At 42.9% G+C, this 57,671-nt stretch carries 51 protein-coding genes, 1 tRNA gene and 1 pseudogene (2 of these 53 cut by a window edge); 27 read left to right on the forward strand and 26 right to left on the reverse strand.

All coding sequences use genetic code 11. The annotated features are described in order from the left end of the window. From mutS to HMPREF9145_RS07910, 6 genes are all read right to left on the reverse strand, one after another. Positions 1 to 2,474, reverse strand: partial view of a DNA mismatch repair protein MutS gene (gene mutS, locus HMPREF9145_RS07885; RefSeq protein WP_007134955.1) — the 5' portion only. The gene continues 187 nt to the left of window position 1, outside the view; 2,474 of the gene's 2,661 nt are visible here — the first part of the coding sequence; its start codon is at positions 2,472 to 2,474; the stop codon falls past the left edge of the window. Between the two features lie 253 nt (positions 2,475 to 2,727). Then, positions 2,728 to 3,039 carry a helix-turn-helix domain-containing protein gene (locus HMPREF9145_RS07890; protein ID WP_021826015.1) on the reverse strand — a complete coding sequence of 104 codons (312 nt, stop codon included), beginning with the start codon at positions 3,037 to 3,039 and terminating at the stop codon, positions 2,728 to 2,730. Between the two features lie 3 nt (positions 3,040 to 3,042). After that, a complete protein-coding gene (locus HMPREF9145_RS07895; protein ID WP_007134957.1) occupies positions 3,043 to 3,393 on the reverse strand; it encodes a type II toxin-antitoxin system RelE/ParE family toxin in 351 nt (116 codons plus the stop codon). A gap of 590 nt (positions 3,394 to 3,983) precedes the next feature. After that, positions 3,984 to 5,078: a ribonuclease III gene (rnc, locus tag HMPREF9145_RS07900; RefSeq protein WP_021825890.1), complete on the reverse strand. Its 1,095-nt coding sequence runs from the start codon at positions 5,076 to 5,078 to the stop codon at positions 3,984 to 3,986. Then, on the reverse strand, positions 5,068 to 6,330 hold the full coding sequence (fabF, locus tag HMPREF9145_RS07905) for a beta-ketoacyl-ACP synthase II (RefSeq protein ID WP_021825910.1): 1,263 nt from the start codon (positions 6,328 to 6,330) through the stop codon (positions 5,068 to 5,070). Before fabF ends, rnc begins: the two co-directional genes overlap by 11 nt. 118 nt (positions 6,331 to 6,448) lie before the next feature. Continuing rightward, positions 6,449 to 6,685, reverse strand: a complete 237-nt coding sequence (locus HMPREF9145_RS07910; protein WP_004373076.1) for an acyl carrier protein — start codon at positions 6,683 to 6,685, stop codon at positions 6,449 to 6,451. Positions 6,686 to 6,986: 301 nt separating this feature from the next. On the opposite strand from HMPREF9145_RS07910, the gene HMPREF9145_RS07915 reads away from it, so the two are divergent. Then, positions 6,987 to 7,583 (forward strand): hypothetical protein, encoded by a 597-nt coding sequence (locus HMPREF9145_RS07915; protein WP_021825791.1) that lies wholly within the window; start codon positions 6,987 to 6,989, stop codon positions 7,581 to 7,583. 6 nt (positions 7,584 to 7,589) lie between these two features. Here the strand turns inward: HMPREF9145_RS07915 and HMPREF9145_RS07920 are convergent, their stop codons facing one another. Both HMPREF9145_RS07920 and HMPREF9145_RS07925 read right to left on the reverse strand, forming a co-directional pair. Then, positions 7,590 to 8,630 carry a glycosyltransferase family 9 protein gene (locus tag HMPREF9145_RS07920; protein WP_021825840.1) on the reverse strand — a complete coding sequence of 347 codons (1,041 nt, stop codon included), beginning with the start codon at positions 8,628 to 8,630 and terminating at the stop codon, positions 7,590 to 7,592. 80 nt (positions 8,631 to 8,710) lie between these two features. Further along, positions 8,711 to 9,313 carry a DUF4254 domain-containing protein gene (locus HMPREF9145_RS07925; protein ID WP_007134961.1) on the reverse strand — a complete coding sequence of 201 codons (603 nt, stop codon included), beginning with the start codon at positions 9,311 to 9,313 and terminating at the stop codon, positions 8,711 to 8,713. Positions 9,314 to 10,504: 1,191 nt separating this feature from the next. Here HMPREF9145_RS07925 and HMPREF9145_RS07930 point away from each other — a divergent pair. From HMPREF9145_RS07930 to HMPREF9145_RS13730, 13 genes are all read left to right on the forward strand, one after another. Next, the gene (locus HMPREF9145_RS07930; protein ID WP_196809754.1) at positions 10,505 to 12,700 is read left to right on the forward strand and encodes a TonB-dependent receptor family protein; all 2,196 of its coding nucleotides are present in this window, start codon (positions 10,505 to 10,507) and stop codon (positions 12,698 to 12,700) included. Between the two features lie 67 nt (positions 12,701 to 12,767). Beyond that, the gene (locus tag HMPREF9145_RS07935) at positions 12,768 to 13,544 is read left to right on the forward strand and encodes a class I SAM-dependent methyltransferase (RefSeq protein ID WP_036907144.1); all 777 of its coding nucleotides are present in this window, start codon (positions 12,768 to 12,770) and stop codon (positions 13,542 to 13,544) included. 18 nt (positions 13,545 to 13,562) lie between these two features. After that, on the forward strand, positions 13,563 to 14,177 hold the full coding sequence (locus HMPREF9145_RS07940; protein ID WP_021825881.1) for a hypothetical protein: 615 nt from the start codon (positions 13,563 to 13,565) through the stop codon (positions 14,175 to 14,177). 50 nt (positions 14,178 to 14,227) lie between these two features. Then, the gene (locus HMPREF9145_RS07945) at positions 14,228 to 14,806 is read left to right on the forward strand and encodes a hypothetical protein (protein WP_036907081.1); all 579 of its coding nucleotides are present in this window, start codon (positions 14,228 to 14,230) and stop codon (positions 14,804 to 14,806) included. 81 nt (positions 14,807 to 14,887) lie between these two features. Next, complete coding sequence (locus HMPREF9145_RS07950) at positions 14,888 to 15,937, forward strand: hypothetical protein (RefSeq protein WP_021826006.1); 1,050 nt, start codon at positions 14,888 to 14,890, stop codon at positions 15,935 to 15,937. After that, on the forward strand, positions 15,934 to 16,527 hold the full coding sequence (locus HMPREF9145_RS07955; RefSeq protein ID WP_007134969.1) for a hypothetical protein: 594 nt from the start codon (positions 15,934 to 15,936) through the stop codon (positions 16,525 to 16,527). The genes HMPREF9145_RS07950 and HMPREF9145_RS07955 overlap by 4 nt, the downstream gene beginning before the upstream one ends. Before the next feature lie 5 nt (positions 16,528 to 16,532). Then, a complete protein-coding gene (locus HMPREF9145_RS07960) occupies positions 16,533 to 18,974 on the forward strand; it encodes a TonB-dependent hemoglobin/transferrin/lactoferrin family receptor (protein WP_231369775.1) in 2,442 nt (813 codons plus the stop codon). A gap of 16 nt (positions 18,975 to 18,990) precedes the next feature. Then, positions 18,991 to 20,187, forward strand: coding sequence for a hypothetical protein (locus HMPREF9145_RS07965; protein WP_021825990.1), 1,197 nt, complete (start codon positions 18,991 to 18,993; stop codon positions 20,185 to 20,187). Positions 20,188 to 20,209: 22 nt separating this feature from the next. Then, positions 20,210 to 21,904: a hypothetical protein gene (locus HMPREF9145_RS07970; RefSeq protein ID WP_036907148.1), complete on the forward strand. Its 1,695-nt coding sequence runs from the start codon at positions 20,210 to 20,212 to the stop codon at positions 21,902 to 21,904. Between the two features lie 39 nt (positions 21,905 to 21,943). After that, complete coding sequence (locus HMPREF9145_RS07975; protein WP_021825898.1) at positions 21,944 to 22,684, forward strand: hypothetical protein; 741 nt, start codon at positions 21,944 to 21,946, stop codon at positions 22,682 to 22,684. A gap of 142 nt (positions 22,685 to 22,826) precedes the next feature. Beyond that, on the forward strand, positions 22,827 to 23,513 hold the full coding sequence (locus HMPREF9145_RS07980) for a Crp/Fnr family transcriptional regulator (RefSeq protein ID WP_021825807.1): 687 nt from the start codon (positions 22,827 to 22,829) through the stop codon (positions 23,511 to 23,513). Positions 23,514 to 23,607: 94 nt separating this feature from the next. Next, positions 23,608 to 23,934 (forward strand): hypothetical protein, encoded by a 327-nt coding sequence (locus tag HMPREF9145_RS07985; RefSeq protein ID WP_021825839.1) that lies wholly within the window; start codon positions 23,608 to 23,610, stop codon positions 23,932 to 23,934. A gap of 77 nt (positions 23,935 to 24,011) precedes the next feature. Then, complete coding sequence (locus HMPREF9145_RS13730) at positions 24,012 to 24,152, forward strand: hypothetical protein (RefSeq protein ID WP_196809755.1); 141 nt, start codon at positions 24,012 to 24,014, stop codon at positions 24,150 to 24,152. A gap of 192 nt (positions 24,153 to 24,344) precedes the next feature. Here the strand turns inward: HMPREF9145_RS13730 and HMPREF9145_RS07990 are convergent, their stop codons facing one another. Next, positions 24,345 to 24,563: a hypothetical protein gene (locus tag HMPREF9145_RS07990; RefSeq protein WP_196809756.1), complete on the reverse strand. Its 219-nt coding sequence runs from the start codon at positions 24,561 to 24,563 to the stop codon at positions 24,345 to 24,347. A 201-nt stretch (positions 24,564 to 24,764) separates the two neighbouring features. Here HMPREF9145_RS07990 and HMPREF9145_RS07995 point away from each other — a divergent pair, with 201 nt between their 5' ends. Together HMPREF9145_RS07995 and HMPREF9145_RS08000 are read left to right on the forward strand one after the other, a co-directional pair. Continuing rightward, the gene (locus HMPREF9145_RS07995; protein ID WP_036907151.1) at positions 24,765 to 26,255 is read left to right on the forward strand and encodes an acetyl-CoA hydrolase/transferase C-terminal domain-containing protein; all 1,491 of its coding nucleotides are present in this window, start codon (positions 24,765 to 24,767) and stop codon (positions 26,253 to 26,255) included. A 60-nt stretch (positions 26,256 to 26,315) separates the two neighbouring features. Further along, positions 26,316 to 26,627 (forward strand): annotated as a pseudogene (locus tag HMPREF9145_RS08000) (BRO family protein); the annotation flags it as partial. 175 nt (positions 26,628 to 26,802) lie between these two features. Here the strand turns inward: HMPREF9145_RS08000 and HMPREF9145_RS08005 are convergent. Both HMPREF9145_RS08005 and HMPREF9145_RS08010 read right to left on the reverse strand, forming a co-directional pair. Further along, positions 26,803 to 28,119, reverse strand: a complete 1,317-nt coding sequence (locus HMPREF9145_RS08005; RefSeq protein WP_021825952.1) for an adenylyltransferase/cytidyltransferase family protein — start codon at positions 28,117 to 28,119, stop codon at positions 26,803 to 26,805. Between the two features lie 8 nt (positions 28,120 to 28,127). Next, on the reverse strand, positions 28,128 to 29,222 hold the full coding sequence (locus tag HMPREF9145_RS08010) for a pyridoxal-phosphate-dependent aminotransferase family protein (RefSeq protein WP_036907088.1): 1,095 nt from the start codon (positions 29,220 to 29,222) through the stop codon (positions 28,128 to 28,130). Positions 29,223 to 29,332: 110 nt separating this feature from the next. Between HMPREF9145_RS08010 and HMPREF9145_RS08015 the strand changes: the two genes are divergently transcribed. Beyond that, the gene (locus HMPREF9145_RS08015; protein ID WP_021825856.1) at positions 29,333 to 30,388 is read left to right on the forward strand and encodes a CDP-glycerol glycerophosphotransferase family protein; all 1,056 of its coding nucleotides are present in this window, start codon (positions 29,333 to 29,335) and stop codon (positions 30,386 to 30,388) included. Positions 30,389 to 30,553: 165 nt separating this feature from the next. Here HMPREF9145_RS08015 and HMPREF9145_RS08020 read toward each other — a convergent pair whose 3' ends face one another. From HMPREF9145_RS08020 to HMPREF9145_RS08055, 8 genes are all read right to left on the reverse strand, one after another. Further along, positions 30,554 to 31,402 carry a LicD family protein gene (locus HMPREF9145_RS08020; RefSeq protein WP_021825995.1) on the reverse strand — a complete coding sequence of 283 codons (849 nt, stop codon included), beginning with the start codon at positions 31,400 to 31,402 and terminating at the stop codon, positions 30,554 to 30,556. 67 nt (positions 31,403 to 31,469) lie between these two features. Beyond that, positions 31,470 to 32,483, reverse strand: coding sequence for a glycosyl transferase family 90 (locus tag HMPREF9145_RS08025; RefSeq protein ID WP_021825802.1), 1,014 nt, complete (start codon positions 32,481 to 32,483; stop codon positions 31,470 to 31,472). A 67-nt stretch (positions 32,484 to 32,550) separates the two neighbouring features. After that, entirely contained in the window at positions 32,551 to 33,513 is a 963-nt protein-coding gene (locus HMPREF9145_RS08030; RefSeq protein WP_021825800.1) for a lysophospholipid acyltransferase family protein, read from the reverse strand. Further along, complete coding sequence (locus tag HMPREF9145_RS08035) at positions 33,510 to 35,486, reverse strand: LTA synthase family protein (protein ID WP_021825829.1); 1,977 nt, start codon at positions 35,484 to 35,486, stop codon at positions 33,510 to 33,512. Before HMPREF9145_RS08035 ends, HMPREF9145_RS08030 begins: the two co-directional genes overlap by 4 nt. Positions 35,487 to 35,508: 22 nt before the next feature. Next, positions 35,509 to 37,350: an ABC transporter ATP-binding protein gene (locus tag HMPREF9145_RS08040; protein ID WP_021825913.1), complete on the reverse strand. Its 1,842-nt coding sequence runs from the start codon at positions 37,348 to 37,350 to the stop codon at positions 35,509 to 35,511. Positions 37,351 to 37,367: 17 nt separating this feature from the next. Continuing rightward, entirely contained in the window at positions 37,368 to 38,702 is a 1,335-nt protein-coding gene (miaB, locus tag HMPREF9145_RS08045; RefSeq protein ID WP_021825973.1) for a tRNA (N6-isopentenyl adenosine(37)-C2)-methylthiotransferase MiaB, read from the reverse strand. Positions 38,703 to 38,950: 248 nt separating this feature from the next. Further along, positions 38,951 to 39,964 (reverse strand): phosphatase PAP2 family protein, encoded by a 1,014-nt coding sequence (locus HMPREF9145_RS08050; protein WP_021825857.1) that lies wholly within the window; start codon positions 39,962 to 39,964, stop codon positions 38,951 to 38,953. After that, positions 39,965 to 40,960 carry an NAD-dependent epimerase/dehydratase family protein gene (locus HMPREF9145_RS08055; RefSeq protein WP_007134992.1) on the reverse strand — a complete coding sequence of 332 codons (996 nt, stop codon included), beginning with the start codon at positions 40,958 to 40,960 and terminating at the stop codon, positions 39,965 to 39,967. Between the two features lie 564 nt (positions 40,961 to 41,524). Between HMPREF9145_RS08055 and HMPREF9145_RS08060 the strand changes: the two genes are divergently transcribed. The 3 genes from HMPREF9145_RS08060 to HMPREF9145_RS08070 all read left to right on the forward strand — a co-directional run bounded on the left by HMPREF9145_RS08060 (position 41,525) and on the right by HMPREF9145_RS08070 (position 43,455). Next, a tRNA-Pro gene (locus HMPREF9145_RS08060) sits at positions 41,525 to 41,597 on the forward strand. Positions 41,598 to 41,740: 143 nt separating this feature from the next. Continuing rightward, entirely contained in the window at positions 41,741 to 42,697 is a 957-nt protein-coding gene (gene ribD, locus HMPREF9145_RS08065; protein WP_021825960.1) for a bifunctional diaminohydroxyphosphoribosylaminopyrimidine deaminase/5-amino-6-(5-phosphoribosylamino)uracil reductase RibD, read from the forward strand. Continuing rightward, positions 42,688 to 43,455 carry a YaaA family protein gene (locus HMPREF9145_RS08070; protein WP_021825781.1) on the forward strand — a complete coding sequence of 256 codons (768 nt, stop codon included), beginning with the start codon at positions 42,688 to 42,690 and terminating at the stop codon, positions 43,453 to 43,455. The genes ribD and HMPREF9145_RS08070 overlap by 10 nt, the downstream gene beginning before the upstream one ends. Before the next feature lie 195 nt (positions 43,456 to 43,650). Here the strand turns inward: HMPREF9145_RS08070 and HMPREF9145_RS08075 are convergent, their stop codons facing one another. Continuing rightward, positions 43,651 to 43,863, reverse strand: coding sequence for a hypothetical protein (locus tag HMPREF9145_RS08075; protein WP_021825824.1), 213 nt, complete (start codon positions 43,861 to 43,863; stop codon positions 43,651 to 43,653). A 219-nt stretch (positions 43,864 to 44,082) separates the two neighbouring features. Here HMPREF9145_RS08075 and HMPREF9145_RS08080 point away from each other — a divergent pair, with 219 nt between their 5' ends. The 7 genes from HMPREF9145_RS08080 to HMPREF9145_RS08110 all read left to right on the forward strand — a co-directional run bounded on the left by HMPREF9145_RS08080 (position 44,083) and on the right by HMPREF9145_RS08110 (position 52,288). Beyond that, positions 44,083 to 44,532 (forward strand): peroxiredoxin, encoded by a 450-nt coding sequence (locus tag HMPREF9145_RS08080; protein ID WP_007134998.1) that lies wholly within the window; start codon positions 44,083 to 44,085, stop codon positions 44,530 to 44,532. Positions 44,533 to 45,173: 641 nt separating this feature from the next. Further along, complete coding sequence (locus HMPREF9145_RS08085) at positions 45,174 to 46,484, forward strand: histidine-type phosphatase (RefSeq protein WP_021825994.1); 1,311 nt, start codon at positions 45,174 to 45,176, stop codon at positions 46,482 to 46,484. Between the two features lie 78 nt (positions 46,485 to 46,562). Next, the gene (locus tag HMPREF9145_RS08090; protein ID WP_021825851.1) at positions 46,563 to 48,032 is read left to right on the forward strand and encodes an alkaline phosphatase family protein; all 1,470 of its coding nucleotides are present in this window, start codon (positions 46,563 to 46,565) and stop codon (positions 48,030 to 48,032) included. 73 nt (positions 48,033 to 48,105) lie between these two features. Next, positions 48,106 to 49,584: an amino acid adenylation domain-containing protein gene (locus tag HMPREF9145_RS08095; RefSeq protein WP_021825878.1), complete on the forward strand. Its 1,479-nt coding sequence runs from the start codon at positions 48,106 to 48,108 to the stop codon at positions 49,582 to 49,584. 56 nt (positions 49,585 to 49,640) lie between these two features. Then, positions 49,641 to 49,886: an acyl carrier protein gene (locus HMPREF9145_RS08100; RefSeq protein WP_021825834.1), complete on the forward strand. Its 246-nt coding sequence runs from the start codon at positions 49,641 to 49,643 to the stop codon at positions 49,884 to 49,886. Between the two features lie 20 nt (positions 49,887 to 49,906). Continuing rightward, positions 49,907 to 51,277 carry an MBOAT family O-acyltransferase gene (locus HMPREF9145_RS08105; RefSeq protein ID WP_021825779.1) on the forward strand — a complete coding sequence of 457 codons (1,371 nt, stop codon included), beginning with the start codon at positions 49,907 to 49,909 and terminating at the stop codon, positions 51,275 to 51,277. Positions 51,278 to 51,280: 3 nt separating this feature from the next. Beyond that, complete coding sequence (locus tag HMPREF9145_RS08110) at positions 51,281 to 52,288, forward strand: hypothetical protein (RefSeq protein WP_021825966.1); 1,008 nt, start codon at positions 51,281 to 51,283, stop codon at positions 52,286 to 52,288. 253 nt (positions 52,289 to 52,541) lie between these two features. Here HMPREF9145_RS08110 and HMPREF9145_RS08115 read toward each other — a convergent pair whose 3' ends face one another. From HMPREF9145_RS08115 to HMPREF9145_RS08140, 6 genes are all read right to left on the reverse strand, one after another. Next, on the reverse strand, positions 52,542 to 53,855 hold the full coding sequence (locus HMPREF9145_RS08115) for a hypothetical protein (protein ID WP_021825796.1): 1,314 nt from the start codon (positions 53,853 to 53,855) through the stop codon (positions 52,542 to 52,544). A gap of 32 nt (positions 53,856 to 53,887) precedes the next feature. Beyond that, positions 53,888 to 54,568, reverse strand: a complete 681-nt coding sequence (locus HMPREF9145_RS08120) for a hypothetical protein (protein ID WP_021825887.1) — start codon at positions 54,566 to 54,568, stop codon at positions 53,888 to 53,890. 28 nt (positions 54,569 to 54,596) lie between these two features. Next, on the reverse strand, positions 54,597 to 55,385 hold the full coding sequence (locus HMPREF9145_RS08125) for an Omp28 family outer membrane lipoprotein (RefSeq protein WP_021825909.1): 789 nt from the start codon (positions 55,383 to 55,385) through the stop codon (positions 54,597 to 54,599). 5 nt (positions 55,386 to 55,390) lie between these two features. After that, the gene (locus HMPREF9145_RS08130) at positions 55,391 to 57,022 is read right to left on the reverse strand and encodes a DUF6029 family protein (protein WP_036907091.1); all 1,632 of its coding nucleotides are present in this window, start codon (positions 57,020 to 57,022) and stop codon (positions 55,391 to 55,393) included. Positions 57,023 to 57,026: 4 nt separating this feature from the next. Next, positions 57,027 to 57,518, reverse strand: a complete 492-nt coding sequence (locus HMPREF9145_RS08135) for a TlpA family protein disulfide reductase (RefSeq protein ID WP_021825989.1) — start codon at positions 57,516 to 57,518, stop codon at positions 57,027 to 57,029. A 97-nt stretch (positions 57,519 to 57,615) separates the two neighbouring features. Further along, positions 57,616 to 57,671 carry the final stretch of a C10 family peptidase gene (locus HMPREF9145_RS08140; protein ID WP_036907093.1) on the reverse strand. Its footprint extends 2,371 nt past the window's final position, so only the last 56 of its 2,427 coding nucleotides appear in the window; its start codon lies off the right edge, out of view; its stop codon occupies positions 57,616 to 57,618.

Raw genomic sequence — 57,671 nt, forward strand, 5'->3', positions numbered from 1 at the left:
GCACGCCCTACACCCGAATTATCGGCCTCTAACTCCTTCAGAATAGTGTTGGCTCGCTTGACAATCGAACGTGGCATACCGGCTATTTCAGCCACATGTATACCGAAACTATGCTCACTTCCGCCCCGCATTAGCTTGCGAAGGAAGATCACTTTGCCGTCAACTTCCTTCACACTTACATTGTAATTCTTAATGCGAACGAAGTTCTTCTCCATCTCATTTAGCTCGTGATAGTGGGTTGCAAAGAGTGTTCTTGCACGGGCTTTTGCCTGTTCATGCAAGTATTCTACTATGGCCCAAGCGATACTTATGCCGTCATAAGTGCTCGTACCTCGACCGAGTTCATCAAACAATACGAGGCTACGTGGTGACACATTATTTAGGATATTGGCGGCTTCTGTCATCTCAACCATGAACGTAGACTCGCCTAATGAGAGGTTATCGCTGGCCCCAACGCGCGTAAATATCTTATCAACGAGCCCAATACTTGCCCGCTCTGCCGGTACGAAACACCCCACTTGAGCCAATAAAACAATAAGGGCCGTCTGCCGAAGCAACGCCGATTTACCAGCCATATTCGGTCCCGTTATCATCATTACCTGCTGCTTTTGCGTATCAAGATATACGTCGTTAGGCACATAATGCTCGCCAATCGGCAGCTGAGTTTCAATCACTGGGTGACGTCCTTGGCGTATATCGAGCACATCACTATCGTCAATTTGGGGCCTGATATAAGTGTTTTCTTCCGATATTTTAGCGAAGCTTAACAAGCAGTCCACACGTGCCAAGAGGGTGGCATTGATTTGAATTTGTGGGATAAAGTCCTGCATAGCCAACACCAATTCATTGAAAAGTCGGGCCTCTAATGCCATGATTTTCTCGTCAGCGCCAAGGATTTTCTCCTCATATTCTTTTAGTTCTGGGGTGATATATCGCTCTGCTTGAGCCAGTGTTTGCTTGCGAATCCATGTCTCAGGAACCTTATTTTTGAAGGTGTTTCTCACCTCAAGATAATATCCAAAGACGTTATTAAAGCCCACCTTCAAACTTAAAATGCCTGTTGCTTCGGCCTCGTCCTCTTGGATTTTCAACAGATAATCCTTTCCGTTTCTACGCATTGTGCGCAGCTCATCGAGTTCTTTGTTGTAGCCATCTGCTATGACATCACCTTTCGCAACAAGCTGAGGTGGGTCGGGTTGTATCTCTTTTTCGATGCGTGTTTTTATGCTTTCACAAAGGTTTAGCTGTTCACCGACACGCTTCAATGCTTCATTTTCTGAATAAAGACAAGCCTCTTTAATCGGTCTTACCGCGTCAAGTGCATTCTTGAGTTGCACGATTTCACGAGGCGAAACACGCCCAACAGCCACCTTAGAAACAATGCGTTCAAGGTCGCCCACACGATGAAGTTGCTCATCAACAAGCTGTCGGAACGATGGCTTTTGAAAGAAATAATCTACAATATCAAGGCGTTCCTTGATGGGAGCAACGTCTTTTAATGGGAACACAAGCCATCGTCTGAGCATGCGACCCCCCATTGCTGTGACCGTGCGATCAATGACATTCAGTAGCGAACTGCCGTCTTCCTGCATCGGAGCAATGAGTTCCAACGACCTGATTGTAAACCTATCTAAGCGCACATACTTATCTTCTTCGATGCGAGAAAGCGAAGTTATATGATTGATTTGCGTGTGCTGAGTCAGTTCCAAATATTGAAGAATGGCACCACCCGCAATGATTCCATTCTTCATGTGCTCTACACCAAAGCCTTTAAGCGACTTTGTGCCAAAGTGTTTCAATAGTTTTTGACGTGCATTCTGCTCGGAAAACACCCATTCATCCATTTCAAACACACAATGTTTTGAACCAAAATAGCGTTCAAAATCTTGCTTATGGTCGCGGTTATACAGCACTTCTTTCGGCGAAAAGTTGCCCAACAGCTTCTCAACATAGTCGTATGTGCCTTCGCCTGTAAGGAATTCACCGGTCGAAATATCCAAAAAGCTGATGCCACAAGAGGCCTTTCCAAAGTGCACGGCAGCCAAGAAATTGTTTTCTTTGTAGTTCAACACCGTGTCGGTCATGGCTACTCCCGGCGTAACGAGTTCGGTTATGCCTCGTTTCACCATCTTATCCATCTCGGTAAGCCCCTTCTTTCCCTTAATCTGCTCACGCTTTTTCTTCGGATCTTCTAATTGATCGCAGATGGCAACACGCTTTCCTGCACGAATGAGTTTCGGCAGATAGGTGTCTAAAGCATGATGAGGAAAGCCGGCCATCTCAACAGAATTTTCGGCCGAATTATTGCGTTTGGTCAGTGTGATGCCTAAGATTCCGGCAGCAATAACGGCATCTTCACCATAGGTTTCATAGAAATCGCCACAACGAAACAGCATCAACGCCTCGGGATGCTTTGCTTTCATCGAGAAAAACTGCTTCATCATAGGGGTCAAACCCTTGTCTTGTACTGCCATCTTTATTCTTTCTTTTCTATCAAAACCTTTAATTATACAAAGTTACTGAAATCTCATGAGACAAAGAAACCAATTAGGAAGCATTAACGTTAAGTTTGAAGAAAGGGGAGTAAAGAGAATACTTATTCGCTTCTTTCTGACATTCTAAGCAATAAAAACAAGCCTTCTTGAATCTTATTTTCTATTGTTTGATTTACAAATCAATGCTTCCTAATTTCAAGATTCATTGTCCGAATCTAATAAATAAAAAGAATCAACCCACTACCATGGCAAATTTCAGGCCCAAAGCATTAGCAATTTGCAAGAAGGTTGATAGTTGCATATCACTGTTACCACGCTCTATCTGCGAGATATATTCACGCTTTTTACCTATCATTTCTGCCAATTGTTGTTGGGTGAGTTTTTGCATCTTGCGCTGCGTTTTCAATAGTTCTGCATAGTAAAATGCATTGGCACGTGCCTCAAAAGCCTTGCGTTCAGGACTGTCAATTGGGCCATATTTCTCATTAAAATGCTCACTCGAAGTATGCAATTGAGCCAATTTTTCTGCATCAAGTTTCTTCATATATCAATCCTCCAAATATTTTTCAATCAGTTTTTCAGCCTTCCTAACTTCTTTCTTATATTGCTTTTTATCCTTCTTAAGAAAGGAATTCAGAAACAAAACTTGTGAACAGTCAACAAAATTACTTGCATTTATTGCAAAGACTATCGTTCTATATTCATCACTACCCACTGAAATTCTTGCCTCATAAAACTCACTTCCTTCTATCTTTTTAATGAATTTACTATTCACAATACGCTGTGTTTTGATGATATGTTCTACATAATCATACTTTTCTTGCTGTCTAACATTCAGCATACTATAAAAGGATTCATAGTCTTCTGAATAGAAAATTTCTCTTATTTGTTCATCCATGGCAAAAGTAATTTATTTATTCTATATTTCCAAATAAATGGAATATATTTATTACATATTATATTTTTCAAGCTATATTATTATTAATCATGACATCAAATGCTTAAGATTACAAATATACAACTTTCAACTTAAAAAACAATTTTATTGTGAAATAAAAATGACGAATTAGCCTTCATATTCCTTACACACAATAACGTTATTTCAAACCCATTTATTCAACAAAATTATTTGATTCAGATGGGGCGATGATTCTACTCAAATTGGCCCACGATTTGACGGCTATTGGAGAACAAAAAGAAATATATTTCTAACTAATTGGAATTCAAATAGTTATAAATAAAAAAGAAAGAATAAAAAAGCTGCTTTGAAAGCATGTGATAAAAATAGTTATCAAGGGTAGGAATAAATAGCACAAACATTCAAAATTGAATAATTTTTATGGTGCAAACCATTTTGGATAGCAACCTCAAAAATATCTGATGTTCAATCCTCACTCATCAAAAAATGCAATGAAACGAGTCTTGTTTCATTGCATTTCTTTTTCGTCTAACAGATGTTTCCTTAGACTAAGCAGCAAGGAAGCATCGTTATTGTTTTGTGGTTTCATCAAAGGCAGCGGCTTCGGCAGCAGCAATGATTTCTTCATCACTTTGCTTGCGTGCGCTGATGTTGCTCAAATCAAATTCTGACGGCTTATTTTTTTGCTCACGTTCTGCCACTTCATTGTCGCTTCTATACATGGGTGAGCGGCGCCGATTCTTTGCCGGACGGTCCTCATACACCTTTTCATGGAACGCATTCTTATGTTTCTCTGCATCGGGGATAGTGTCATTTCCATTCTGCGAAATAATGAAACTATCGGCTGCATCGGTACTCGGCACATTCTCCACCGGCTCTTCTTCCATCTTTGTGCGATTGGCTTTTGCTGTGAAAACAGCATCGATGAACTGAGGTTCTTTGCGCAATCGTTCCAAGGTTAGTTTGCTGGCAAGCTGCTGACTCTCCTTTTTGCTGTAACCAACTCCGTTACATCCGTCAATGCCTTCAATGACAACCTTGTAGTTAAACACAGGACTTCCGTTATTATCCTTGCTTTGTTCGAGAATATCAAACGTCAGACGAACGCGGTTTTTCTGGCTCCATTCGATGAGTTTACTTTTGAAATTCACCTCCTTATAAGCCACTTTGTCGATGTTTATCATCTGTGCTAAGATGCGATTTTTCATGAAATTCATACATGCATCATAGCCTCTGTCTAAATAAACAGCGCCTACAAGGGCTTCAAAGGCATTGCCTCCCATGTAACTATTGTGCGAAGAGCTGCGCCCGTTACTAAGGATGAGTTGGTTGATTCCCAATTCATTGGCTAATTTATTGAGCGTTTCGCGCTGCACAAGTTTAGAGCGTGTGTTTGTCAGAAAGCCCTCGCGTTTTCCTGGAAAGTGTTGATAGACAATGTGACCAACAATGGCATCAAGGATGGCATCGCCCAAAAATTCGAGTCGTTCGTTGTTAACGGGCTTACCTTTTGCATTGCGTTTCATGATGCTTTTATGCATCAACGCAAGCTTATAATAGCTGATGTCGCGCGGATAAAAGCCTAAAATAGTGTATAAAGACGAATAAAGCTCCTTCTCCTTACGGAAAGGAAGCTTTATTCTATCAATGATTTTATTCAGCATACTTCTTGAAAACAACGCAGCAGTTGTGTCCACCGAAGCCGAAAGTGTTGCTTAATGCGGCACGCACTTCGCGCTTCTGAGCTTTGTTAAACGTGAAGTTCATCTTGTAATCCAATGCTTCATCGTTGTCACCTTCAGTGTGGTTGATGGTTGGAGGAACGATATCGTTCTTCACACTCAGCACACAAGCCAAGGCTTCTACAGCTCCGGCAGCACCAAGAAGGTGGCCCGTCATACTCTTTGTTGAGCTGATATTGAGCTTATAAGCATGTTCACCAAAGACGTCCTTGATAGCTTTTGCCTCTGAAATATCGCCCACTGGAGTAGATGTTCCGTGTACGTTGATGTAGTCGATATCCTCAGGTTTGAGGCCAGCATCCTCCAAAGCGCGTTGCATTACGAGTTTAGCGCCAAGACCTTCTGGGTGAGAAGCGGTGATATGATGTGCGTCGGCACTTGCTCCTTCGCCTACCATCTCTGCATAGATCTTAGCCCCACGAGCCTTTGCATGCTCTAATTCTTCGAGCACAAGACAGCCAGCTCCCTCGCCCATTACAAAGCCATCACGACTCGCACTGAATGGACGGCTTGCGTGTTCTGGGTCATCATTGCGGGTAGAAAGGGCGTGCATGGCGTTGAAACCACCGACACCAGTCTCACAAATGGCTGCTTCGGCACCACCACTAACAATGATATTAGCCTTACCAAGACGGATAAGATTGAATGCATCAGCCAAAGCGTTGCTTGAAGATGCACATGCACTCGTCGTGGTATAGTTTGGTCCGTGGAATCCATACTGTATACTAATCTGACCAGATGCAATATCTGCTATCATCTTTGGAATGAAGAAAGGATTGAATTTAGGTCCTTGATCTTCATGTTGTCCATAATATACCACTTCATCCTGGAACGTTTTGATTCCTCCAATGCCTACACCATAAACCACACCAATGCGGTTTAGGTCTTCTTTCTCAAGGTCAAGACCAGCATCTTTGATGCCTTGTGCAGCACTAACCATAGCCAACTGGCAATAACGGTCCATCTTTCGTGCCTCTTTACGATCGATATAATCGTTCAAATTCAAATCTTTTACCTCGCAGGCAAACTTTGTTTTGAACAACGTTGTATCGAAATGAGTAATTGGTGCAGCACCACTCTTGCCCTCAAGCAAGTTTTTCCAGGTTTCTTCGGGAGTGTTTCCAACAGGTGTAACAGCACCGAGGCCTGTTACTACTACTCTCTTTAATTCCATAATATAAATAAAAAAGATTAGGGATTAGGGATTAGTGACTGGGCACAATAGGTTGTAACCCAATCCTTAATCACTAATCCCTAATCGTATTATTTGCAAAATAACTTAAGTAAAGCTATTACTTTGCGTTCTCTTCGATGTACTTAATGGCGTCACCTACAGTCTGAATGGTCTCTGCTTTGTCGTCTGGAATAGAGATACCAAACTCTTTTTCAAATTCCATAATCAGCTCTACAGTGTCCAAAGAGTCAGCACCAAGATCGTTAGTGAAGCTTGCTTCTGGCTTAACTTCAGCCTCGTCAACACCAAGTTTGTCTACGATAATAGCCTTTACCTTGCTTTCAATTTCTGACATAATAGTTACTTTTTAAAATGTTTATAATTAATTTCTAAATGAAAAACTGGATGCAAAGGAACTAATTTATTTTCAATTTCCCAAACTTTTCATACAAAAAAGCGTCAAACGCTGCACAAACACCCCCTAAGTGTGTAATAAATTGACGTGCGTTAACAATTAAATTCGCTCTTTACTCCACTTTTTTTAATTTGCGTTTTCTTTTATTTCGCCATTTCATCTTATCTTTGCAACCGATAATTTTGATGCTAAAAAGAGGTTTCTTATACCTCTTTTATAATAAATATCAACACTAAACGAAATGAAAAAAATAACATTTATTGCTATCGCACTGATGCTTTCAGTCTTGAACATGAATGCACAGACGCCTTCAGACTCATTGAACAAGCCCGTAAAAAACCTCTCTGTTGAACTCATGGGACCTTCAAACATGCTGGGTATTCACTTTGATTCGCGTTTCAAGGCCAACAAAGGATTTGGCTATTCGGTAGGATTGGCATGGGCATATCTGTCATCTGATAACTTCATCAACGACATTAATCACTTTAATATCGTTTCTTTTGTGCCACGATTAAACTATCTTATTGGTCGTAAAAACAAGAAATTAGAGCTTGGTGTAGGTGCAAATCTCAGCTTGGTTTTCGGCAGATACGAGTATGATTCGTATAATTTAGTACAACAACCCGATAATTCTTATAAGTTAGTTTTTGACAAACATATCAAAGAAAACCGCAGTTTTGGCTTCTATTATCTCTTTACTAACATTGGTTATCGCCGTCAAGCACCCCATGGTTTCATGTTTCGTGCAGGCATCTCTCCTATCTTTGGATTCAGCGAAAGCCACTCGGTTAAAAAGGTATTTGTGTTTCCTTATTTAGGATTTGGAAAGTCTTTCTAAGCTGTTTTAATTGAAAAACTGTTTGATTTTCGCTACAATCATCTCTGGACGAATGTCGTTCATGCAAGCATAATCACCGCGCAAACAGGGTTTATTGCCATAAACTGAGCATGGACGACACGCCATATCCAACTCAACGGCATTCTCCTCACTTTGATTCCAGCCCATAAACCCTGCGTAAGGATGCGTGGCTCCCCAGATGCTTATAACCTTTGTGCCCACCAACGAGGCCAAATGCATGTTGCCACTATCCATACTTATCATCACATCTAAATGGCTCATGAGTATCAATTCGTTACGCATTCCACCGAGAACTGCCGAAGCATTCGTGCAATTAGCATAGCGTTTGGCCCATGAGTTGAGTGTTTCGCGCTCCTTTCCACCGCCTCCAAAGAAGAAAATGCGGCATGAGGGATAGACCTTTATCAGTTGTTCAATGGTTTGTTCCATCTTCTCTAACGGATAAATCTTCCCCTTGTGAGCTGCAAAGGGGGCTATTCCTATCCAACGCTGAAACTTCTTTTTCTCACCGATGAGGGGCATAAGCTGACGCAGATTCCCTCCTTTCTCACCAAAAATAGAGTGAAATTCAAGGCTCACGGGATAGCCTAACTTCGCTAAAACGGCTGCATAATTCTCAAAAGAAGTGGGTTGTTGCACCTTCACCTTATTCTTTTCACTACACAATAACTGCTTTCCTTTGCGATGTTTATCAATATGTGCGACATGAAATCCACACAAATGGAATCGTAAACGCAGGTATTTTGTTCTAAGCACATCATGCATATCGGCCACCGCAGTAAAGTTTTTGGCAGCCAATCTGCGATAGAGTGCGTTCAAACCTGATAGTCCTTGATAATCCTTTTTAAGGTCGGCACTCATAAAACTCACGTTAGAAGAGAGTCCTTCAAACAGCGAACGAGCAAAGGGTTTGCTTAACACCGTCACATGAATATCAGGATATTGTTTCATCAACGAGGCCACAACAGGCACCAACATGGCTACATCACCAAGGGCAGAAAAGCGGATAAGGAGAAGATGTTTCATGAAAACACTGGGCCGAAGGCTTCATTTCTTCTTTCCAACGGCCTTTTCTAATGAGCAGTTTATATTTAGTTTATCGTCTCTTATTTCTTATATAACACAGGGTTTGTATCTGCATCATTATACATTTTCATTTGACGATACACCTTCATATACTTCTTTCCGTCGGCTATATCCTCAAGCAACTGGTCGACAGCTGTATCTAAATCGCGTTGCTGTTCAAGCAAAACGTCTAACTTAGCGCGGCACTTTGCAAGATGTTCTGGTGTGGCATCATTGCGCTCTGCCTGCTCTTTCATGTGATAAATCTTTAGTGCCAAGATGCTCAAACGGTCCACAGCCCAAGCCGGACTCTCGGTGTTGATGCGTGCATCTGGCTTTACTTTCACCTCTTTATAATAGTCGCGGAAGTATGAATCAATCTGTTCTACAAGGTCAGTGCGGTCTTGATTGCTCTTGTCTATACGGCGTTTGAGCGTCAAAGCCTCTACTGGATCAATCGCAGGATCACGGATAATATCTTCAAAATGCCATTGAACGGTATCTATCCAACACTTCTTATAGAGTTTGTTTTCGATTGTTCCTTCTTCAAAAGGATTACAAATGGGTGTGTCAATGTTGTCGTTTACATGGTAATCATGAATCGCTTTACCGAAGATTTCATTGCAATGTTGTGTGAAAGACATATCTTATAATTTATAGGTTATGCATATATTGAATTGGTTCTCGATGGATTAGGTCTGCCGGTCTGCATGCAAACGATGATGAATGGCAAAGCCGAACCATGAACGTCTATATTGCAAAAGTAAATATTTAATTTCAAAATCGCAAACATTTATCCACAATATGTGTTGATAAGTGGGTGGAAAAGGTGTTCAAAACCCCTTTCTTTCTTTTCCACTTATCCACAGCCCACGACCCACTCCACGCAGCTGTGGATATCAACAGGCTTATACCGCCACAATATTCCACTTATCCACGCTTTTTCTTTCAGTTAAGTTATAAACTTATGAAATATCATGTCATCTCATTATTTGTGGATAACCTTCTATCTCTTTGAATCTCAACAGAAAGTAATCCCACGTGATGTTTATAAACAAACGCTATTTGTGGATATCGCTATCTTGCTGATTTCATGACTTAAACTATCAACTTTTCAACAACCATTATTATTACTCTTCATTTTTTTCTTTAAAATTTAAAGTATAGAATAAAAAGAAACAAAAGGGAAAAAATGCGCATCTGTGATTTTAACCTCAATGAAACATAACGCGTAAAAGGCTTCATGAAATTTATTTCATGAAGTAAGTTTCTCATCACTCGTCTTTACCCAAAGGCTGTTGGCTACTCATCGTGTTTATGGTTTGCAGCAAATTACTGCGCCATTCACATGATTTCACGGCCTCATTTGATTCTGATTGCGACCCGATTTGACGCAGATGTTGAAACAATGGTGGATAAACGGAGTAAGCGTTTCATTCTCAGCAGGTTATAAGCAAATGGGCAGTGAGCAATAAAACGCATGCGTAGGCGAGGCAATGGCAATTCAGGTGTGTGCGAAAGAAATCGTGAAGGTTAAGTCATTAAACCTATACTTTCATGTGTAGTCAGGGCAGGCATAGGCTTCCTTTAATGATGTTGTTTAACATAAACATAGGTTGAGCGAAACAGCGTAACTCGCTTTGCAGTAAGTTCTTGGGGTAGCTATTTGCTTAATCATTACTAATGAGTATTTATATTCATCGGTCGCATTTGTTACTTCCATTCATTTAACATTGCTTTAACTTTGTAACTCAATCGAATGTTAACATTGATGAGGTCGTTGAATCTCTGATAATTATCTTTAACTCTTGGACTTTCGCAAAACATTTTTTGCCTTGTTATGCCTCGCAAGCGCTTTCTCCACTGTTCAAGCACAGAGAAAAGCTAACTTGAAAGATACCGTTATTCAATTGAAAGTGGTATCGGTCATGCCCAATTACAGCCTTACCTCGCCCACCATGCTACAGGCGTTGTCGAGTCAACGCCGCATTGCGGGCAGCACTTCACTTGTAGAAATCAAAGCCGATAACCAGCATCTCGCAACAATGAAAGACGCTTTGCGCCTTCAACCCGGTGTAATCATCCAGGATATGTTTGGTGGTAACGACCAGCCGAGGCTCAACATACGAGGCTCTGGCATTCAAAGCAATCCACAACGGCGTGGCGTTTACCTGCTTCAAGACGGCATACCTGTTAACTTTTCTGACGGTTCTTACGTCGTAGGTATTATGGATGCGATGACTGCCCAATATATAGAGGTGTTCAAAGGAGCCAATGCTTTGCGCTTTGGTGCAGGCACCTTGGGTGGCGCTTTGAACTTTGTGAGTCGCACAGCCCTTAGTGATACCACAACAAGCATAAAGCTTGAAGGAGGTTCTTATGGCAGTTTTGGCCTCACTTTTACTACAGGTCGCCACATGGGAGCCTGGGATGTGTTTGCTGCTTCAACCTATAATCGGCAGGATGGCTACCGCATTTACAATCAGAACAGACGCTTAACGGCTTCACTCAACATAGGATGGAGGAATAAAAATAAAACTCTTGAGAATAGAACCTTTATGCATTTCACTCATCTTTTCTTTGAAATGCCGGGTCCACTGACGCTCGATCAGCTGATGAAAGACCCCAAACAGGTGAGTGCCGGCGTAGACCTTCCCTTCTCGATGGGGCCAAACATTCTTCGCGATAAACCCTATCGCAGCGTAGATATGGTGCGCATTGCCAATCAAACAGGTATTCATCTCAGCAACACGAGCAATCTTTCAGCTGCTGTTTACTATCAATATGCCAACGATTGGTTTGCATTTCCCATCACCATTTCAATCCCTCATTCTTATAATAATGATGTAGGCATGACCTTGTTTTATAATTATGCGCATGCGAGGATACAGCTTTCATCAGGACTTTTGGGTTCATGGGGCTGGATAGATCGGCGCACTCATATCAACAAAGACGGCAAAGCATCGTTTATGTTCGCCCATGACAGACTGCAAGCTGCCAATCTTACGACCTTCGTTGAAGTCGACTATGCCCTTAAAGACCGTCTACACGTGGTCTTAGATGTGCATGGTGTGCTCAACAAACGCAACAGTCGAGACGTCTTTTCCGACCCTTCTTTGCGCCCATGGTATAGTCATATGTCGGGCAAATACCGCTATTTCTATTCCAACAACAGTTCACAGCACCGCCAATATGCAGCTTTCAATCCGCGCATGGGTATGGTTTTCAACGCTGTAAAGCATAAAGACATCCAACTCTTTGCCAATATCAGTCGCAGCTATGAGCCTCCAACCTTCGATGAACTCGTGGGAACGGAGGTGACTTCAAATATCAATACGAGTCCGAAAAAACTCTTTTCTATCGGTTTGGAGAAACAAACGGCCACGACTTTTGAGGTAGGAAGTAAGGGACGTTTATGCCAATTGTCGTGGAATGTGGCTTATTATCACTCGTGGGTAAACCATGAAATCCTTGAAGTTAAAGACTATGTGCGGGGTCTAAAGCGTACGGAGAACTATCCACACACCTTGCATCAGGGCTTGGAAATAGGCATTCAGGCAGCAAGTAAGCCTCATTTCTTTGGTCGAAACATTGGTACTTTCACGCTCGGTGCAGTCTATGATTACAGTCGATTCATCTTCAAAGGTGGAAAATATGATGGAAAATATCTTGCAGGTATACCCAAACATTACGTCAATGCCTCGTTAGACTATCGCCATTCTTCAGGACTTAATGGTTCGGTTGCATTGGAACTTAAACCCGGAAAGACGCCGATTGACCACACAAACACCATGTTTCAGCCTGCCTATCATGTGTGGAATGCCCGCCTGGGCTATCAGTTGGGCAAGCATATCAATGTATATGCCGAGATGAAGAACATCGCTAATCGACGTTATGCATCAAGTTATATCGTCAGTGATGAGATACATCAGCCGGCCATTCCATTCCCCAACTTCACTGCCCACCAGCTAACCTTCTTCATTCCCGGCCCTGTTCGCAGTGTCTATGCAGGCCTTACATGGCGTTGGTAGAAAGAAATCAATTTACAATAAACATAAAATCATCATGAATAATAACAATAATAAAAACGAAAAGACTATGGTAGAAAAACGCATGAACATGGAACAAGGGCACTGGGTATTGGCAAAACTCGGAAAGAAAGTATTGCGCCCAGGAGGTAAAGCCTTAACACAGGCAATGCTTAATGCCATGAATATCACGCCCGATGACGACGTTGTAGAGTTTGCTCCGGGTCTCGGCTACACGGCAAAGCTGGCACTTTCCCGCCATCCTCATAGCTATACAGCGGTTGAACTCAATGCCGAAGCGGCGCAACGCGTTAGAGATAACGTGCAGGATGACACGATAAATATTGTCATTGGCAATGCTTCAGAGACAGGTTTGCCTGATAAGAGCGCATCAAAGGTATATGGTGAGGCCATGCTTACCATGCAAAGTAAACAACAAAAGCAAGCCATCATCGGCGAAGCAGCACGCTTGTTGCGCCCGGGAGGCTTATATGGCATCCACGAAATAGGCATCTTTCCTGATGATACGCCACAAGAGGTGCGCCGAGAGATAGAGAGTGATCTTGCAAAAGGCATCAAAACCAATGTCCGTCCGCTTACCGTTGCCGACTGGAAGCAGTTGTTAGAGGACAATGGATTTGACATTTCATTCATTGAAAGCAAGCCCATGCATCTGTTAGAACGTAGGCGTGTGATTGCCGATGAAGGCCTTTGGAATTTCATTTGCATTGTGTTTAGAATGTTGAAAAACCCTGTTGCCCGCAAGAGAGTATTGGAAATGCGCAGCATCTTCCGTAAACATGCCCACCACATCAATGCGATTTGCATTGTGGCACGCAAGCGATAGGGATATAAAAGCAAATCAATGAAGAAAAGAAAACATTGTTTTAAGGTGGCATCGAGGCTGCAATTATGGCTGAAAATGCTTTGTTTTTGCTTGGCATTGGGCTTGATGTCATGTGAGAAAGAATCGTTTTTATCAGATGATTTGCGTCAGGGCGACAAACTCTTACCCAATAAGAAAGACTATGTGGATAAGGATTTAGGCACTCGTTTGTTAGCCGAAGCCATACAAGGTGACTTTAATTCGCGACTGTCGATGATATATTATGATGCCGCACGCAAGGAACCATTGCTCTATTTCACTACCGGCAAGCACCAAGTGCAGTGTAGTGTCAATGCAAATGGGTCGTTACATGTCAGCATTCACAAGTTCCACACGAACTTTATGCCGTTATATATCAGCGTCGAAATGGATGTATTGCTCACCGAAACCCAAGGCGACACGATTCGTTTGCAGGGACGTGACGGCATTGTTCGCACTTCGGATGAGGGTAAACAGATTGGTTTAGAACTGCCAGAAAGCGATGATGCCGAGCTCGAGGGCTACTATCTGCGTTCTAAAAAGGAGGTTTCGGCGTTGATAGACCTTATGTTACCCATCGCCATGAAGATGCAATGGCAGGGCACAAAGCCATAAAAAAGGAGATAAGTTAACATTAGTAATTGATAAATTAAATTTAGAATAAGATGAAAATAAAGCAATTTCAACAGATGATGAGCATGGTTGCAATGCTCATTTTGGTGGCATTCATGACAACATCATGCAATAAGAGTGATGAAGATACAGACGGTTCAGTGCCTATAAGCAAAGTAGTTGACTCCTATAGTGTGACAATCACGCCGACAATTCAAAACCAAAAGATGGCACAAGGCACTCATACGGTGAAGTTAGAAACCACAAACAACAAGAAACAAGTACGCTTTCACTTCGAAAACTTCAATGGAAGAATGTTTGAACCTAACGGAAAACTCAGTGAGAATCAATTCATGCCATTTGAAGTTTCGGTTGACATGATTCTGAATGTTACTTCAAACAAGGATGGAAGTGTAAGCTTTAAATCAGAGAAAGGCACGTTTAAGGCAAAGCCAAAAGATGGAAAACCCATCGACATGAGTAAGCTTCCAGAGGGTATTCTGCCTCCAAACCTGAATGGTTTCGAAACAGATAAGGCGCAGGCGGAAGGCACTTTAAAAAATGGAAGACTATATCTTGTTCTTTCACCAATGATACTTCCTGTGAAGATTATTATTGACAGTAACAATTAATCGTTATAAATCCTGTCACGAGACATAAGCCTTTGTCTCGTGACATCCTAATAATAAATCAATAATTATTATCAAAAAAGAATGAACTTAAACAAATATAATGGAGTGAAAAGCATCACTGCTGTATGTGGAGGCATGCTTTTGGCACTGTGTTTTCTTGTGAGTGGTTGTACAAAGACAGAGTTAAACGAGACTGAAAGAGGATTGGTGGCTAAACAAGAATTGGCTGATCGCTTCGACAAACTCTTCTATGAAGGTTTTGAAAACCCTGATGAGACGGAGAAAAAGCTAAGAGAATTTGAACTCAATGATTTGGTTTCAAACGATAAAAACCTGCTGACCGACCAGGATATTCGTGTCGATAAGTCGATGATTGAAATGACTATTCGGTTGAGAAGAATACAAAACACGTTGGAAACTGAGCTTAACAAGGGCACAATCTTCGACGGATTTATTCAGAAAAACAGGGTGTTGCTCAACTGCAAGAGCGTGCTTCAAGAACTGCCTTATCGTGCAAGAAAGGGCAAAAAGTATGAATATTTGGAGACGAAAGTGGCCGATATAGAACGTCTAATCAATGAAACATTGACGAAGAAAGAAAGAAGTTTAGGCCCAATTCCTAACGAGTTGTTGGGAAAACAATGGAAATGGAAGATAGATTTCGACCCCTATCAGTTCAATTCTGCCGACCTTTTTTCGGATATTTTCAAGAAATTGAAAGACTTTAGCTTTGATTTTCATTTCAATAACGACAATACCATCACGGCAAAACGTTTCTTCTTGGCCCCTGTTATCATAGAAGGTTCAGAGAGTTTTGATGCAGCCGGCGACTGGACTCCAGCGTTAATGGGAGATAAAAAGATAGAATGCTATACATACAATCATAAGCTATTCTTTTATGTTCCGATGATAGACAACGCCGATTTCAATACAGGTCGGGGCAATGTTGCACATGCTTGGTACTATGAATACGATTATAAGGTTGAGGGAAATGAATTGATACTCACGATGAATCGTGTGGGGCTGTACACCATGGTCAATCAGTTTATCACCACAAAGAATGACAATGAAATGGAATATAGTTATGATGCGGCTTTCAAGTCATTCACTTTATCGAGTAATTCGCTATGAATCACGCAGTAAAATCAATGCTATCGTTGTGTGTTTTCATGCTAACGGTTTTTGCAAGTTGCATCAATCGTGAGTTTGATAGTAACGATGAGTTTAAGCATAGCAAATCCATTGCGCTCAATGCAGACAATGATCGGCTGCTCTCTCGCATCTTTATTATCAATGAAAACAAGTCTTATTTGTGGTTTGACCTCAATAATGAGGTGGCAAACTTCTCTAAACCTCAGTTCACTTTGCCTATCATTGAAGGCGGAAAAAACAGTTTTCGCAATCTTCCCTTGCGTGGATTGATTTATGAATACAAGGCTTCGGAGAATGAACTCACATTTAAGAATGTGCCCGAACAATTCGTTCAGATGGGCAACGACCAACTTTCGTTGACGTTTAAGCTGTCAATGACCGATGGAAAAGAGGTGGTTCTACCCAATAAGAAAGTGGTAGAGACCTCGAAAAAGCAATATCTTCTGACCTTGGTTCGCCTTCAGTTTGCCTCTGATAATGCCACTTTCAATGTGGGAGAGAAGATAAAACGAGGGGGGAGAACCTATGAATTTCTTCCGTTTAAGACCGAACTCACGCTGATAAATTAATGAAAATGAACCATAAACTATATAGGTTGATACCATTATTGTTGTTGGTTGGCGTGATTAAAGGTCATGCACAACAAACACGATTGGACACAACGAAGACGCAACAGATAAAGGAAGTCGTTGTGACGGCCGACAAACACAATAAGAATGTGGGCGAAATCAAACGCACAGCCGAGCAACTTCGGGTGGAGATGCCTGTCGATATGAACGACTTAGTGCGTTATATTCCGTCGGTAGGAGTGTCGGTTTCGGGTTCAAGAGGAGGCATGCGAGGCTTTGCTATCCGTGGAGTTGAGGCCAATAGAGTGGCAATCAGCATTGATGGTATACTGCAACCAGAGATTCAAGACAATATAGTCTTTAGCTCATATGGCCTTTCTAATGCCTCAAGAATAGACTTTGATCCCTACTTTGCAACGTCAGTTGAGATTCAGAAAGGAGCCAATTCGTTTGTCAGTGGGACTGGAGCCTTGGGCGGAACTGTTAACTATTCGACGAAGGAAGCACGCGATTTGATTGGTGAAGGCAAGTCATGGGGCGTGTTGTCGACAATTAATTATAACGGGAAAGAGAACCTACGAACCTATCTTTTGGGTGGGGCTGCGCGTTGGAATCATTTTGATGTGCTGCTGATGGGTGCGCGTCGGGATGGCAATGAGCTTAGAAACTTCTCGCATGGAAAGTATACCCGCAACATCACTTCTACGCAAATAGACCCTATGGACTTTCATCAGAATACATGGTTAGGTAAACTTTCCTATGCGCCGAGCGACAATCATAAGTTTGTTTTGTCGTTTTATGCGATGAATCGCAAGACAAATGCCGATATCTGGACCCTCGAACCGATAGATGCTTTCACTGCCGATGGGAAACCTTATTACTATTCTCATGACCAATCGCTTTGTCGTTCACTCTCGTTTTCCTATCGATACCTGAACGAAAAAGGCTTTGTTCGTAAGCTGATGGCAAAGGCTCATCTGCAAAATTCCTATTTGGATGCCACCACATGGACCGACTTTTATCGTCCAAACTTCGACCTTGTGAACAGTGATATGACCCTCATCTACGAGGGAAAGCACACGAAGTATCGCGGACAAGCTACAAAAGACAAGCTCATTCAATTGAATATAGACAGCAAACGCTTTGATTTGGGCAACTTAGGAAGCCATATTTTCAACCTCTCTACATTGATAATGCAGCGTAACAGCGATGCAAGAAACGTGGATATTGAAGCTCCTTTGGCCTCAGATCCAGTCACTGGATACACGGTTAGAATGGGAAAGGTTTATAAATACGGTGAAGCCATGGGGGTGTTTGCCCAAACTTATTCGTTCTTAAACCCCATAACACGATTCAATTGCGGGCTTTCTTTGATGGATGATATAGCGTTTGGCAAGAAGTTAACAATGAAATTGGGCGTGAGATACGACTATTTCTTGACGAAAGACAAGGCAGACGAGGGCGAACAAAATATGGGATATATTCGCTATCTCTTGCAAAACATGCAGGGAGCAGCTATGAATTTCGACCCCATTCACGACAAAGAATCAGGCTTTTCGTTTTTAACGTCGGTGTCTTATGCCTTCCATCCGCTGCTGAACACATCCTATCGGTTCTCTACAGGCTTTCGAGTTCCGAACACAGAAGAGAAGTATTTCCAGTTCTATAGCCTTTGGCCATCGTTTGTTGTGTTATCAAACAGGGGCTTAAAAGCCGAGAAATCTTTCAATCATGAAGTCGAATTAAATGGTCGGGGCAAAGGTTTTGGCTATTTGTTGAGCCTGTATTATAACCAATATTCAGACTTTATAGAGCTGAAACAAGGCACATTGACGATTGAAGAGCCTTTAATGCAGCGGTCAAAAAGCATTTCTTATGCCAAGAATGTCAATCAGTCGTCGGCCCATTTGATGGGATTTGATGCCGCCTTACAGGTATATCCCGGTGAGTGGATAGACAGATTACAAGGCTTTATGCTTTCATCGGCCTTTAGTTATGCCGAAGGAGAGTCGTCATCGGGAATGAGTATGCTTGGCATTCAGCCTTTAACGGGAAACGTCGGCATTGAATATACATCGCCAAATGGGTGTTGGCAGGCCAATGTTAAAGCCAATTTGTTCTTTGCAAAGCCTGTATCTCAAACTACTTTCTGGGATAAAGACGCCGCAGGAAAAGAGCTTATACGCCGTTATCCGGCTTCATTCATGAGCAATGCTTATACATTTGATGTCTACGGATATTACAAACTGACACGCAATCTCACGCTAAGGGCAGGCATATATAACCTGTTAAACAATGAGTATCTACGTTGGGATGACTTGCGACAACTAACAAATCCCGCACTGCTTTCAAACATAAACTACTTCTTTCAGGATGGAAAGAAGTCATTGAGCAGGTTTACTCGTCCTAAGAGATATATCTCTATAGCTCTTGAATACAAACTTTAAACGAAATAAAACAGATATGAAAAGAACATTAATCATTGTCAGTCTGCTCGCAACCCTACTCTTTTCGGCTTGTGATCAGCGCAATACGATTGACGTATATGAAACAAACAGTACGCCAGACCTAAGTAATCCTGTCATACAAAAGCTGACAAATGTCAGTTGGTATAAGGGAGGTAGCTTAGAAAACAGAACAGTTTGGACCACCACTAAGTTCAAAGATAAAGCTTCTTCGCCTTTTGAGAGCATGCTTTATTCTATGGCTTGGATAGGAATGGAACTTCATCGGGACGGCACTTCCACGCTATTGTTCCGCCCACCCTTTGGAGAAAGCACTTACATCTTTTGCCAAGGGAAGTGGAAAGTGTCTGAAACCGAGAAGAATACTGTTATCATCGACACGAAGATTCCAGTGGGATATACTAATATTAAGCTTAAAGTGAAGAATATAGAAGCTAAAGATAATGTCAGCATTCTTACCGCTTCATTGGACTTTGGCGACCGAATCTTGATGTTAGACTTTTATAATAGCACTTCGATTTATGGTGATGAACCTGATAAAGACTATCCCGGTATCGGCAAATCTACAAGTCAAGATTGGTTCTCTACAATGAAAGTGCAACACGATAAGCTTGCAGAGAGCGACTTTCTCAACACTTCTTGGGAGACCATAGGCTATAAAGCAGAGAATAAAGACGAGGTAGATGATAAGTCGGAACTATCTATGCGCACGCTGTATATAGACGATTTGCTGACTAAAACGCCTGCTTTCTTCTTTGGTTTGAAGTTCTCTTTCGCTGAGAATCATAAGGCTTTTATTCAATCTCCAACGCTAATGAAAGACTTGTATCAAAAGAATTGGAGTGAGATTGAAGAGGAAAAATATCCTGTTGTGACGGCAAATTGGAGAATAGATGGTAGCCGTCTCATCGTAGAAACAGACGAATTGCCTTATACAAGCTTTGGAGAAACGATGTTTAACCTTATCACTGACAAGACACAGGCCGTCTTCTGGCCTTCTAAAACGCCTGATAAGGGAGTGTATTTATGGCGACATTTCTACTATATCTTTGAGGTTATAAAGCATACCGACAAAGGAAACTGGTATCGAATCACGTCACCTGAGGAGACACACTACGTGTTTATGTTGAAGACTTCAATGCCCGATGTCTCTAAATTTGTAGGAGTTAAGGACGCGGTTAGTAAATTAAATTAAGATAATGAAAGGCATATTGAAAATGAAAAAGTATCTATATACGTTATTGTCCCTATTATTTGTGGCTACAATTTCATCGTGTGAGAAGGGCGATTTGCTGAACATCATCACGCAAGATATTGACTTAAACGAGAACTCTAAAGAGTATCAACAATACCTAAAGGAGCGAATTGAGTCGTATTTGAAGACTTATCGTTTTGAAGAAGCAAAGAAATTAGTGCCTAAACTCGCTGAAGAGGAGGCGCAAAAGCGGTTTTGGCTCTTATATAATAAGTATCATCAAGAGGCTCTAACGCAAGGATGTGGCTATATCTTAGCGTCAGGTGACACGCTGTTTCTAAAGGTAATGAACAAAGACGAGATAGCCCCGAGCCAGTTAAAAGCGTTGACTTCGTTTTATGATTACCTCGAATTGAAGGGCACAAACCAAGAAACAACGCTGTGGGGCTTAGGGAATTATCCTGCATTGGAAACGCTTTCGTTCCCTTCTTGCTTTGTTTCTAAGGTGAAAGATCTTGATAAACTCAAGCAACTTAGAGTCTTTTCGCTCACTGCCGACAAAGAGAAATATGAGTGGTGGTTTACTTCTAAGGCTTTCAAACCTATTGATATGGCGGGTTATGACCTATCAAAGAATGATAAGTTAGATTCACTTCTGTTCGATGGTGTAGACATTTCGAATCTCAAAGTGACTCCAAACACCATGCGGTTACTGTCATTGAAGCACGGCATTTATACCAATGCGAGCCTCAATAACATTCATGTAAGGAACATAGATATAGAGAATTCGGACGCAGCCGATGACAAATTGATTATCAATAACAAGGCAATTCAGCGCTTATCTATTGAGACTAATGCCGACAATAATAAGCCGTTTAAGCTTATAAACGTAGCAAACTCGTCGTTACATAAGCTTTATGTGGTGGAAACTTCAATGGAACAGCGCACACTAAAGAAGATAATCTTGAATGAAAATATAGATACTTTGACTATCGGTGGCTATATTTCGCGCGGCGATGTGCCACAACAAAGCGTGGAACTCGTTGGACTTTCAAGGCTCAATCGACTCAAACGTTTATCTTATAACCCTGATTTCAGCCCCATAGCTACTAAGGATTTGCCGAAGAATATAGAGGGATTGTATATCGGTGGCTCTGGAAATGTGCCCTATAAAGACGGAGATTCGTTTGACTATAGCCACCTTTCAAAGCTTAAAATCTATTCAAACGGAAAGTTTATTTCGGCAAATATGAAGCTATCTACAGCCATAGATTCGATTTATTTGTTTCCTTCTCAGGTATTTGGTGACTTAAAAGAGCTTGACTTTTCAAGCTTAAAATTCACCAAAGCCGATATTTATATAGGCAGTTTAACGCGGAATGATGTGGATTTGCCTATGCTTAAGCGCTTCGTTTTCCCTGCAACACTGAGACAACTCAAGTTGAGTAATGCTCAAAGTGAGGTCTTAGATTTGAGTCGTTGCACGCATTTGAAATCCCTTTATGTCGATGATTCACGTACAGGAGAGAGGGCAATTAAGAAACTGATACTGCCAAAGAATCTCAAGAAGAGTGACTTTAAGCGACAGCATAAGAGTCAGTTTGAAAACGATTATGCCTTTAAGTTGTCGGATATTAGTAATGAAACAATGATTGAAAACCTGCCTTCGTGGGTTGAAAATGATGGAAACGGGACGTATAGTGTACCGAATGATTAGTGAAATGAATATGGTTTTAACTCTAAAATAAATTGTAAAATGAAAAAGATATGTAGTAATCTATTCGCTGTTCTCTGTCTGATGATGGGAACAATGATGATGTTTTCGTGCTCAAAGAGTGAGGATACGCCCAATGAAAAGGGTAATCCTGAGGCACAAGTAAAGGTGAAAGAAGAAACGAAATCGGCTATTATCAGCGTTAAAAACCTACCCGCAAAGAGCGAAGTGCTGTTGGTTTATGCTGACGATCGGGGGCAGATGCTCACCAAAGGCCTTACCGATGCACAGGGAAACTGGCAGTTTGATGCCGATCAATTGGTGGGATTTGAACAGCATTTGAAGGTAATGGTGAAAGAAAATGACCAAAACAAACTGATTCAAACCCTCACTATTCCGGCTGCAAAGCAAACTCTCACACAGCAACAGATAGAGAATTTGCTGATGAAACACACCTGGAATTCGGTTGTTTACACTTCACGCATGCTCATTAAACATAAGGGAAACCTGCGTTTGGATATGTTTATAGGGGTTGCACAAAAGCAGTTTAAGTTTGAAAATCATGGTAAGTTTGTCTTCAAAGTAACCTCTCCACTGAACTTTACCGATAATAATGGCTCGTGGAGCCTTAGCCATCAAGAGCTAACCATTAATACAAAGATTCCTCTTGGACCTCTATCCATGACGCATGTACGCATAAATAAACTCACCGACGATGAGCTTTCGCTGTTGGCAGAGATATCCGATGGCTTGTTCTTAATAGGTTTTAAGCCACTGAGTTAAGATTCATTATTGGGGCGGAAGCGTGAGTTTCTGCTCCATTTTTTGCTTTTTGAAGTTCAGAAATGCTATAAAATACATAAAAATAGGTATGCCATAGTTTTGAGAAAGTGTGTACTTTTGTAGGCGAAAGGTTATCATTTACATGGAAGAAACGCTCTACTCAAAACTCGAAACCACTGCACTCTTCTCGGGTTTAACTGCAAATGCCATTGAAGAACAATTGAAATCACTGCATTATAGCCTTCAAAAGGTGCCTGCAAAGACGCTGTTCATGGCAGAACATCAACCACTTCACGAGATGATATTGGTGCTTGAAGGAAAGGTTTCGGCAAGAATGGGGTCGTCGCGCAGCAAGTCTTTGATGGTAGACTACCTCAAACCAGGATTTATGTTGGCTCCGGCCTTCATACTTTCTGACCATAACCAGCTGCCTGTTGAAGTCAGAGCAGTTGAAGAGAGTACGCTTTTTTGTATGCCGAAAGCTGATTTTTCGCAGCTGATTAACACCAATAGTCTTGTCTTATTCAATTTTTTGGATATCCTTTCCAATATCAATTGTTTCCTGATGAATAAGATTCGGATGATTTATATGGCTTCCATCAAAGAGAAAATAGCCTCGTTTCTGCTCCATAATGTTGAGGCTTCACACGCTAATATCGTACCATTGAGGTTGTCAAGAAAGCAACTTGCCGATAGGTTTGGTGTGCAAAAGAGTTCACTTATCCGTACACTTAACGATTTAGAACATTCAAATCTTATTTTCGTTCGTGAGAAAGAAATCGTTGTTCTCAATGTCGTCGGACTCAAAAATGTGTTGAAAGGAAAGTAAAATAGTATTTTCTCATTCGCCGTTTCCCGCGCAAAACATGCAAGTTTTGTATTTATCAATTTAGCAACACCATAAGCGTTGTGGCAATGTTTGAATGAATGTGTCCGTTATTGTGAATGTTGTGATTGTTCAACGCCGTGGGTGTTGTGGCAATATTACAATGGATGTATTCACCATTGTGAATGTTACAACGATGCAACGCCGCAGGTATTATGCCAATATCCCAAAGAATACATCCGCCATTGTGAATGTTACAACAATGCAATGTCGTGGGTATTATACCAATATCCCAGAGAAACCTCCCCACATTATGAATGCGCTCACCATGCAACTCGGTACGAGTTGTTCTTTTGATAGCCCGGGGTTGGCGAGGAACGAGCCTACCCCGGGTCAACGTTCGCAAGGAGATTCAACGCCATAGGTGTTGAGCTTTTTCTGTGAAGTCACGCTAACAATGAAACCTTTTATGGCGGATTAATCCAAAAAAGCGCAACACCTATGGCGTTGTTTCCCACACAACATACGCTAACCCAGGGTAGCCTACACTATCGTTTGGCAACCCTGGGCTATCAAAAACGCAACACCTACGGCGTTGAAACGTGCATTTTCCTATACGATTTCTTTTGTCTTACAACATGATTCAGTGGCTTGTCACGTGGAAATAAACATTATCTATGACACTAATTCAAATAATTTGTGAAACAATATGTATCGTGGCATAATTCAACATTAAATATATTATGTCACAATTTGTACCATTTCACGCGCTAATTTGCGTCAAATGGCGATGTGTTTTGCCGTATTTTACACGATGAAATGACGCAAATCATTTTACCCTTCATTAGTAACAATATCACCAACCCCAATTAACCTTAAAATAATACCTTCCATTTCCACGACTAACCACTCCCCTCCCTCTTCGGGGAGGGGCTGGGGGTGAGGCTTTGTTTTCCTTCCCCCACCAAACAAAAAGGATGAGAACTCTACTTTTTTAACATCTTTTTTGCACTGAATATCAATTATTTCACCTATATTTGAGACATGAATCACCCACCTTTTTAGAATGAGGTGGAAACGCATGGAATATTGTTTGCAGACTGCATTGATAGCCCATGTTTTGGAAGTTCACTTTAATGTGTACGTGCTTACACCTGCTTGGAAAACTTTTTGGCTGTGAAAGGACTTGTTGCTAACGGGTTTTGGGCCTTAAAAAACATAGAAAACACGATTATATTTAACTTTAATAAGCTTATGATATATGCAAAATTGACAGCTGCAGAAGCTGCGGCCATGATTCAAAATGATGAAACTGTGGCGCTATCGGGCTTCACTCCGAATGGTGTTGCCAAAGCCGTTTTTCGCGAACTCTCTAAGCGTGCCTTGCACGAACATGCCGAAGGACGCCCCTTTAAGGTTGGAATCATCACGGGAGCCTCTACGGGTCAGAGTGTAGAAGGCGACATGGCAGCTGCTAACGCCATTAAGTTTCGCACGCCATTCTCAACAAACAAGGACTTTAGAGAGCACGTAAATGCCGGTGAAATAGACTTTGAAGATATGCATTTAGGCCATGTTGCCGAGCGACTTCGCCGTGGTTTCTATGGTGAAATCGATTGGGCTATCATTGAAGTAAGCGGATTTATGCAGGCCGGAAGTACGTGTCGAGGCTATCTTACGAGTGCAGGTGGCGTGGTTCCAACGATTGTTCGCATGGCCAAACATGTGATTTTAGAACTCAATACGTTTCATAGTTTGCAGTCACGCCTGTTGCATGATGTCTACGAACCGGCTCGTTGTCCTCATCGTTTGCCGATATTGATCAATCAAGTAACCGATAGAATAGGAAAAGAATTTGTCGAAATAGACGGTCATAAGATTGTGGGTGTGGTGGAATGTTGTATTCCTGAGGAGGCAAGATCCTTCAAACCCGTTGATGAAGTGACGAGTAGGATGGGAAATTTTGTGGCAGATTTTTTGGTTTCCGACCTGAAACGAGGTCTTCTTCCGAAAGAGTTTCTCCCCGTACAGAGTGGTGTTGGTGTCATCAGTAATGCCGTTTTAGAGGCTTTGGGGCATCATCCTGGCATTCCAAATTTCTCTGTTTATACCGAAGTTGTACAGGATGCGGTGATTAAACACATGAAAAACGGGAAGATTATAGATGCGAGTTGTTCGTCATTAACAGTGACAAATGAGACTCTTATGGATATTTATAGTAACATGGACTTCTTTTATCGTCACGTGGTTATACGCCCAAGTGAGATCAGTAACTCACCCGAGGTGATACGACGGCTTGGAGTTATTGCCATGAATACAGCCATGGAGTGTGACATTTACGGTCATGAGAACTCCAGTCATGTGTGTGGTAGTCAGCTGATGAATGGCATTGGAGGCTCATGTGACTATGAACGTAATGGTTATTTGAGTATCTTCACGATGCCAAGTACAACAAAAGATGGCCGAATCAGTACGATTGTACCAATGTGTAGCCATGTAGACTCAACGGAACATGACGTAGATGTGATTGTGACGGAACAAGGAGTAGCTGATCTTCGCGGTAAAGGGCCGCAGCGAAGAGCTATAGAAATCATTGAAAACTGTGCGCATCCAGACTATCGTCCGTTGTTACGTGAGTATCTACGCAAAGCGGGTTGCGGGCACGAACCCCATTGTTTATCTTCTGCTTTGGCTTTTCATGAGGCCTATTTAACAAAGGGTGACATGCGATTGGCTTCATTTTAAGGAGAAAATAGAATCATTAAAATAAATCAATCTATATAAATTAAGCGATATCAAAAGGCAATGGATAAAAAGATTATTATGCAATATAAGGCCTCTTTCGATAGCATTGTTCAGTATATTGAAAGCGATGATGCCAAAGAACAAATCGAAGTGTGGTTTGCACGCGAGCTACAAAGTATATTAGGTTATGCCCGTTGGGAGAACTTTCTGGTCGCTATACATCGTGCAATGGATTCATGTAAGTCGCAGAATATCAGTGTTGATGATCATTTTCGTGAGGTCACGAAAATGATATCAATAGGAAAAGGTGGAAAAAGAGAAGTATCTGACTTCATGCTTACACGTTATGCGTGTTATCTTATCGCTCAAAATAGACCCTTTTATAATTGTCAAAGAGGGTACGAATCCTATTATTTATCTTAATTTATGGCTTTTCATGAGGCCTATTTAACAAAGAGTGACATGCTATTGGCAGCGCTTTAAAGGCATAACGCCCAATAGTTTGTAGGATTAACTATTGGGCGTTGTTATGCAATATCAATGACAATTAAATGAGAATGACATCTTTTTGTGCATAAAAGTCTTTGATAGTTTTCACAATAGCCTTTGAAACGGCGGTATCAATATAGTTATATGGGCGTTGTGTTTGAATGGATTTAACAAACGAAACAAGTTCATAGCGGATACCTTCGCCATCGAGTTGATAGAAATAGCGCTTGTTGTTGGCGGGATTTTCTTTTCTGATTTCAAAATAATCTGTTTTCCACCATGGTGAAGGTACATAGAGATAACCTTCTGTTCCCGATATAATCAACTCACCTTCTGACTTCACTCCTTGCCCTACTTTCATAGAGGCCACGGCATGATTATACGTGAAAGATATCTTTGTAAAGGCATCAAATAGGTTCTTATCATCATCAAGTCGTGTTACAATTTGACGTTGATGATAATCTGTTCCGAGTAATTGGAAGATGGGAAGTAGGGCAGTTGGTCCCCAGGCGCATATGCTATTCCACTCTTTTTGCACATTAGAAAGGCTCGTACATGTGGCATCTACCGAGACAATATCGCCGATAACACCGGTTTTTGCCAATAAAATCAGCCGATAATACGCCATAGAATAGGCTGTTTTCAGTGCGTCGGCGAGGATACATCCGTGCTGTTTGGCCAGCTCACGGAGTTCTTCATATTGCACAAGATCAATCGTTATGGGTGACTCACAAAGTACATTCAGCCCATGATTCAAAGCTTTTTTGATGTCTTCATAATGTGAAACAGGACTTGAAATGATGTATACGGCATTGCAATTGTCAAGTAATTCGTCGATGGTTTCATACGAAGGAATATCTTTTATGCTGCTGTTGAGCTTGAAATGTGAACGCGAATAGATGCCCGAAACATGTAGTCCGTTTACATAATTGGCTTCTCTTACAATCTTATTCAATATGGGCGACTCACCGATGAGCCCCAAGTGAATATCACATTTCTCTGCTCTTAGCTCCGAACTTGATATGCCTTGCGTTCTATCTAAATAGACAACCTTACAGTATTCGTTAAGATAGTCGAAGTGACCTTTCCAATCTGACCCCACCGTAAAGATGTCTATACCCAATCGTTTGATGTCATCAATCTTCTGACCCTCATATTCTTCGACGATGATTTCATCGGCAAGACCAGTTTGTCTGACGTTTTCTATGCGCTCAATGAGTGATTGTTGCACGTTAATCTTACCTCGGGCGCGGTCGAAATTGTCTGCCGTTACACCGACAACAAGGTAATCTCCCAATGCCTTTGCACGCTCTAAGAGTCGAATATGACCTTTATGTATGAGGTCATAAGTGCCATAAGTGATAACTTTTTTCATGTAATAGTTTATAGAAGTCCGCGTTTCTGCATATCTTTCAAGGCCTCAAGCAGACGTGTATTGTCTTCAATGGTCAGTGCACCAATATGACCTACGCGGAAGATTCTATCCCGCATATCGCCTCCATTGGGGCAAATCCAAATGTGATATTCGTCTTTCAATGTCGTAAACACATCGTAAGCAGACACGTTTCGAGGGTGAAGAGGAGTTACTGCGTTACCCGGTGAGTGAGAAACAAAGTCAAAAGGCAACGCCTTTACACGCTGACGGAAGTCATCTGCAAGTGCTTTTATCTTACCTCTTTCGGCTTCTTCGCCTCCCGCTTCATTGATTTCGTGCAGTCGTTTATTGATTTGTCTGAGGATGCCTACAGCCGGAGTGAAGGGTGTTTGGCCTCGTTCTCCGTTCTTTAATGCATCTTTTAAGTCGAAATACATACAGCCGGCATCGTGTTGATAAACACGTTCTACGCCACGAGACGATAGGGTTATGATTGAGATTCCCGGTGGACAAGCCAACGCTTTCTGTGAACCTGTGATCATTACATCGGCACCTAAGGCTTCCATATCAAACGCATCGGCGAGAAAAGAGCTTATAGCGTCGACAACAAGAAACAGATTATTGCGCTTACAAAAGGCGCTAATGCGTTCTATATTGTAGTGAACGCCTGTGGAAGTTTCGTTTACATTGACCAAGAAACCTGTGTAACCTTGCTGCTCATAGGGTGCAAGCATTTCATCGGTGATGTCATATCCAAACTCAGGTACAAGCTCTGTATAAGGTATATGATGTACTTTGCAGAGCTGAACAAAGCGTTCTCCAAAGCTACCTCCATTGATAACAAGCACCTTATCCTGTGGAGTGAAGGTGTTTATCAAGGTTGCTTCCATTGCCGCTGAACCCGAACCAGTAATAAAAACGACTCTTGCGTCTTTGTCAGCCTTAGCAAATTTCTTGATAAGGGCTTCGTTTTCAAACATCACTTGTGAGAATTCAGGAGTTCGAAAGTATGGAACTTGCTCACTACCTATGGCTCTTACGCCCTCACTTGACATCACCGGACCAACGGTGAAGTTTAACATTATGTCCTGATCTTGCATTATTAATAATACTATTATAACCTATTTACATACAAAAATAATAAAAATAATTCGTTATAAAGGCAGAAATTCGTTATTTATCCTTACCTTTACTCAAAATTATTACATTCAATATGAGAATCGTTTTGTTTTGCGAGAATAAGTATGCCATAGATATTTTGCATCCCATTCAATTGGAAGCAGACCGCGAAGGAGGGAATGAGGTGCTGTGGTATGTGCATGAAAAGAAGATTCCTGACTTTCCTTTGAAGCATGAAGTGCGTTGGACGGCGAGCATGCAAGAGACTTATGACTTTATGCCCGAAGCCATCTTCGTGCCTGGAAACATTGTTCCCTACTACCTTTCTGGTGTGAAAATACAAATCTTTCATGGCTATGCAGCTGAGAAAAAAGACCACTGGATTATCCGAAGATACTTTGATTGTTACTTCACGCAAGGCCCTTACTTCACTAAAAAGTTTAAGGAGTTGTCGTTGAAATACGGAGATTTTGAAGTGTTGGAAACGGGTTGGCCACGCCAAGACTGGATAGCTGAACACCGAAATGACTTTAATCAGGAGCGCGAACAGCTGTTAAAGCAGTATGGAAAGCAGCAAATTGTGCTCTATGCACCTACGTTTTCGCCAAAACTCACGTCACTTCCGCTCATCAAAGATAACTTAGTGAAGCTTAGTAAGCAAAAGGATGTGTTGCTGTTGATGAAGTTTCATCCGCTGACTCGTCAGGAATGGGTGGATGAATACAAGGCTTTGGCGGCACAATATGACAATATTGTGTATGTCGATGACTACAGTGTGACGAAATATATGCTGATGGCTGATGTGATGATTAGCGATACTTCGTCAACAATTTATGAGTTCTTGTTGCTCGATAAGCCTGTGGTGACGCTCAATGCCATATCGAAAGACATCTATTGGAAGAACATAACAGACCCTAATCTCCTATGCGATGCCGTGGAAGATGTCGTGGAAAATGAGGACTATGTGCGTCTTCGCAGGTGGGTGATTGACAATTACGACCCCTATACCGATGGTAAAGTGGCCCACAGAATGCTTGAAGGTGCACGCGATTTTATCCGCAGACACGGGGTGCCTAAGAAGCGAAAACTCAATCTTTGGCGTCAATACACAAGCATCAAAACGTTTGGTCGCATCAAGAAGAAAGATTAATTACCGATTGATAATGTAGAATTGGAGATGTAAGTAGGTAAAAGGCGTCTCATAATTCACGTCAAATTGGCGTGTGATTTGAGTCATATCACACGCCAATTTGTAGTATTTCATCGCGCAAAATGAATGGGTTGATGAAATGCTTTCAGTCGTCTTTAGAAATCCTTACTTTTGGTTTGCCTGCTGCTTCAAATAAGTGCGATAGGGCATTTGCAAGTCGAGGTATCTGAAATTCTGTGGAGGCATTTCGTCAGGCAACTGCATGTAGTTGCCATAGCAATACTTTAGATAAGCATCGGGCTTAGCAACGCCCATGAAACTATGGCCTTCAAACGAGATGGGGGTAGGCTCTCCATAGACCTCACGCGGTAAGATTCCGCGCTCAGGAGCGTTGTCATGGTCGGCCACGAGCGTTGAATGGTCGAAGTCATACTCGCTTTGTATCTTGTCAAGTTTGCGATGTAACCACGCCGAAGAGAGCAGTTTGTGACACATTTTGATGAAAAGGCAGTCGAGACCACGCCCATGTTTGTAAGGATCGCGTAGGTTATAATACATCAATCTCACATAGAAATCATATCTCATATAATGCCACTTGCGTTTCAATGGGTTTGTAGTCATGCCGTCAAGTGGAAAGATATCCACGGGCAATCCGCCTATAAAGTTGAAGCTTCTGCGCAGAATATAAGTGGTGTTTGCGTCTTGAATGCGTGCAAAGGCATAGGGGTAATGTGGGTTTTGAATGCCACTGACGAGCTCGATATGCTTGGGTAACCACTCGTTGGCATGTGCAATGAGGATGTTATAGTCCTTTCTTGGCAGGGCAATGTCTGCGTCGTCATCCCATGGAACAAAGCCTTTGTGGCGCACAGCACCCAGCATTGTGCCTGCTAAAAGATAGTAACGCAGATGGTGTTCACGGCAAACGCGGTCGATATTCACCATAAGTTCAAGGATGCAGGCTTGCAGTTTTTTGGTTTCTTCGTCTGAAATTCTTCCTTTTTGTTCTTTCATTTTATAATGGTTTTAAGAGTTTTATATAAATTATTTCGCACTGATTGAGGTTTAAGTGACCTTATCTTCAAGTTTCAGAAGACGCCTTTTGGGAGGTCATTCGGAAATATTTATCTAACACAAGCAGTGAAATGATGCATTCACGATGGGCATTTCTAAACCTGTTTACATGTTCATGAGCATGATTGATGATGGCTTGTGCCTCGTCGGGATGACTTATATAATAGTCTATTCTGTCCTCTAAGTCGCTGTAATCAGGCTTTACTTCTATGTAATGATAATTGGGAATGAGCGTTCCTTCCATAAACCATGTTTCATACTTTGGGCGTGGCATGACGGCGATTGAATTTGAAGACATAATCCATTTGAGGTTGCTTGCCACATCATTACCCTCTAAGGCCATGATAAACTTATAGTCGAGATGCTCCCGAATGGTCATTTTCTCGGTGTACCATTCCGTTAAATGCTTGTCGATAACACCGATATTGAAGCGTGGATTACCGAAGAATTTCTTGACGAAATCATAGCGGTTCTGTTTTAAAGTGTTGCTATCGAACTGGCCAATCAAGCCTCGAAAGACCACTTTATTGGCTTTTTCGGTGAAGCGAAGTGGGTCGTTTACGAAGAGGAAATGACGCACACGGTCGAGTTTCATCAGTACAGCGTTGGCATTGTTTGCATCAATTGGTCGGCTCTTTACAATTGAAGGAACCTCCGGAATATCGGTGATGTCACCAGGAAGCAACTTCCATTTGTTGTTCAAAGGAAAGGCCTTTGCATAGCGAAATGAGTCAAGATAGTAAACCGATTGCCCTGTTTTCTTTTGCTTTGCGAGGCAGATGGCCTGCTGTTGAAAGGCAGAATGGTCGATGGTTGAACGTTGAAGCTTGTTGTAATAGTCCACGCGTTGCGAAATCTCTTCCCAGTCGTCGCGTTGTGAAACCTTTGAAAGCACCATCTTGCGAAATAGGGATAGCAGGCAGTGGGGCGTCAGAATCCAAAGATAAGACGTGAGATAATAGCGCAGCTTTGAGTTCTTTCCGCTGTGCAACATATAGTAAAGTTTGCGTGGAATCATCATGATGATCATGTGTTATAGGTGAATAGATCTTGACTTTTGACGAGAAGTAAACAACGAGTAGCAGGGTTTAGCCTTGCGGTTGAGGCTGTTCCTTTTTGCGTTTCACAACCTTTCCATTCTTCACTTCCCAGTTTTTATTAAATTCTTCGCGTGTTCTTTTCCAGCGATTGTGGCTCCATAAGTAGAGTTCGGGCTGGTTTTTAATAGACCTTTCCAATTCTTTATAGTAGAGATCTGTTATTTCAAAGTCGGCCATCTCTTTGGTGTTGCGACTGATGAGACGCATTTCGCAGTTATAATGGCCTCTTTTCACGCGTGTAACATGGCCATAAAAGAAGGCCTGTCCAGTGTGTTTGACAATTCGTTCGGCTCCGGTGAGCACTGGAGTGTCGTGGTTTAAGAAGTCAACCCAATGATGTATGTTCCACCATAGTGGCACTTGATCGGATATATAGCCAACAATGAGCGGCTTTCCTTCGCGAGAAAGCGTGATAATCTTACGCAAAGACTCTTGCATGGGGATGCATAAGGCGCCGTGAAGTTCGCGTACATACTTAAACAAATGGTCGAAATATTCGTTTTCAAGAGGGTGATAGAGCTGACAACAAAGGCCGTTTGATGTCCAATAGGGAAGCGAAGTAATCCATTCCCAGTTACCTAAGTGTCCGAGATATACGCCTATCGATTGGCCTTCGGAGAGGATTTCATGAATCTGTTCCATACCCGTGAACGTCATTCTCTGCATGAGTTGTCGTTTACTTATAGACATAAGCTTGACTGTTTCGACAAGATAGTCGCAGAACCAATGGTAGAATTGGTGCTCAATCTCACGCAGTTCGGCCTCTGATTTCTCTGGAAACGAGGTGGAAAGATTGTTCCAAATCACGTCATGTCGATAGCGAACAACATAGGTTATGACGTAATAGAGTAGGTCGGAAAGGCGATAAAGCACCCATAAGGGCAACAAAGACATCACCCACCAAAAGCCATAAGCGAGGGTATAAGCTATATATAACAGTGCTTTCTTCATTTTGTTTGGGGCTGAACTTTGAGTTTATCCTTCACCATTCGGTACATATATTGATAGATAATGGCCTTAAGCTCGGTCTCCATCTGGTGTTGTTCTTTCACTTTTCCTACGAGATTATGCTCCATAAGCAGGTCGGTGAGTTTGTAAATGGCTTTGGTTTGTTTGCCATCCCACTGCAAAACATAACCATATTTCACGTATTGATAGATGCCATTTAGATAGTTTACAGCCCACGTTTCGCTTGCAGGCGTGCCAAGAAGGTCGGCACCAAAGGCCATGTATGGACGCTGATAACCTATATAATTGAGTAGCGTTGGCATGATATCTATTTGTTGTGCGATGCCATTTACACGTTGAGGCATGATGTCACCTGACGGATCATATATAATAATAGGTGAGCAAAAGCCGCCTATATCGGTTTTATATTGTGCATGATCACTTTGATTTGTGTGGTCACTGGTAAGCACAAAGATCGTGTTTTTGAACCATTTCTGTTTGCTTGCTGAGGCAAAGAACTTTCCAATGGCCATGTCGGTGTAGCGTATGCACTTCTGAATGGGAAGGTGTTCTTCCTTGTAAACGTTCTTATATTTACTGGGAACAACGAATGGGTCGTGGCTCGACACGGTGAAAAGTGCCGTCATGAATGGCTCTTTTAGCTCGCCCATCTTCGCACAATAGTATTGAAGGAAGGGCTCATCCCATATTCCCCAGTTGCCATCGAAGTCCTTATCGCCACCAAAACGAGGGTCTTCATCATAGTCTTGGCGGCCATAATAGTTTTGGAATCCAATCTTTTTAGAGAATGCCAAAAAGCCCATTGAACCACGGTTTGCCCCATGGAAGAAGGCCGTTTGATAGCCCCAATGGCTTAAAAGGCCTGGTAAGCCGGTGTAATCATTCATTGAAGCGGGCGTAAGAATAAAAGGTTCACCGAATCGAGGAATGCTACAAAGGATGGAAGGCATACCATCAATGCTCTTTCTTCCATTGCAAAATGAATAGCGATAAACAAGACTTTTCTCAATCAATCGGTCTACATTAGGCGTATATCCCTTATATTTTCCATCGAAAAAGTCCTTGTTAAAGCCACCGATATATTCTCTTCCGAAACTCTCAACGATGAGAATCACGATATTCTTCTTCTTGATTTGTCCCTTCGGAACATTGAAGTGAACGGGCGAATAGACTTTATCGGCCTCATTGAGTGATGTGTAATAACGAGGTATTTCGAAGTCGGATTTGCCAATAGTACGTATTAATGCGAACGGCGTATTAAGCACAACAGCGCAGTCAGTGGGTCGTTCTACAAACTGATTTGCATTGCTTATGGTGATGGGTCGCACGCCAGATTGAAGTCCTCCGCGGCATCCTGCCACGGTAACTATGCCTGCTAACACGAAGCATACAAGGAGTTTGAGTGTGAAAGCCCATCTTTCCTTCGGACGCTTATAGTCACGATAGTCGGTGTGTGGCATGACATAACATTTCCAGATGGCCCAAACGATGAGTCCAAAGATAAGTAAAAGATACCAGTGGGTCAGCGTATTATGAAGGATAATGCCTGTAATGTTATTCTCATTACCAAACTCTCTGAACACGCTTGTTGTCGTTCGGCGCAGTGTAAAGGGGAAGTAGACAGCGTCAGCAAGGTTGATGGCTAACGCAAAGGCATTGACAACAACAAACAACCACTTGCAGATGCGGTGATAAATCGGGTTTTCTTTGCGCCAAAAAGGAATGAGCATGAGAACCATGTAAAGGCTGTTTGTGTAGAGAATTGCCGTGGTATCAAACATCAAACTGCCTTTAATCCAGGGACCGATAGTGCTGAGTTTGATTCCTTCGGCAAAGTAACTGTAGTTCACAAACACGTAAGTGACGCGTGCAAGAAGGTAGATGAGGTAGGCCAATAGCAAGTTAACAAGCAATGCTATGGGCGAACCGAATGATGATTTTAATAGGCGTTTCATGCTATTCCATCCTTTCTTTAGTTTACACTTGTTGCATTTCGTGCAGCTTTTTGTAGTATCCGTTATTGCCAATGAGTTCATCATGTGTGCCACGTTCAATGATTCGGCCTTCATGGAGCACGCAAATCTCGTCGGCATTACGTATGGTTGATAGTCTATGGGCTACCGCAATGGTCGTTCGAGTCTTCATTAATTTCGCCAAAGCATCCTGTACTAACCGTTCACTTTCAGTGTCGAGAGCCGACGTTGCCTCATCAAGTATAAGGATAGGTGGGTTCTTTAAGATGGCACGCGCTATGCTAACACGCTGCCGTTGGCCTCCCGATAGCCTACCACCACGGTCACCTATGCTCGTGTTGAAGCCCTTTTCACTCTGCATAATAAAGTCAAAAGCGTTCGCAATTCGAGCCGCTTCAGCCACTTGTTCATCGGTAGCTTCCGAGGTGCCGAACTTGATATTGTTCTTGAAAGTGTCGTTAAACAGGATGGCTTCTTGGTTTACATTGCCGATGAGGCGACGCAAATCATGAATCTTTAAGTCTTTAATGTTGATACCATCAATAAGTATTTCTCCCTCTTGTACATCGTAATAACGAGGAATAAGGTCTACAAGTGTGGACTTTCCTGAGCCACTTTGACCAACGAGTGCAACCATCTTGCCTTTCGGAATCGTAAGGTTGATGTCGCGAAGCACCCATTTTTGTTCATATTTGAATGACACATGACGGAACTCTATGTCGTGTTCAAAGGCAACGATTGACTTTGGATGAGCACTCTCTTTGATGCTAATCTCGGCTTTAAGTATCTTATCTACGCGCTCCATACTGGCCAATCCTTTCGGTATATTGTAGCCCGCCTTTGAGAATTCTTTTAGGGGATTGATGATAGAATAGAGCATTACAAGATAATAAATGAACTTAGGGCCGGTCAAAGTATGGTTGTTTAACACGAGCATTCCACCCACCCAAAGCACTATAATAATCATAACCGTGCCAAGAAACTCACTCATTGGGTGGGCCATTTGTTGGCGAATGTTCACTCGCATGACATTCTTTCGGTAGCAACTATTTACTTTATCAAACCTTTCATTCATCAGTTTTTCTGCACAAAAGGCTTTAATGATGCGCAGACCACCAAGTGTTTCTTCCACCTGACTCATCGTATCACTCCATAAACTCTGGGCTTCTATGCTTTGAGCCTTGAGCTTTCGCCCAACGATTCCCATGAACCAACCGAAGATTGGCACAAAGATTATCGTGAAAAGTGTAAGTTGCCACGATGTGATCACTAAGGCTGCAAAGTAGCTAATGATGAGAATTGGGTTCTTGAAAAGCATGTCTAAGCTCGCCATGATAGAGCTTTCAATCTCTTGAACATCGCCACTCATGCGGGCAATGATGTCACCTTTGCGCTCTTCGCTAAAGAAACCGAGCGACAATGCATTGATTTTCTGGTAGAGTTGGTTGCGGATGTCGCGCACAACTCCTGTGCGAATAGGAATGATTGTGGCTGAAGAGAGAAAGTAAGCTCCTGTTTTCAACATGGTCATAAAAGCCAAAAGCAGACCTATTATCAATAAGGTGTTGGCCGGACCTAACGTGAAAATATAGTGCTGAATGTAGTAGTTGGCATTGTTAACCAACAGATCTACGAAGCTTTCTAAACTATGAACATTGTCCCATGTGATGAGTTTCGTGACAGGTTTAACGTCACTTGTCTTGAACAAAATCTGCAAAATAGGAATCAAAGTCATGAAAGAAAAGATGTTCAACACCGCTGAAAGGATGTTGAATATGATGCTCCACACGAGATATTTCTTATAAGGTGGAACGAAGCGTCGAAGCACTTGCAAGAACTCTTTCATACGTTTTCGGTCTTGATTTATTTGATTTCTTCGCCAAAGAGCGTTGCACTCGTCGAACCAGTGATACGCACTTTGATAAACTCGCCTATGTGGTGATTGCCTTTTTCGATAATAACGGCCTTGTTTTGTTCGGTTCTTCCCATGAGATGATGACGGTCTTTCTTACTGAATCTCTCTGTAAGAATCACAAATTCTCGGCCTTCATCCTTCTTGTTTTGTTCGGCACTGATGGCTGTTTGCAAATGAATGAGCTGATTGAGTCGGGCAATCTTCACCTCTTCGGGCACGTTGTCGGCCAGATGTTTGGCTGCATAGGTGCCGGGACGTTCACTATATTTGAACATGAAAGCACTGTCATAACCTACCTCTTTGACTAAAGATAGCGTCTGTTCTTGGTCTTCTTCCGTCTCATTATGATAGCCAACGAAGATATCGGTAGTCAAACCACAGTCTGGAATGATGCGTTTTATGGCAGCAACTTTATCGAGATAGTCCTCCCGTGTGTACTTTCTGTTCATCAGTTTCAGTATCTTATTGCTGCCACTTTGAGCGGGAAAGTGAATGTGTTTGCAAAGGTTTGGCTCGTCGGCAATAGCATGTAGGATGTCTTCTGACATGTCTTCAGGATTCGAAGTGGTGAATCTCACACGCATATCAGGCACACTTTGCGCCACCTTTCGAAGCAGTTCGGCAAACGAAGTGCCGTTTTCGGGGCGCTTACCATTCGGCAAAAGACCATACGAATTGACGTTCTGGCCAAGCAAAGTAACCTCTTTAAACCCTTTGTCATGCAAGTCTTTGACCTCTGCCAAGATGCTTTCCACATCACGACTACGCTCTCTTCCGCGTGTATAAGGCACGATACAATAGTGGCAAAAGTTGTTACATCCGCGCATGATACTAACGAAACCGCTCACCCGATTGCCTCCAATGCGTTGCGGAAGCACGTCACGATAGGTCTCTGTTGTAGAGAGATCGGTGTCTACTGCGGCATGACCAAGCTCGCATTCTGCTATCATTGTTGGCAAGTTTAGATAGGAATCAGGACCACAAACAAGGCTTGCGTGGTGGTTCTTTATAAGGTCGTCTTTCACTCGTTCGGCCATACAGCCGAGCACACCAAGGATGAGTTGACGTCCTTTCTTTTGCTCGGCATGCAGTGTATCAAGTCGATTGTATATCTTGTTTTCGGCATTTTCGCGTACACTGCAAGTATTAAGAAAGATGGCATCTGCCTCTTCTTCGTTCTCACATACGTCGTATCCGGCCATCTTCATGACTGAAGCGACGACCTCACTATCGGCTACATTCATCTGACAGCCATAGGTTTCGATGTATAATTTCTTGTCCATAAATGATAAAAAAGCCTGAAATCAGCCCATGACTCCCTCCCCAACGAAGGGGAGAAAAAGCTTAAAAGGCTTGTGAAGGCTTATATGTTGTTTGCTTTATTGTCTTTATATATAATTTAATTGTATGTTATCAATATTGAAAAGTCTATCGTAATTTCCGCTTTTTACAGCTTTCTTTCTTTTGAAAATCAATGGTCTCTTTTCTTTTAATGCGTTCAACGGCGGATACAAAAGACTTTAGCCAAGTGTCATCTCCCATTTCTTCGAGAGACTCCGGGAGTGGATATGCGGTTTGAAATGAAATTCAACACGGCATAAAGTGCCACACCTGTAATCAAGCCTGCTATGGCATCAATGGCATAATGCGCCTGAATGTAGACGGTAGCCATGCATAAGAACACGTAGAAGGGCAGCAAAGTAAACAGCAGTTTGCGGTTACCACTGTGCCAAGCCAATAGCATGCAGATGGTGCTTACACCGACATGACTGCTCGGAAAGGCTGCCGTGGGGCGCTCACCTGCGGCTTTTGCATCTTCAACGAGATTGTAAAAGATGCCATGAACATCACCCGGACTCGGCAAACAAGCTTGATGTGAGTTGAAGTAATCACCCACATTGGGAAATATTCCGTGTGCAGCATTGTGCAAACCAATGGCTTTATAATAAAAGGTTGGCCCTGCAACAGGCAGTAAATCAAAGATAACGTAATAGCTGAAAAAGGCTCCCAAGATGATGAAAGCAGCCTTTCCAAAGTCTTCATAGCGTTTGAAGAAATAGTAAAGTGTTACTACTGCTATCATCGGAAAATAGGAAACATAACCACAATCCATAAGCTCACTCACAATGGGTGAAGGGAAAGCACGGGCAAATTCGAGTGCAGGTTGGAAACCAAAGAGCTGTTGTTCCCAGGTGGCAAACACGTGATCGAGGTTCGGAAACATGCGATTGATTTCGTAGGTATCGGGATACCACCATGCCAACATACCCATTTGAGCTGCCACACGGACAAACATTGTAAACCTACAAGGCAGTAATCGATAGACAATCCATAGGGCAATGATAGTTGCTCCCACGCGAACTCGCTCCCAAATCATCGTCTCGGGATTCGTTAATTTGGTAGAAGTGAACAGCACAATCAATAGGGTAAATGCGATATAAGCAATCACAACCCACTCAAAAGGCATGAGACTTTTGTGCTCAGCCTGCCATCCTTCGCCCTGCCAAGGCCATGTAAAAGTGTTCTTGTTTCTTCTTTTTACCATTTACAACCATTTGTTCTCGCGATACCATTCGATAGTTCTTCGCGTACCTTCTGCAAGGTCTACCTGCGGATGAAAGCCCAATTCATCTACTGCAGGCTCTATATCGCAACGCCAATTACGCTGCTTTAATATGTTATATTTATCGTTGTTGAGCGCTGAAATCTTACCCGTCATGTGAGCAATGCGCTCACCAAAGAACGTCACGACACGCAAAACCCAAACCGGAGCCTTAATTCTTATCCACCAAGGATTGCCAAGGCATTTATGAATCAGATTGCTGAAGTCTGACGATTGGTATACATTGCCGTCACTGAGAAAGTATTTTCGTCCGTCACGTCCATGGTCGAAAGCCTGAAAAACGGCTTGAACCACGTCGGTAACATAAACAAATGTGATGTCCTGACGCTTGAAACCAACAGAGAAATCAACGTGCCCCTTGATGCTTTTTGCCATTAAGAAGTAGTCGCGTTCACGCGGTCCATAGACTCCTGTGGGCCTTAAAATGATGTAAGGGAAATCGTTTCCCACGCGCTCCAAATACGCTTCGGCCATGAGTTTGCTTTTCCCATACGCCGTGTTTGGCTTCGGATGGTCGTCTTCTGTAATCTCGTGATAAGGTTGTTGCTCTTTGATTGCGCCATAAACACTAAGACTACTCAAGTAGATGAAACGTCGGATGGGCATGTGTAATGCCAGCAACGCTTCAACAAGATGACGCGTTCCGTCTGTATTTATCTTGTAAAAGTCGTCGGCATGTAGGCACTTTGTCACGCCTGCAGCATGCACAACATAGTCGAACTCGTGTCCGGCAAGTTGCTTTTCCAAGTCTTTTTCAGAGGATAAGTTGAGCTCAATGAAGTGTATTCGCTTATCGGTGAGATACTTTTTTGAACTGCTTTTCCTCACAGCAGCCCACACTTCCATCTCCCGACGCAGCGCTTCTTCTACGATAAAGCTGCCAATGAATCCACTGGCACCAGTCACTAATATTTTCATTAAATAGCTATTTACGGGGCAAAATTAATGGATTTTCCATGAATGGCAAAGGATTTCTCTGAATATTTAAGGTGAACTCACGGCATAAACGCTATCCCTTTGGCCGATAATTATGTGAAACCAAACGGCAAACTACATTCACAATGAAGGATATGCAAAGCCTTATGACGTCTGCATCCCAATCCCCTTTCTTGTTAGAATGACCCTCCATGTGCTCTTTTCAAAGCCTCCTGCAAATGGAATGTAAGTCAATGAACCTCAGCATTTTATGCAAACGATGAGCAAGAATGATGTGAGTCGTCATGCAATCTGCATCATTTCGTGGTGTAATCTGCGTTATTTTAGCGTGTCATTCGACTTATTTTGTCGTGTAAAACGCGGCAGATTACACGCCTATCTGCCCCAAATCATACAACAGCATAGGGCAGGATAAATCGCTTTATGCATCATCAGTCCTCGACTTTCTTTCTCCTTTGCAGAATGATATGTTCGCAATTATTTTCAAATATCCTTGCCATAAAATTTGGTTATGTCGTGATTGATGATTATCTTTGCATGCGAATTCGGGATGTAGCGCAGTTGGTAGCGCACACGTCTGGGGGGCGCGAGGTCGCCAGTTCGAGTCTGGTCATCCCGACAATTCAGTCAAAAGGAAAGCTAACGGCTTTCCTTTTTTCGTTTGAAGCGAATCAAAGAAAGTTGTAGTATTAGGCTTATTCAAGCATAAAATTTGGGCTATCGTCACACGTAATCAAAGATTTTTGTGTAAGTTTGCAGTCTATGGAGCACGAATATTACATGAAACGGTGCCTGCAATTGGCTGAGAATGGACGACAAAATGCCAAGCCTAATCCCATGGTTGGGGCTGTAATTGTGGCGCAAAATCGTATCATTGGCGAGGGATATCACGTCAGATTTGGTGAAGGACACGCTGAAGTTAATGCCTTTGCAAGCGTCAAACCAGAGGATGAAATGCTGTTAAACGAGGCCACAATCTACGTGTCGTTAGAGCCTTGTTCGCATTATGGGAAGACGCCACCTTGCGCAGATCTCATCATCAGTAAAGGCATAAAGCGTTGCGTTTGCGGTTGTGTTGACCCCTTTGCAAAGGTGCAAGGACGAGGTATTCAGCATATGCGCGACGCCGGAATTGAGGTGATTGTCGGAGTGATGGAAAAGGAATGTCTGGCGCTGAACCGTCGTTTTATCATATTTAATGCCCAACATCGCCCATACATTCTATTGAAATGGGCGCAAACACTCGATGGTTTTATCAGCCGAAAAGGTGGCCCATTGCAACTCTCTACGCCCAAAACACAGATGCTTGTGCACCAGTTGCGAGCCGAGAACGATGCTATTCTCGTGGGACATACCACCTTTTTAACAGATCATCCGAGGCTTGATGTGCGGCAATGGAGTGGGCAAAACCCCGAACGCATTGTGCTTTCGCCGACGATGTCAGCACAAAACGAGCAACCATTCAATTGGACTGTCGCTGCAACCATTGACGAAGTGATAGACCATCTCTATGCAACAAAGAAACAAAGTCTTGTGGTTGAGGGCGGTAGAATGACGCTCCAAGCCTTTATAGATCGCGGACTTTGGGATGAGATTCGAATCGAAACAGCGCCTGTTTTGATAACAGATGGCGTGCCAGCTCCACACATTCCATCTGATGCTCACATAGAAAAGACAGAATCAATCGACGGAAATCAAATCATCACACTATGCAGATAATTCTCGCTTCTGCCAAGATTATGAACTCTAAAACGGCCGTTTCTGTGCCTGAGAAGACTGTACCTGTATTCTCATCTGAGGCAGAACGTTTTGCATTAGAGATGAGTTCATGGGATGTAGAAACGCTTGCCAAGCGCTTGAATTGCAGCAATTCTATCGCCTTAGAGAATCAGTTGAGGTTTCAAAGTTTCTTTAATGACGACGAGAAACTGCCTGTTTTGTTGGCTTATAACGGTCATGCTTATAAACATCTTCAGGCATCTTCGTTCACCGAATCAGACTTTCGGTTTGCTCAACACCATCTTTTCATCACGTCATTCCTCTATGGATTGCTTCGTCCTTTAGACCAAATTCATCCCTATCGCATGGAGGCTAAGGTGACGCTTAAAGCCACACAACATCATAATATGTTTGCTTTCTGGCGCCCACTCCTTACAGATATGCTCATTGATGCAGTCAAACAAGACGATGGAATATTGATACATTTGGCCACCGAAGAGTATGAACATCTCTTCGATTGGAAGCGCATTTGCCGTGAAGTCAAGGTCATTCAGCCGCTATTCTATGTGGAAAAAGGGGATAAAATGAAGGTTGTTTCCGTCTATGCCAAGCAATGTCGCGGTGCAATGACAGGCTGTATTATCCGTCATCAGTGGCATTCTCCCCAACAACTCCTCACATTCAATGAGGCCGACTTCGTCTATCAACCGAATTATGGTGATGAACTTCACCCGCATTTTATATTAAACCAAACATAAAACGATAGGGGATGATTAGATTATTCAAGTAATATGGTTTCTTTGTTATATGCTTTTCTTAAATAGAAAGCTAAAGAAAAGTTACGCAAAGTCTATTTTTTCCTGACACAAAAGACTGCCACACAGCGTGGTATTTGCTGCGAGGTGAAACACTTTGTATTAGACAATTGGTATCAAGTACTATGCGCATGTCGCTTACAATGCATGAAGATCGGTTTCATTTAGCATGTCCAAACGCGCTTGATCCAGTTCTCCCGAGTCCCATAATCTATCGAGTGCCTTATTCATCTTTTTGGAATAATAATGATAAAGCACTTCTTTCAGCTCTTCAAGTCCCTTTTCTGACTTATCAATTTCAAACATCTTTAGCAGATGAATCTGGGTTGGATTGAATACTGTTGTTTCCATAATAGTAACCTTTCTCAATCACAAAGATAAGTAATTTTTTTATTTTGTATCCTATTATGCAGTCTTTTTTCTGATATTTGCCATTGTTCTATTTCACGAGATAATTTATTTTAGAAAAGCATAAAAGTGTCATTGAGAAATCGTATCTTTGTCTTTGAATAATGAACGGCCATTTTTTGTAGTGGCTTATCATAGAAACCAAACATAAAAAAATAACGTATGATTGAAGTAGGACAAAGACTTCCCGAGGTCTTAGGCATCGACCAAGACGGTAAGGAATGGAAAATCAGTGACTTTAAAGGCAAGAAATTAGTGCTATATATCTATCCGAAGGACTCTACTCCGGGTTGTACTAATGAGGCATGTAACCTCCGTGACAACTACGAACGATTCATTTCACAGGGTTATTCCGTGTTAGGTTGCAGCACACAGGACGCCAAATCGCATCATAAGTTCATAGAGAAGTATCAGCTTCCCTTCCCACTTCTCTGCGACACCGACCTCAAACTCGTGCAAGAACTCGGTGTATATGGCGAGAAGAAGATGGCTGGGCGCACGTATATGGGCGTCTTCCGCACAACCTTTATCACGGATACTGAGGGCGTAGTAACGCGTATCATTGGACCAAAGGAAATCAAAGTGAAAGACCACGCTAATCAAATCTTGTAATGGAACCATAGGGGTTGAAAGAAGGGGGGATAGGGATAATCCAATCAGCAAATAGTAAGCGACTTATAGGTTAAATCTTTTGAAACCCTTTTACAAATCTGTTTAATAGATTGGCAGCTTCAAAACGCGCGATGGTTTTTATCCCGTTTTCGTTTGATTTTTGTGATTTCATAATGCGCTGACTGTTAGATGGTTAAGCGATTCTTATGGAATGACAGAGCTTTTAAACGACAGAAACGCACATGATTTGCGGCAGATTGGGCAGTAAAAAGCATTGATTCACCACTTCGTTTGGTGCAAATCATCGTGTGATTTGGCGCAAATGATGATGCAAAACGGGTTGGAAGGCGAAGCCGAGAGACGAAATTCATGGAATCAAAGCCATGAAAGAAGGGTGTGTTTATACTTTTTTCGTGTCTTCGTTTCTATTTCGTGGTGTAGTGGAGTGTTAAAAACAAAGAAATCATTTGACAAGATTTTCATCGTCCTTTTGTGCATATCCGTCGCTCTTTTCCTATCCATCGTCCCCTTGTTTGAGTTCATGAGGGTCTTCCCTTGACCGAGAATCCCTGTTCACATAAAACATTTTTCTTTGATAATCATTTTCATTTACAAATAAAAATAGCTATCTTTGTAACATTATGAAACGCAAAATAGTTTTTATTTCATTGCTAACGCTCTGCCTAAGTGTATCGGCACAGCAGGCAAAAGAAGACATTAGGTTAAACAGACAGTTAGTGGCTGGAAACTATCTGGCTTATCCTGGCCCATTACAAAAGTCACTTACGCGTGCGCCTAAAGGCTACAAACCTTTTTATCTCAGTCATTATGGACGACACGGAAGCCGTTGGCTCATCGGAGATCGCGACTATAATCAGCCTGTTCTCATGTTAGAGAGGGCCGATTCATTAGGAAAACTAACGCCGAAAGGGCAGGAAGTGCTTCGCGATTTGCGTCTGCTTCGAGATGCAGCCAAGGGGCGTGACGGCGAACTTACACCGCTTGGAGCTGAACAACACCGTCAGATTGCTGAACGCATGGTGCGGAATTTCCCCGAAATCTTTAAGGGAAAGACCCATGTTGACGCTAAAAGTACGGTGGTTATCCGCTGTATTCTGAGCATGGAAAACGCGCTTCAGCAGCTCGTTCGCATGAATCCAAATCTCGAAATCACGCATGATGCAAGCTATCATGACATGTATTACATGAATCATAACGACACTTCGCTTTTCAAACAGCGTATGCCAAAGGCTGCACGTGAGGCATTTGACAACTTCAGTAAACGTCATATTCATCCCGAACGACTAATGAATGAGCTCTTCAATGATAGCACTTATTGGCAAAAAGAGATAAATTTCAAACAACTATATAGCACACTTTTCAAGCAGGCTTCTAATGTTCAGAGTACTGAACTGCGTCATGAGCTCTCATTGTTTAACTTTTTTACAGACAAAGAACTCTATGATCTTTGGACCACAAACAATGCTTGGTGGTATATCAACTATGGCCCTTCACCCCTCAATGGCGGTCAACAGCCAACGTCACAACGCTTTCTTCTGCGCAAGATTGTTAGTGAAGCAGACAGCTGTTTAATGTTGAATCATCCCAGTGTTACACTGCGTTATGGACATGATACGATGGTAATGCCGTTGACTTGCCTGTTAGATCTCGACGGCATGGGTGTGCAAGTAGCCGACCTTGAGCAAGTAACGATGAAGGGATGGAATAATTATCGCATCTTCCCTATGGCCTGTAATCTTCAATTTGTGTACTATCGTAAGCCGGGAAGTGACGATATTCTCGTCAAGATTCTACGCAATGAGAATGAAGCTAAGCTACCCATTGCAACCGATGTCTACCCATATTATCATTGGAAGGACGTCAGAGCGTATTGTCTAAAGGTAGCCGCTGACAGACCATTGGTGAAAGTTGGCGACCCAGCAAAACACTAATGATGTTGCAAAGAACAAAGAAAGAAACAGAAAACTAACTTTAATAAACTCAAATAATAACACTAAACCAAAACCAGAATGAAAAGAAAGTTTTTGATATTAATGCTTTTAGCCTGCACGTTTTTAGGCCATGCACAAGTTAATCGGCCTAAGTTGGTTGTTGGAATTGTAGTAGATCAGATGCGCTGGGATTATCTTTACTTCTATAATAAGGAGTATGTTAGCGATGGATTCAAGCGACTTTTGTCAGAAGGATATAGCTGTCAGAATACTATGGTGCCTTATATTCCAACCGTAACTGCCATTGGTCACTCTTGCGTTTATACGGGAAGTGTGCCTGCTTTGATGGGAATCCTCGGCAATAACTTCTATATTAACGGCAAGGATACCTATTGTTGTGGTGATGAAACGGTGCAAAGCGTAGGCAGTGATTCAAAAGAAGGCAAGATGTCTCCACGCAATTTGTTGGCTTCAACGATAGGAGATGAGTTGAAATTGGCTACAAACTATAAGTCAAAAGTCTTCGGAGTGGCACTCAAAGACCGTGCTTCAATCTTGCCAGCAGGCCATAGTGCCGATGCAGCTTATTGGTGGGATACGAGTGCCGGCCATTTCGTTACGAGCACTTATTATATGAATCAGCTGCCAACATGGGTCAACGACTTTAACAAAGCCCATCAACAGAAGCCGGGGTATGACATCAAACTCGATGTGAAAGGCATCACCATAACCTTTGATATGGCTGAGGCTATCTTGAAAAATGAGAATCTTGGTCAGGGAACTGAAACCGATATGCTCACTGTAAGCATATCTCCCACCGACGCAATTGGCCATAAGTTCAGCACACGTGGCCCCGAAAACCACGATGCTTACATTCAACTCGACCGCGATCTTGCCCGTTTCTTCAAGACGTTGGATGCGCAAGTGGGACGCGGAAACTATCTCGTTTTCCTCACAGCTGACCATGGTGGCTCTCACAATCCTAACTTCATGCGCAGTCATAAGATGCCCGCGGGTGGCTTTGAATGCTGGAATGTGGTGAAAGAACTTAACCAACAGCTGCAACAAGCGTTTGGAACAACAACCAATTTTGTGTTGGGTGAGAATGCACTCCGCGTTTTCTTAGACCATAAGAGCATTGCTTCAGCCAACTTAAACCTCAAGGATGTGAAGGTAAAAGCAAAGGAATTGTTAGAGAAAAAGCCTAATATCACGTATGTCGTTGACTATGATGAAGTGGCAACAATGCCTATTGCACAGCCTATTCGCGAGCGAATCATCAACGGATATAGTCGTGAACGTGGTGGAGATCTACTCATTGTGACGAATCCCGGATGGATAAACAGCTCGGCAAATCCTACGTATAAGGGCACAAGTCATAGTCTTTGGAATCCAGACGACAGTCACATCCCATTGATTTTCATGGGTTGGGGCGTTAAACCGGGTGAGACTTCACGTCCTACTTTCATGACAGATATTGCACCGAGTGTGTGCAGTATGCTGCATATTCAAATGCCGAATGCCTGCGTAGGCAATCCTGTTTTTTAATATTTTTAAGTCCTTGGAAGCGCCATAATCTTGCATTTTGATGTAACTTTGCATTTACTTTATAATCAAGGAAATGATCAAAGAAAGCCAAAATGCACAGCTTGTGGCGCTTCTTCATGACAGTCTGTTGGCCCATACATCTCAGAATGCCTTTTGCATTGACGATAAAATGTGGACTTACGGACAGCTGATGAAGCGTGTTGCAGCTATCCGTTGCGTGGTAAGAGAATGCGAAAGTATTATCGGTTTGGTAGCCAACGACGACTTAAACACCTATGCTTCCATACTCGCTTTATGGATGGAAGGCCGTTGCTACGTGCCTCTTCATCCGCTTCAACCCCTGCAACGTTGCAATGATATCATCAGTCAGGTAGATATCAAGACCATTCTTGACTCGGGTGAAAGCACGCGTTACGACAGCGAGGGTGTCATCATGACGGCCCAACTGCCTGATGCCGACAAATTAGATGCCCCTTGCGAGGTGGGCAAAGATGCTCCGGCATATATCCTTTTCACTTCTGGAACAACAGGACGGCCCAAGGGTGTGCCTGTCACTTTCGGCAATGTGGAAGCTTTTTTGGAGGCTTTTGCCCAGTTAGGGATTAGTCTTTTGCCCAAAGATCGCTGCTTGCAGATGTTTGATTTGACTTTCGATCTTTCGGTGGGCAGCTATCTTCCGCCGCTGATAGCAGGTGCTTGTGTCTACACGGTGCGTCTTGGCAGCATTAAATGGCAAGAGGTTTTCCGCCTAATGGACGACTACCGACTCACCGTTACGCTGATGGTGCCATCGGTTATCCATTATCTTCGTCCTTATCTCAGTGAGCTTTCGGCTCCCGACTTGCGCTATTCTCTCTTCTGTGGTGAGGCATTAATGGTTGATGATGTGGTGCCATGGAAGCAGGTGGCAAGTCATGCTACGGTGTGGAATGTGTACGGGCCGACTGAAAACACCATTTACTGTACGGCCTATCGTGTGGGCAGTCACAACATCAAACAGCACAATGGCGTGGTCAGTATCGGTAAAGCGATGTTGCATACCCACACAATGATTGTCGACAGCGAGCATCAAAAAGTGGCGCAAGGCGAAACAGGTGAGCTTTGTTTGGCAGGCGATATGCTCACTCCGGGCTATTGGAATGATGATGAAAAGAACCGTCAGGCTTTCTTCTCTGACGGCAAACGCCGCTGGTATCTGACGGGTGATATCTGCCGTGAAGATGAAAATGGCAACATAGAATACGTGGGACGCAGCGACTCTCAGGTAAAGATACAGGGCTATCGCATTGAACTCAGCGAGATAGAAAGCGTGGCCCGACGCTATTATGACCAGCAGACAGCCGTGGTTGCTGTCGTTACAGGAGAACAGAACAACCAGACTATCAACTTGGTTGTAGAGTGCAATGATGATGGAAGCAGTGAGCAGTTGCAAGACTTCCTGCGGCAATATCTGCCCGCTTACATGCTGCCTTCGCGCGTGGTTTTCATGCCGGTTTTCCCGCAGAATGCCAATAATAAAATCGACAGAAAACGCATTAAGGAAAGCATTTAGCAGAAACACGCACATTTTGAAAAACTAACAAAGGACTTATAAAAATAAGAAACAGAATGGAAAAAAACGAAATCATGCAGGTTTTGAATGGCATTTTCTCTGCCGTGTTGAACCAAAGTAACCTCCAACTTTCTGAAAACATGACCACCGATGATATCGAGAACTGGGATTCTCTGACCAACATGACCATCATCAGTGAGATAGAAAAGCGTTGGAACATCCACTTCAAGTTGCGCGATATCATTCGTATGAAGAACATTGGCGACATGGCTGATGCTGTCATCAGCAAGAGTCAGCAATAAAGCGACAGACAGATTGCATCATGGAGTTTATCTCAATACCGTTTGTCACCTGCATGCTGGTGGCCTTTATCCTGTATTATGCCTTTAGAAAACGACGCCAGCAACATGCTGTTCTGCTTTTGGCGAGTATGGTTTTCATTGGCTATTACCACCTTGCCTATCTGCTGACGGCCTTTGGCATCACGCTTTTCACCTTCTATGCAGGCCGCCGCATTCATCCCCATGTCAACACTCCGAAGGCCGGTTGGTGGCTTTGGACCTCGGTGGTAGCCTTGGTTGGCTTCTGGCTCGTGGCCAGATACTACTTCAGTTTGTTTCCACTTGGCATCTCTTTCTACACGTTCCAGGCCCTTTCCTATCTCATAGAAATCTATTGGGAAGAGGAACCCGAGGACAATTTCATCGACTTTTCACTCTACATGTTGCTCTTCGTGAAGTTCCTTTCCGGCCCGATTGAGCGTGCTTACGACCTGCTGCCACAGTTCAAGAAAGCACATGCGTTTGATTATCAGCAGGTGGTTGGCGGATTGAAACTCGTGGCATGGGGAGTTTTCTTGAAGCTTGTCATCGCCGACCGCATAGGTCCTTCGCTCGACAGTGTGCTCGACAACGTGCGCCAGGCATCGGGAATGCAGCTGCTGCTCGCCACACTTCTCTATCCCATTCAGCTCTATGCCGACTTTGCCGGCTATACAGCCATGGCGCTTGGATTAGGCCGAATGCTCGGTTTCAAGCTGCAACCCAACTTCAACCGACCGTTTATTTCAACGTCTACGGGCGAACTTTGGCGCCGTTGGCATATCTCTTTGTCAGCGTGGGTGCGTGATTACGTGTTCACTCCACTGAATGCTTCGCTGCGCTCATGGCATCGCTGGGGCATCTATGTGTCGCTGTTGGTGACGTTTGTCAGCATCGGTGTGTGGCATGGGGCAGGGTGGACATTCGCCTGCTACGGTCTTTGTCAAGGCATCCTGATTATCATCGAGACCCTTTTGGGCAAGCGCAGAGAGCGTCTCTACAATGTCTTCGGACAGCGTGTAGGGCGCGTGTTGATGATTATCCGCACCTATCTGTTCTTTGCCTTGTCGCTGCTTTTCTTCCGTATAAGTTCGGTTTCCGACGTGCTCTATACCTATCGCCACCTCTTCGACGGTTATCTTTCATCGGTGAAAGAGTTGCGTCTTGGGCTTTCCGACTATTATTGGATTGTCTTTGCAGTGGCCGTTGTGCTGATGTTTGTCATCGAAGCAGTCAATGCCCGACGTGACCTCATCGAGTCGAGCAGCCGTTGGCGTGCGCCCATTCGCTGGACTTGTTATTTCGCAGTGGTGCTGATAGTGCTGTTCTACGGTGCTTTCGGCGTTGAAAACTTTATTTATATTCAGTTCTAAGCCATGGAAAAGAAGCATAAACTATTGACATTCTATCTGAAATGCCTTGTCATCAGCCTGCCTGTACTATTGCTCGTGGCCTTCTATGCCTATAAGGATCCGTTCATGGTGTTGCGCAGTTATACGGATTACGACCATTCCTGGGTGGTGCAGGATGAGGGTGCCGTGGCTTGGGAAAAATACAAACAGCAACGCCGAAGCTGCCATTACGATTCGTTTGTGATGGGCACTTCGTGCACGAAAGCCTTTCCATGCTCCATTTGGCAGCGCCATATCAACGGGCATCCATTCCGCTTTTTCAGCAATGCTGAAGGCTTGGGAGACGTCAGTCTGAAGCTCGAAGCACTCGAAGAACAGCCGGGACAGAAGATTGAAAACCTGTTGTTGGTCGTTGAACGCAGTTTCTTTGAGAAAGAAAGTGCCCAGGGCGGCATCATGCATCTTATGCCTCCGGAGGTGACAGGCAAGAGTTGGGTAAGCTATCAGACGGAGTTTCTGCAGAGTTTCTTCTATCCGAAGTTCCTCGTTCCCTATCTGAAATATGCCTTTACAGGCTACCGTGACCCCAAGGCCTCAGGCGTATTCTATGACGATTTGCCGTCACGCGACCGCGTCACCAACGAGGCATTGTTGCCCGAGGAGGCTGAAATCAAGCGTTTAGGTGAGCGTTATTGGCAGCAGGGCGAATGGAATTCGGAGAGCCGAAAGCCGCGTGAGGCCTCGCTTGCACCGCGTGTCTTGGGCGAAAGACAAATCAGAATGCTGGCTGATTTGCAGAATTTCTGCGAACGCCACCACACGAATTTGAAGATGGTTATCGGCCCAAACTATCAGCGGGAGCGCTTCAATCCGGATGATTTAGACATACTTCTGCATATTTTCGGCCCGCAGTGCGTCTATGACTACTCACACGACGACCGCTTCATTGACTTCCATGACTATTATGACATGAGTCATTATCGGGCCAAGGTGGGCGAAGCCATCATGAAAGAGATATATGGGAAAAGGTAGCTTTGCAGCAAAGGCCTTTGCAATCTGCATGAAATCGCATTGTAACTTGCTTTAAATCACACGGTGATTTGCCGTATTTTACCGCGTGAAATGACGCGAATTACGCGATGATTTGCGTCGTTTCACGCCACGATGTAATGGCACATGTGGCGAGAACAAATTGCATGTATTCTGCAAACGAACGGATGGCGTGTGCTATTGTCGGTCGATGATAGGGCCCATGGAGGTTTGTTTTTATTCCGCTTTACCGCTATCAGTGTGATACAACCTCTTTACACACACGGCCATTACTATATTTCACGAGGTTAATTCCTCGCTGTGGACCATGTAAACGGCGGCCATCGAGGGTGTAACGCGCTACTTCAACGGCTGTGTTTTGACCTTCTTTCACGGGAGATATGCCTGCAGGGTCGGCATCGGTGATGCTACATTTGGCTGCATTTTCAATCTGTCCATTCGCCGTATTTATCAATAGTACGCATACTTTCAGCTTCGTTTTGTCGTGAAGCAACCTGATTTGAGACACATTGAACACTTGATTGAAGCTTTTTGGCTTATCAATCTCTATCGGATTCTTTATTAAATATTCTCCATTTGGATTGTAAACACCCCTTGCTGCGACTGCAGTGAAGTCGTTGGGATAGCCCCTTAGCGCTCTTGGAGAATTGATAAACTGATCAAGTTCAGTTGAAATGCCGAGTAATCCAGTATCTCCCGAATAGTGATTATTTTGTACCCATGCCGTGTTTGCCTTTCCGTCTTCTGTCAGTACATAGGCAATGGCGTATGGTTTGTCTTGAGGTGTGGTACGAAAGGTAACGCGAGGGGTAATGGTGACATTCTCTTTAGCTTTATCCCACTGTGCAGTTACATCAACATCCATGTCTGCTCCCATAGCCATTTCTTCTTCAAACTCGGTGACGGCAGTGAAATTAGGCAGCAAACGGCTTCTATTCATTTGGAGAGTAGGGTATCTTTGGATTGCAGCGGCATTCCAAGCATAGTCTGAACAGGTAAGCGGATCAGTGATATGAATGGCAATTCCGATGAAGTTTTCAGGGTAATTCCGTTCTAAATTCTTCATAAGTGCGATGCCACGTGGGCAGTATTGGCACCACATTCCCGTGTATTCTTCGACCACAATGCGTCGATGGGCCACTTGCGTAACGGTGATTCTCGGCAGGTTTGCATAGGGAAAAGTGGCTGTGTTGGCTTCACCATTGACCTTGGTAATTTCAACCTGCAATTCTGTTTTCGACAGTTTAGTGTCTGGCGGCACATCTATTGCAATGGTGCCCACGTCCATTCGCCTTAAAGGTTCTTTCATAACATATTTCTTTTCATATAGAACTGTGCCCTGAAAAGAAAGCTTATAAGTGAAATTTTGAACCGGAGTCCTGCCGTAATTGGTAACCAATAGTTGACCTTTTGCACTCTCTGCGCCGATAGGCACATAGACTTTCCGCCCTGTGGAGGGGGCTAAGCTATAATCATCTGCACTGATGTGGCTTGGATAACAAAGGAGGGTGATGAGTGCAAGCAGCTGAATATAAAAATGTTTTGTCATATCTTAGAAGATGTTGTTTTGGGAATAATGGCTTAGGATGCAATATATTTGCGAGTGAACAGCTTTCCTTTCTTCCCTTTGTACTTAATAATATAAACGCCCTTAGGTAGTTTTGTCAGCGTGGTGAGCTGTTTATAAAGCAACATACCCTTAGTATTGAAAACATCAAATGTGCTTCCTTCCTGTAGTGATAAGGCTGTAATGCCAGCGTCACCTGGAACAAAGTCGACTGTGATTTGAGGCCCTTCTTTCTCTGTAATCACTCCGTTTGCTTGCACTTCACTGATGAAAAGTTGCAGGGTTACTTTGCATTTACCCTTCGAAGTGAAGATATGTTCAATAGAAAGTTCCTCTTTTCGTGAGGCATTGAGCGTCGAAGGTCCCAATTGGTAGACACCCGTTGTCTGCTGAGAAGTGCAATCTCCCAATGTACATACCGTTAGATTACCTTCTTCCATGTTAGTAATGGTGTAGGAAAGTTTCACATTCTGCGCCTTATTTGACTTGTTAGAAATGAACAATCTCATAGCCATTTGTTTCTTTTCTTGGTCAAAGAGAGCACTTTCTACTTTGTCTTGAACAAGAGTAGAATGAGGAGTTATCGTTTCATCTTTGTCATTAACAAAAACAACTTCATTTGTTGTAGACTGTGCTTTTGCACCAACGATGATGCAGATGAACAGACTTAATAAACTAAGTAATCTTAATTTCATGCTTTATCTTTTAGAGTTTCTGATTTAATTATGGTTGGGTTATCTTGTGCCGGGTGACTTGTAACACCCCACTTTCATTATAGAAGAAAGCCACTATCCATGCTTTATCAGGCTTGATGCCCTGAGGAAGTGTGTAAGTTGTTATCTCTTTGTGAGCTTGTTTGGCGGAAAGTGTGAGTGCTTTACCCCAATTTCCGTTAATAGCAGCACGCAAAATATGGTGGTGTATGTAGTTCTTGTCAAGCTTGTTGTTAGGGAAAAGCTGTGGCGCTACTATGCCGTCTTCTACAAGCCAGAGTTGAAGTAGGCCATGTATATCATTGGTTAAGGTCTTCAAATCCGTCTCTATCTCTACCCGTTGGTTTGTAGTGGTGTATTGACATTTAAGTTCTATGGCCACCGTTGTAGTCCGGTTAAACTCTTCATAGACTTGTCCTGGCCACGCTTCTTTAGGAAGTGCGCCACCACGGCGGTCGAAAATGGCTTTGGGAACATTGGGAATAGCCCAATGTTGATAGTAAGTATCTCCTACTTCCGTGCGTAATCCAACAAAGTTAGGTGTCGTTTGGAGGGCAAGTGGGCCTGCATGGATAGCAACGGCTATCAATTTGTCGGCTCCATAGGTAGCTTGTAGCTGCGAAATTGCCTCAGTTGCTTGAGGACAATAAATGCAACGCTGCCCTGTAAAGTCTTCAATGAGCACATTACGCTGTATAGTTGCAGCAGGAACTTCAATGAAACGATGGTCGGAATCAATCGAGTCGCAGCCCATTAGCAGTGTAATGCCAGCCAAGAGAAGTACATATAAAGTTTTCATTTCAATCAGAAGTTATAGTTATAAGATAGCGTAAGCCCTTTGGTTGCAGGGATATAGCGACACACTCCGCCTGAACAGTTAAAGCCAGCACGCGTGCGTCCGTAGCCCATTTGCAATCTGTGTGCTCCCCTATTGTATGTAATAAAGCCTTGATAGTAGTGTATATGGGTACTGCCGAGATTGTAGAGATCACTTAATGTGACCATCCAATGCGGAGCAAGTGACAATTCTGCCAAGCCAAAAGCCCAGTCTTTATCGCCATTTTTCGATGAAAGATACTGACCTTCTACGCGTAGTATCGTCGTCGTTGATAGCTTTTGTTTCACCTCAGCGACAAAGATTTGTGAGTTTAACATGCCTCCATGTCCTTCAAGTAGGGTTTGATTGTATCGCTGATTCATAAGCATGACGTTGAGTTTTGTATCTTTTCCAAGGCGCTTCTCTAACTGCACATCGACATCTTGATAGTAAGTAGAAGGTCCCCACGCCCAAAACGGACTCCCATATCCGTCAGTTCCGCTCCCACCTACATTGTTCTTGCGCACGGAATGAATGTGTGAGAAGTTCAATTTGACTGTAGTTCCATATCTTCCCCCAAGACTTGAGCCTTTCGGAAAGGTGTAAGCGCCTGCTGCTTGATAAGCCCACTCTCCCTCAGGACGCGTGGCATAGGGATAAAGTGCAGCCAAAGTATAGGTGTGTTCTATAGTGAAAGCCGGCATATGATTAATGAAAGAAGACGCTCCTTCCATTCCTCTATTACTGCGAAATGCCATATTTGTGCTCCTCTTTGCTTGTAGAAGTAGGCTCTTACCACGCTTAGAATATGAACAAGAAAGCATTGAAACATAACCATTTCTGTAAATATAGCCGTTGTCTTTTGAAGGATCTTGTGTCTTCATTGCTATCTCTGCAAGCACATTAAACGAGCGATGTTGCAGATGAAAGCGAACATCATACGCATTAACATAGCGAGGAAGACGTAGCCGATGGGTTGGATCCGTCATGACAATATCCTCTTTCTCATATTTATTAACGTAGGAAAAGCCGAGCATTACATAGGTATTATGCTGCTGAAGTCCCTTAAACCACTCGTCAATATTCCACTCAATGTCACCTCCAGTCAGCCAACTGTTGTTGTGTTTCCAATATCTTCGCTGACGTCCTGCAAGCATTTTCACCGCTAAACCAGCCCAAGGACGAACGGAAAATCGTAGTCCTTGCAGTGAGTTATCAATGCCGAGACTTCGTTCTTCATAAGTGCGAAGGATGAAACCCGAGCCAAATTGCTCATAGAAATCACCTAAGGTTAGTTCGACATTCTTATAGTTTCCTTTCACATAAAGATAAGGAAGGCCCCACCCTTTGAAGTCTTTCTCAAAACCAGGAAGTGGATGTTGCAGGTATTCCAGCCTTGTTCCAGCCTCTACATAACGGCTTGTGGCCTTTAAATTCAGATAAGTATTCGTCAAGAAATGCCCATCGTGAGCGTCTGCTCCCGTTGATTTGTCTCTTTCAGGAAGCAGAATATCGCTCTGAAAACTACCCGAAAGACGTAATTTATCAGGCTGTTCCTGTGCACTAAGTGATATATTTGCTGCGCCAATGAGCAGCATTATCATCGTCCATCTCTTCATAATCCTATCTACTTCCGACGGCTTTTATCTTCTCATAAAGCTCTATTTCCGCGCCATCTGTATACCCATTGTGCTTATAAACGATGTTTCCCTGACCATCAAATAATATGGTATAGGGAATCATCTGAATGTTTAATGCTTGCCGTAATTCGCTGTTTGGGTCAAGCAACACGTCATAGCGCCACCCGTTTTGGTCTACTAAAGGCTTTACTTTATTAATATTCTGCCCCTCATCTACGGCAACAGCTATGATTCTTACACCTGTTTCTTGCCGCCATTCATCGTAGAGTTCGTCTATGGTTTTAAGCTCTCGATTGCAAGGTTTGCACCAAGTTGCAAAGAAAGCAATCATAAAAGGTTTCCCATTATTAGATAAAGTATCCGTCTGTATGGTTCTACCTTCAATGTCTTTAAGTATTATTTTGGGTAATCTTCCTTGCGCATTGCTTCCTAAACACACAGGTAACAGGCAGAGGAATAGCAGAATTTTTCTCATCTTATTTGTTTATAGAACTGTTATAATGATATAAAAAAGAGCGTGAGTTGAAATGAATGATAAAGAGAAGTGTCGGGATTCGGCGAGGCAAACCCTTTTATTTCTTTACTTTCTTTCCGTTAATTATATAGATTCCCTTAGGCAATTGGTCGA

The sequence above is a fragment of the Segatella salivae F0493 genome (assembly GCF_000477535.1).
Lineage (GTDB): Bacteria > Bacteroidota > Bacteroidia > Bacteroidales > Bacteroidaceae > Prevotella > Prevotella salivae.

Excerpts from the sequence above, each read along its gene's own strand:
- HMPREF9145_RS13730 (WP_196809755.1), top strand. The coding sequence starts at position 24,012 with ATGGCGTTGTTTCCCACACAACATACGCTAACCCAGGGTAGCCTACAC.
- HMPREF9145_RS08050 (WP_021825857.1), bottom strand. The coding sequence starts at position 39,964 with ATGGTAAAAAGAAGAAACAAGAACACTTTTACATGGCCTTGGCAGGGC.
- HMPREF9145_RS07970 (WP_036907148.1), top strand. The coding sequence starts at position 20,210 with ATGAAAAAGTATCTATATACGTTATTGTCCCTATTATTTGTGGCTACA.
- HMPREF9145_RS07925 (WP_007134961.1), bottom strand. The coding sequence starts at position 9,313 with ATGTCTTTCACACAACATTGCAATGAAATCTTCGGTAAAGCGATTCAT.
- HMPREF9145_RS07890 (WP_021826015.1), bottom strand. The coding sequence starts at position 3,039 with ATGAAGAAACTTGATGCAGAAAAATTGGCTCAATTGCATACTTCGAGT.
- HMPREF9145_RS07955 (WP_007134969.1), top strand. The coding sequence starts at position 15,934 with ATGAATCACGCAGTAAAATCAATGCTATCGTTGTGTGTTTTCATGCTA.
- HMPREF9145_RS07995 (WP_036907151.1), top strand. The coding sequence starts at position 24,765 with ATGATATATGCAAAATTGACAGCTGCAGAAGCTGCGGCCATGATTCAA.
- HMPREF9145_RS08025 (WP_021825802.1), bottom strand. The coding sequence starts at position 32,483 with ATGATGATTCCACGCAAACTTTACTATATGTTGCACAGCGGAAAGAAC.
- HMPREF9145_RS08020 (WP_021825995.1), bottom strand. The coding sequence starts at position 31,402 with ATGAAAGAACAAAAAGGAAGAATTTCAGACGAAGAAACCAAAAAACTG.
- HMPREF9145_RS07920 (WP_021825840.1), bottom strand. The coding sequence starts at position 8,630 with ATGAAACATCTTCTCCTTATCCGCTTTTCTGCCCTTGGTGATGTAGCC.
- HMPREF9145_RS08125 (WP_021825909.1), bottom strand. The coding sequence starts at position 55,385 with ATGAAAACTTTATATGTACTTCTCTTGGCTGGCATTACACTGCTAATG.
- HMPREF9145_RS08085 (WP_021825994.1), top strand. The coding sequence starts at position 45,174 with ATGAAACGCAAAATAGTTTTTATTTCATTGCTAACGCTCTGCCTAAGT.
- HMPREF9145_RS08005 (WP_021825952.1), bottom strand. The coding sequence starts at position 28,119 with ATGAAAAAAGTTATCACTTATGGCACTTATGACCTCATACATAAAGGT.
- HMPREF9145_RS07945 (WP_036907081.1), top strand. The coding sequence starts at position 14,228 with ATGAAAATAAAGCAATTTCAACAGATGATGAGCATGGTTGCAATGCTC.
- HMPREF9145_RS07915 (WP_021825791.1), top strand. The coding sequence starts at position 6,987 with ATGAAAAAAATAACATTTATTGCTATCGCACTGATGCTTTCAGTCTTG.
- HMPREF9145_RS08075 (WP_021825824.1), bottom strand. The coding sequence starts at position 43,863 with ATGGAAACAACAGTATTCAATCCAACCCAGATTCATCTGCTAAAGATG.
- HMPREF9145_RS08120 (WP_021825887.1), bottom strand. The coding sequence starts at position 54,568 with ATGAAATTAAGATTACTTAGTTTATTAAGTCTGTTCATCTGCATCATC.
- HMPREF9145_RS08095 (WP_021825878.1), top strand. The coding sequence starts at position 48,106 with ATGATCAAAGAAAGCCAAAATGCACAGCTTGTGGCGCTTCTTCATGAC.
- HMPREF9145_RS07980 (WP_021825807.1), top strand. The coding sequence starts at position 22,827 with ATGGAAGAAACGCTCTACTCAAAACTCGAAACCACTGCACTCTTCTCG.
- HMPREF9145_RS07910 (WP_004373076.1), bottom strand. The coding sequence starts at position 6,685 with ATGTCAGAAATTGAAAGCAAGGTAAAGGCTATTATCGTAGACAAACTT.
- miaB (WP_021825973.1), bottom strand. The coding sequence starts at position 38,702 with ATGGACAAGAAATTATACATCGAAACCTATGGCTGTCAGATGAATGTA.
- HMPREF9145_RS07940 (WP_021825881.1), top strand. The coding sequence starts at position 13,563 with ATGAAGAAAAGAAAACATTGTTTTAAGGTGGCATCGAGGCTGCAATTA.
- HMPREF9145_RS08055 (WP_007134992.1), bottom strand. The coding sequence starts at position 40,960 with ATGAAAATATTAGTGACTGGTGCCAGTGGATTCATTGGCAGCTTTATC.
- HMPREF9145_RS08090 (WP_021825851.1), top strand. The coding sequence starts at position 46,563 with ATGAAAAGAAAGTTTTTGATATTAATGCTTTTAGCCTGCACGTTTTTA.
- HMPREF9145_RS08035 (WP_021825829.1), bottom strand. The coding sequence starts at position 35,486 with ATGAAACGCCTATTAAAATCATCATTCGGTTCGCCCATAGCATTGCTT.
- HMPREF9145_RS08100 (WP_021825834.1), top strand. The coding sequence starts at position 49,641 with ATGGAAAAAAACGAAATCATGCAGGTTTTGAATGGCATTTTCTCTGCC.
- HMPREF9145_RS07895 (WP_007134957.1), bottom strand. The coding sequence starts at position 3,393 with ATGGATGAACAAATAAGAGAAATTTTCTATTCAGAAGACTATGAATCC.
- HMPREF9145_RS07975 (WP_021825898.1), top strand. The coding sequence starts at position 21,944 with ATGAAAAAGATATGTAGTAATCTATTCGCTGTTCTCTGTCTGATGATG.
- HMPREF9145_RS07960 (WP_231369775.1), top strand. The coding sequence starts at position 16,533 with ATGAACCATAAACTATATAGGTTGATACCATTATTGTTGTTGGTTGGC.
- HMPREF9145_RS08105 (WP_021825779.1), top strand. The coding sequence starts at position 49,907 with ATGGAGTTTATCTCAATACCGTTTGTCACCTGCATGCTGGTGGCCTTT.
- HMPREF9145_RS08015 (WP_021825856.1), top strand. The coding sequence starts at position 29,333 with ATGAGAATCGTTTTGTTTTGCGAGAATAAGTATGCCATAGATATTTTG.
- HMPREF9145_RS07950 (WP_021826006.1), top strand. The coding sequence starts at position 14,888 with ATGAACTTAAACAAATATAATGGAGTGAAAAGCATCACTGCTGTATGT.
- HMPREF9145_RS07935 (WP_036907144.1), top strand. The coding sequence starts at position 12,768 with ATGGTAGAAAAACGCATGAACATGGAACAAGGGCACTGGGTATTGGCA.
- HMPREF9145_RS08070 (WP_021825781.1), top strand. The coding sequence starts at position 42,688 with ATGCAGATAATTCTCGCTTCTGCCAAGATTATGAACTCTAAAACGGCC.
- HMPREF9145_RS08080 (WP_007134998.1), top strand. The coding sequence starts at position 44,083 with ATGATTGAAGTAGGACAAAGACTTCCCGAGGTCTTAGGCATCGACCAA.
- ribD (WP_021825960.1), top strand. The coding sequence starts at position 41,741 with ATGGAGCACGAATATTACATGAAACGGTGCCTGCAATTGGCTGAGAAT.
- HMPREF9145_RS08130 (WP_036907091.1), bottom strand. The coding sequence starts at position 57,022 with ATGAAGAGATGGACGATGATAATGCTGCTCATTGGCGCAGCAAATATA.
- HMPREF9145_RS08040 (WP_021825913.1), bottom strand. The coding sequence starts at position 37,350 with ATGAAAGAGTTCTTGCAAGTGCTTCGACGCTTCGTTCCACCTTATAAG.
- HMPREF9145_RS08135 (WP_021825989.1), bottom strand. The coding sequence starts at position 57,518 with ATGAGAAAAATTCTGCTATTCCTCTGCCTGTTACCTGTGTGTTTAGGA.
- HMPREF9145_RS07985 (WP_021825839.1), top strand. The coding sequence starts at position 23,608 with ATGAATGTGTCCGTTATTGTGAATGTTGTGATTGTTCAACGCCGTGGG.
- HMPREF9145_RS08110 (WP_021825966.1), top strand. The coding sequence starts at position 51,281 with ATGGAAAAGAAGCATAAACTATTGACATTCTATCTGAAATGCCTTGTC.
- rnc (WP_021825890.1), bottom strand. The coding sequence starts at position 5,078 with ATGCTGAATAAAATCATTGATAGAATAAAGCTTCCTTTCCGTAAGGAG.
- HMPREF9145_RS07965 (WP_021825990.1), top strand. The coding sequence starts at position 18,991 with ATGAAAAGAACATTAATCATTGTCAGTCTGCTCGCAACCCTACTCTTT.
- fabF (WP_021825910.1), bottom strand. The coding sequence starts at position 6,330 with ATGGAATTAAAGAGAGTAGTAGTAACAGGCCTCGGTGCTGTTACACCT.
- HMPREF9145_RS08115 (WP_021825796.1), bottom strand. The coding sequence starts at position 53,855 with ATGACAAAACATTTTTATATTCAGCTGCTTGCACTCATCACCCTCCTT.
- HMPREF9145_RS08030 (WP_021825800.1), bottom strand. The coding sequence starts at position 33,513 with ATGAAGAAAGCACTGTTATATATAGCTTATACCCTCGCTTATGGCTTT.